General features: G+C 67.1%; 58 protein-coding genes and 3 pseudogenes (1 of these 61 only partly in view). 35 read left to right on the top strand and 26 right to left on the bottom strand.

From position 1 onward, the window contains the following. Window positions 1-856: the 3' portion of a helix-turn-helix domain-containing protein gene (locus BLV49_RS00315; protein ID WP_176980674.1), read on the top strand. 80 nt of this gene lie to the left of the window's left edge; the window shows 856 of its 936 coding nt (coding positions 81-936); the start codon falls outside the window, past its left edge; the stop codon is at window positions 854-856. On the opposite strand, the gene BLV49_RS00310 is transcribed toward BLV49_RS00315, so the two are convergent. After that, the gene (locus tag BLV49_RS00310; RefSeq protein ID WP_091178722.1) at window positions 825-2486 is read right to left on the bottom strand and encodes a bifunctional 3'-5' exonuclease/DNA polymerase; all 1662 of its coding nucleotides are present in this window, start codon (window positions 2484-2486) and stop codon (window positions 825-827) included. The genes BLV49_RS00315 and BLV49_RS00310 overlap by 32 nt on opposite strands. 53 nt (window positions 2487-2539) lie before the next feature. On the opposite strand from BLV49_RS00310, the gene BLV49_RS00305 reads away from it, so the two are divergent. Further along, a complete protein-coding gene (locus BLV49_RS00305) occupies window positions 2540-2848 on the top strand; it encodes a rhodanese-like domain-containing protein (RefSeq protein WP_091178720.1) in 309 nt (102 codons plus the stop codon). A gap of 6 nt (window positions 2849-2854) precedes the next feature. Here the strand turns inward: BLV49_RS00305 and BLV49_RS00300 are convergent, their stop codons facing one another. Further along, window positions 2855-4975 carry a hypothetical protein gene (locus tag BLV49_RS00300; RefSeq protein WP_091178718.1) on the bottom strand — a complete coding sequence of 707 codons (2121 nt, stop codon included), beginning with the start codon at window positions 4973-4975 and terminating at the stop codon, window positions 2855-2857. 218 nt (window positions 4976-5193) lie between these two features. Between BLV49_RS00300 and BLV49_RS00295 the strand changes: the two genes are divergently transcribed. The 5 genes from BLV49_RS00295 to BLV49_RS00275 all read left to right on the top strand — a co-directional run bounded on the left by BLV49_RS00295 (window position 5194) and on the right by BLV49_RS00275 (window position 10800). Next, window positions 5194-6444, top strand: coding sequence for an alanine racemase (locus BLV49_RS00295; protein ID WP_091178716.1), 1251 nt, complete (start codon window positions 5194-5196; stop codon window positions 6442-6444). Beyond that, window positions 6441-7754 carry a D-arabinono-1,4-lactone oxidase gene (locus tag BLV49_RS00290; protein ID WP_091178714.1) on the top strand — a complete coding sequence of 438 codons (1314 nt, stop codon included), beginning with the start codon at window positions 6441-6443 and terminating at the stop codon, window positions 7752-7754. Before BLV49_RS00295 ends, BLV49_RS00290 begins: the two co-directional genes overlap by 4 nt. 121 nt (window positions 7755-7875) lie before the next feature. Beyond that, window positions 7876-8442 carry a LemA family protein gene (locus BLV49_RS00285; protein ID WP_091178712.1) on the top strand — a complete coding sequence of 189 codons (567 nt, stop codon included), beginning with the start codon at window positions 7876-7878 and terminating at the stop codon, window positions 8440-8442. Between the two features lie 79 nt (window positions 8443-8521). Then, window positions 8522-9421: a M48 family metalloprotease gene (locus BLV49_RS00280; RefSeq protein WP_091178710.1), complete on the top strand. Its 900-nt coding sequence runs from the start codon at window positions 8522-8524 to the stop codon at window positions 9419-9421. A gap of 74 nt (window positions 9422-9495) precedes the next feature. Then, window positions 9496-10800, top strand: a complete 1305-nt coding sequence (locus tag BLV49_RS00275) for an MFS transporter (protein ID WP_245723473.1) — start codon at window positions 9496-9498, stop codon at window positions 10798-10800. Window positions 10801-10860: 60 nt separating this feature from the next. On the opposite strand, the gene BLV49_RS00270 is transcribed toward BLV49_RS00275, so the two are convergent. Together BLV49_RS00270 and BLV49_RS00265 are read right to left on the bottom strand one after the other, a co-directional pair. Next, window positions 10861-12228, bottom strand: a complete 1368-nt coding sequence (locus BLV49_RS00270; protein WP_091178705.1) for a hypothetical protein — start codon at window positions 12226-12228, stop codon at window positions 10861-10863. A gap of 110 nt (window positions 12229-12338) precedes the next feature. Continuing rightward, on the bottom strand, window positions 12339-13568 hold the full coding sequence (locus BLV49_RS00265) for a winged helix-turn-helix domain-containing protein (protein WP_091178704.1): 1230 nt from the start codon (window positions 13566-13568) through the stop codon (window positions 12339-12341). A gap of 84 nt (window positions 13569-13652) precedes the next feature. Between BLV49_RS00265 and BLV49_RS00260 the strand changes: the two genes are divergently transcribed. Continuing rightward, window positions 13653-14900 (top strand): AI-2E family transporter, encoded by a 1248-nt coding sequence (locus tag BLV49_RS00260; protein ID WP_245723472.1) that lies wholly within the window; start codon window positions 13653-13655, stop codon window positions 14898-14900. Between the two features lie 12 nt (window positions 14901-14912). Next, the gene (gene ilvA, locus BLV49_RS00255) at window positions 14913-16145 is read left to right on the top strand and encodes a threonine ammonia-lyase (RefSeq protein ID WP_091178701.1); all 1233 of its coding nucleotides are present in this window, start codon (window positions 14913-14915) and stop codon (window positions 16143-16145) included. 1 nt (window position 16146) lies between these two features. On the opposite strand, the gene greA is transcribed toward ilvA, so the two are convergent. Both greA and BLV49_RS00245 read right to left on the bottom strand, forming a co-directional pair. Beyond that, window positions 16147-16635, bottom strand: coding sequence for a transcription elongation factor GreA (gene greA, locus BLV49_RS00250; RefSeq protein WP_091178699.1), 489 nt, complete (start codon window positions 16633-16635; stop codon window positions 16147-16149). Window positions 16636-16715: 80 nt separating this feature from the next. Then, window positions 16716-17168, bottom strand: coding sequence for a DUF4307 domain-containing protein (locus tag BLV49_RS00245; RefSeq protein WP_176980673.1), 453 nt, complete (start codon window positions 17166-17168; stop codon window positions 16716-16718). A gap of 70 nt (window positions 17169-17238) precedes the next feature. Here BLV49_RS00245 and mca point away from each other — a divergent pair, with 70 nt between their 5' ends. Together mca and BLV49_RS00235 are read left to right on the top strand one after the other, a co-directional pair. Further along, on the top strand, window positions 17239-18111 hold the full coding sequence (gene mca, locus BLV49_RS00240; RefSeq protein ID WP_245723471.1) for a mycothiol conjugate amidase Mca: 873 nt from the start codon (window positions 17239-17241) through the stop codon (window positions 18109-18111). Continuing rightward, window positions 18108-18356, top strand: coding sequence for a hypothetical protein (locus tag BLV49_RS00235; protein WP_091178696.1), 249 nt, complete (start codon window positions 18108-18110; stop codon window positions 18354-18356). Before mca ends, BLV49_RS00235 begins: the two co-directional genes overlap by 4 nt. On the opposite strand, the gene trhA is transcribed toward BLV49_RS00235, so the two are convergent. Further along, window positions 18347-19078 carry a PAQR family membrane homeostasis protein TrhA gene (trhA, locus tag BLV49_RS00230; RefSeq protein WP_176980672.1) on the bottom strand — a complete coding sequence of 244 codons (732 nt, stop codon included), beginning with the start codon at window positions 19076-19078 and terminating at the stop codon, window positions 18347-18349. The genes BLV49_RS00235 and trhA overlap by 10 nt on opposite strands. A 60-nt stretch (window positions 19079-19138) precedes the next feature. Here trhA and BLV49_RS00225 point away from each other — a divergent pair, with 60 nt between their 5' ends. The 6 genes from BLV49_RS00225 to BLV49_RS00200 all read left to right on the top strand — a co-directional run bounded on the left by BLV49_RS00225 (window position 19139) and on the right by BLV49_RS00200 (window position 25179). Continuing rightward, window positions 19139-19924, top strand: coding sequence for an isoprenyl transferase (locus BLV49_RS00225; protein ID WP_091178695.1), 786 nt, complete (start codon window positions 19139-19141; stop codon window positions 19922-19924). Window position 19925: 1 nt separating this feature from the next. Next, window positions 19926-21050 carry an aminotransferase class V-fold PLP-dependent enzyme gene (locus tag BLV49_RS00220; protein ID WP_091178693.1) on the top strand — a complete coding sequence of 375 codons (1125 nt, stop codon included), beginning with the start codon at window positions 19926-19928 and terminating at the stop codon, window positions 21048-21050. A 252-nt stretch (window positions 21051-21302) separates the two neighbouring features. Next, window positions 21303-22604: an RNA 5'-3' helicase PhoH2 gene (gene phoH2 / locus BLV49_RS00215; RefSeq protein ID WP_091178691.1), complete on the top strand. Its 1302-nt coding sequence runs from the start codon at window positions 21303-21305 to the stop codon at window positions 22602-22604. 90 nt (window positions 22605-22694) lie between these two features. Then, window positions 22695-23258: a prepilin peptidase gene (locus BLV49_RS00210; RefSeq protein WP_091178689.1), complete on the top strand. Its 564-nt coding sequence runs from the start codon at window positions 22695-22697 to the stop codon at window positions 23256-23258. Window positions 23259-23304: 46 nt separating this feature from the next. Then, window positions 23305-24171, top strand: coding sequence for a GNAT family N-acetyltransferase (locus BLV49_RS00205; protein ID WP_091178687.1), 867 nt, complete (start codon window positions 23305-23307; stop codon window positions 24169-24171). Between the two features lie 24 nt (window positions 24172-24195). Beyond that, on the top strand, window positions 24196-25179 hold the full coding sequence (locus BLV49_RS00200) for an aldo/keto reductase (RefSeq protein WP_091178685.1): 984 nt from the start codon (window positions 24196-24198) through the stop codon (window positions 25177-25179). Window positions 25180-25237: 58 nt separating this feature from the next. Here BLV49_RS00200 and BLV49_RS00195 read toward each other — a convergent pair whose 3' ends face one another. Genes BLV49_RS00195 through xseA form a run of 5 tightly spaced genes read right to left on the bottom strand, consistent with a single transcriptional unit; the run spans window position 25238 to window position 29485 of the window. Next, window positions 25238-26632: a class II fumarate hydratase gene (locus BLV49_RS00195; protein ID WP_091178682.1), complete on the bottom strand. Its 1395-nt coding sequence runs from the start codon at window positions 26630-26632 to the stop codon at window positions 25238-25240. A 39-nt stretch (window positions 26633-26671) separates the two neighbouring features. Next, window positions 26672-27316 (bottom strand): carbonic anhydrase, encoded by a 645-nt coding sequence (locus BLV49_RS00190; RefSeq protein WP_091178681.1) that lies wholly within the window; start codon window positions 27314-27316, stop codon window positions 26672-26674. After that, entirely contained in the window at window positions 27316-28008 is a 693-nt protein-coding gene (locus BLV49_RS00185) for a DUF4245 domain-containing protein (RefSeq protein WP_091178679.1), read from the bottom strand. The genes BLV49_RS00190 and BLV49_RS00185 overlap by 1 nt, the downstream gene beginning before the upstream one ends. Continuing rightward, window positions 28005-28232, bottom strand: a complete 228-nt coding sequence (locus tag BLV49_RS00180; RefSeq protein ID WP_091178676.1) for an exodeoxyribonuclease VII small subunit — start codon at window positions 28230-28232, stop codon at window positions 28005-28007. Before BLV49_RS00180 ends, BLV49_RS00185 begins: the two co-directional genes overlap by 4 nt. Before the next feature lie 32 nt (window positions 28233-28264). After that, on the bottom strand, window positions 28265-29485 hold the full coding sequence (gene xseA / locus BLV49_RS00175; RefSeq protein ID WP_091178675.1) for an exodeoxyribonuclease VII large subunit: 1221 nt from the start codon (window positions 29483-29485) through the stop codon (window positions 28265-28267). A gap of 71 nt (window positions 29486-29556) precedes the next feature. Here xseA and BLV49_RS00170 point away from each other — a divergent pair, with 71 nt between their 5' ends. Together BLV49_RS00170 and BLV49_RS00165 are read left to right on the top strand one after the other, a co-directional pair. Further along, complete coding sequence (locus tag BLV49_RS00170; protein WP_091186495.1) at window positions 29557-30591, top strand: 4-hydroxy-3-methylbut-2-enyl diphosphate reductase; 1035 nt, start codon at window positions 29557-29559, stop codon at window positions 30589-30591. Then, window positions 30588-31154 (top strand): DUF6264 family protein, encoded by a 567-nt coding sequence (locus BLV49_RS00165; RefSeq protein WP_091178674.1) that lies wholly within the window; start codon window positions 30588-30590, stop codon window positions 31152-31154. The genes BLV49_RS00170 and BLV49_RS00165 overlap by 4 nt, the downstream gene beginning before the upstream one ends. A gap of 55 nt (window positions 31155-31209) precedes the next feature. On the opposite strand, the gene fbaA is transcribed toward BLV49_RS00165, so the two are convergent. After that, a complete protein-coding gene (fbaA, locus tag BLV49_RS00160) occupies window positions 31210-32241 on the bottom strand; it encodes a class II fructose-bisphosphate aldolase (RefSeq protein ID WP_091178672.1) in 1032 nt (343 codons plus the stop codon). 91 nt (window positions 32242-32332) lie between these two features. On the opposite strand from fbaA, the gene glpX (BLV49_RS00155) reads away from it, so the two are divergent. The 4 genes from glpX (BLV49_RS00155) to BLV49_RS00140 all read left to right on the top strand — a co-directional run bounded on the left by glpX (BLV49_RS00155) (window position 32333) and on the right by BLV49_RS00140 (window position 35493). Next, on the top strand, window positions 32333-33277 hold the full coding sequence (glpX, locus tag BLV49_RS00155; RefSeq protein WP_091178671.1) for a class II fructose-bisphosphatase: 945 nt from the start codon (window positions 32333-32335) through the stop codon (window positions 33275-33277). A gap of 64 nt (window positions 33278-33341) precedes the next feature. Further along, window positions 33342-34340 (top strand): class II fructose-bisphosphatase, encoded by a 999-nt coding sequence (gene glpX / locus BLV49_RS00150; protein WP_091178669.1) that lies wholly within the window; start codon window positions 33342-33344, stop codon window positions 34338-34340. After that, a complete protein-coding gene (locus BLV49_RS00145) occupies window positions 34319-34678 on the top strand; it encodes a hypothetical protein (RefSeq protein ID WP_091178668.1) in 360 nt (119 codons plus the stop codon). Before glpX (BLV49_RS00150) ends, BLV49_RS00145 begins: the two co-directional genes overlap by 22 nt. A 2-nt stretch (window positions 34679-34680) precedes the next feature. After that, window positions 34681-35493 carry a nitroreductase family protein gene (locus BLV49_RS00140; RefSeq protein WP_091178666.1) on the top strand — a complete coding sequence of 271 codons (813 nt, stop codon included), beginning with the start codon at window positions 34681-34683 and terminating at the stop codon, window positions 35491-35493. 15 nt (window positions 35494-35508) lie between these two features. Here BLV49_RS00140 and BLV49_RS00135 read toward each other — a convergent pair whose 3' ends face one another. Beyond that, window positions 35509-36786 carry a DNA recombination protein RmuC gene (locus tag BLV49_RS00135; protein WP_091178664.1) on the bottom strand — a complete coding sequence of 426 codons (1278 nt, stop codon included), beginning with the start codon at window positions 36784-36786 and terminating at the stop codon, window positions 35509-35511. A 132-nt stretch (window positions 36787-36918) separates the two neighbouring features. On the opposite strand from BLV49_RS00135, the gene ychF reads away from it, so the two are divergent. The 3 genes from ychF to BLV49_RS00120 are packed head-to-tail and all read left to right on the top strand — an operon-like array spanning window position 36919 to window position 38702. Next, window positions 36919-37992 carry a redox-regulated ATPase YchF gene (gene ychF / locus BLV49_RS00130; RefSeq protein ID WP_091178660.1) on the top strand — a complete coding sequence of 358 codons (1074 nt, stop codon included), beginning with the start codon at window positions 36919-36921 and terminating at the stop codon, window positions 37990-37992. Between the two features lie 21 nt (window positions 37993-38013). Continuing rightward, window positions 38014-38295: a type II toxin-antitoxin system prevent-host-death family antitoxin gene (locus BLV49_RS00125; protein WP_091178639.1), complete on the top strand. Its 282-nt coding sequence runs from the start codon at window positions 38014-38016 to the stop codon at window positions 38293-38295. Then, a complete protein-coding gene (locus BLV49_RS00120; RefSeq protein WP_091178658.1) occupies window positions 38292-38702 on the top strand; it encodes a type II toxin-antitoxin system VapC family toxin in 411 nt (136 codons plus the stop codon). The genes BLV49_RS00125 and BLV49_RS00120 overlap by 4 nt, the downstream gene beginning before the upstream one ends. A gap of 200 nt (window positions 38703-38902) precedes the next feature. On the opposite strand, the gene BLV49_RS17355 is transcribed toward BLV49_RS00120, so the two are convergent. Further along, window positions 38903-39544 carry a TIR domain-containing protein gene (locus BLV49_RS17355; protein WP_342706607.1) on the bottom strand — a complete coding sequence of 214 codons (642 nt, stop codon included), beginning with the start codon at window positions 39542-39544 and terminating at the stop codon, window positions 38903-38905. A gap of 435 nt (window positions 39545-39979) precedes the next feature. Between BLV49_RS17355 and BLV49_RS00110 the strand changes: the two genes are divergently transcribed. From BLV49_RS00110 to BLV49_RS17095, 4 genes are all read left to right on the top strand, one after another. Beyond that, window positions 39980-40213 (top strand): FitA-like ribbon-helix-helix domain-containing protein, encoded by a 234-nt coding sequence (locus BLV49_RS00110; RefSeq protein WP_091178643.1) that lies wholly within the window; start codon window positions 39980-39982, stop codon window positions 40211-40213. After that, window positions 40210-40629 carry a type II toxin-antitoxin system VapC family toxin gene (locus tag BLV49_RS00105; protein WP_091178656.1) on the top strand — a complete coding sequence of 140 codons (420 nt, stop codon included), beginning with the start codon at window positions 40210-40212 and terminating at the stop codon, window positions 40627-40629. The genes BLV49_RS00110 and BLV49_RS00105 overlap by 4 nt, the downstream gene beginning before the upstream one ends. Window positions 40630-40729: 100 nt before the next feature. Next, on the top strand, window positions 40730-41338 hold the full coding sequence (locus tag BLV49_RS00100; RefSeq protein WP_091178655.1) for a YdcF family protein: 609 nt from the start codon (window positions 40730-40732) through the stop codon (window positions 41336-41338). A gap of 74 nt (window positions 41339-41412) precedes the next feature. Next, window positions 41413-42342, top strand: a complete 930-nt coding sequence (locus tag BLV49_RS17095; RefSeq protein WP_245723470.1) for a dihydrofolate reductase family protein — start codon at window positions 41413-41415, stop codon at window positions 42340-42342. Here BLV49_RS17095 and BLV49_RS00085 read toward each other — a convergent pair. Both BLV49_RS00085 and BLV49_RS00080 read right to left on the bottom strand, forming a co-directional pair. Beyond that, on the bottom strand, window positions 42339-42737 hold the full coding sequence (locus BLV49_RS00085; RefSeq protein WP_091178647.1) for a hypothetical protein: 399 nt from the start codon (window positions 42735-42737) through the stop codon (window positions 42339-42341). The two genes, BLV49_RS17095 and BLV49_RS00085, sit on opposite strands and share 4 nt — an antisense overlap. An 83-nt stretch (window positions 42738-42820) precedes the next feature. Beyond that, window positions 42821-43735, bottom strand: coding sequence for a LysR family transcriptional regulator (locus tag BLV49_RS00080; protein WP_091178652.1), 915 nt, complete (start codon window positions 43733-43735; stop codon window positions 42821-42823). Between the two features lie 137 nt (window positions 43736-43872). Here BLV49_RS00080 and BLV49_RS00075 point away from each other — a divergent pair. Further along, a pseudogene (locus BLV49_RS00075) lies at window positions 43873-45254 on the top strand (MFS transporter). Window positions 45255-45329: 75 nt separating this feature from the next. On the opposite strand, the gene BLV49_RS16780 reads toward BLV49_RS00075, so the two are convergent. Next, window positions 45330-45740, bottom strand: a complete 411-nt coding sequence (locus BLV49_RS16780; RefSeq protein ID WP_176980671.1) for a hypothetical protein — start codon at window positions 45738-45740, stop codon at window positions 45330-45332. Between the two features lie 1379 nt (window positions 45741-47119). Here BLV49_RS16780 and BLV49_RS16775 point away from each other — a divergent pair. Then, window positions 47120-47260, top strand: coding sequence for a hypothetical protein (locus BLV49_RS16775; protein ID WP_176980670.1), 141 nt, complete (start codon window positions 47120-47122; stop codon window positions 47258-47260). Between the two features lie 48 nt (window positions 47261-47308). Here BLV49_RS16775 and BLV49_RS00060 read toward each other — a convergent pair whose 3' ends face one another. After that, the gene (locus BLV49_RS00060) at window positions 47309-48412 is read right to left on the bottom strand and encodes an MFS transporter (protein ID WP_245723469.1); all 1104 of its coding nucleotides are present in this window, start codon (window positions 48410-48412) and stop codon (window positions 47309-47311) included. A gap of 96 nt (window positions 48413-48508) precedes the next feature. On the opposite strand from BLV49_RS00060, the gene BLV49_RS17090 reads away from it, so the two are divergent. From BLV49_RS17090 to BLV49_RS00050, 3 genes and pseudogenes are all read left to right on the top strand, one after another. Then, complete coding sequence (locus tag BLV49_RS17090; protein ID WP_245723468.1) at window positions 48509-48676, top strand: hypothetical protein; 168 nt, start codon at window positions 48509-48511, stop codon at window positions 48674-48676. Window positions 48677-48824: 148 nt separating this feature from the next. Next, window positions 48825-49736 (top strand): annotated as a pseudogene (locus BLV49_RS00055) (LysR family transcriptional regulator). A gap of 83 nt (window positions 49737-49819) precedes the next feature. Further along, entirely contained in the window at window positions 49820-50218 is a 399-nt protein-coding gene (locus BLV49_RS00050; RefSeq protein ID WP_091178647.1) for a hypothetical protein, read from the top strand. 240 nt (window positions 50219-50458) lie between these two features. On the opposite strand, the gene BLV49_RS17275 is transcribed toward BLV49_RS00050, so the two are convergent. The 7 genes and pseudogenes from BLV49_RS17275 to BLV49_RS00005 all read right to left on the bottom strand — a co-directional run. Next, window positions 50459-50773, bottom strand: a complete 315-nt coding sequence (locus tag BLV49_RS17275; protein ID WP_281245343.1) for a dihydrofolate reductase family protein — start codon at window positions 50771-50773, stop codon at window positions 50459-50461. 507 nt (window positions 50774-51280) lie between these two features. Then, a complete protein-coding gene (locus BLV49_RS00040) occupies window positions 51281-51823 on the bottom strand; it encodes a YdcF family protein (RefSeq protein ID WP_091178645.1) in 543 nt (180 codons plus the stop codon). 45 nt (window positions 51824-51868) lie between these two features. Next, on the bottom strand, window positions 51869-52342 hold the full coding sequence (locus BLV49_RS00035; protein ID WP_245723467.1) for a PIN domain-containing protein: 474 nt from the start codon (window positions 52340-52342) through the stop codon (window positions 51869-51871). Beyond that, entirely contained in the window at window positions 52339-52572 is a 234-nt protein-coding gene (locus BLV49_RS00030; protein ID WP_091178643.1) for a FitA-like ribbon-helix-helix domain-containing protein, read from the bottom strand. Before BLV49_RS00030 ends, BLV49_RS00035 begins: the two co-directional genes overlap by 4 nt. 679 nt (window positions 52573-53251) lie before the next feature. Beyond that, entirely contained in the window at window positions 53252-53635 is a 384-nt protein-coding gene (locus BLV49_RS17350) for a hypothetical protein (RefSeq protein WP_176980669.1), read from the bottom strand. Continuing rightward, a complete protein-coding gene (locus BLV49_RS17075; RefSeq protein WP_245723466.1) occupies window positions 53620-54171 on the bottom strand; it encodes a PIN domain-containing protein in 552 nt (183 codons plus the stop codon). Before BLV49_RS17075 ends, BLV49_RS17350 begins: the two co-directional genes overlap by 16 nt. Window positions 54172-54555: 384 nt before the next feature. Continuing rightward, window positions 54556-55350: pseudogene (locus tag BLV49_RS00005) on the bottom strand (redox-regulated ATPase YchF); the annotation flags it as partial.

Raw genomic sequence — 55350 nt, 5'->3', positions numbered from 1 at the left:
GCAGCAAGCGGGTGTAAGCGTCAACGGTGTACGGCGTGTGCCAGGACTGCGCCGCGAGGAACTTGCCATGCTTGCCGGGATCAGCGCCGACTATTATCTTCGGCTTGAACGGGGTAAGGACCGGAACCCCTCCGCCCGAGTTCTCGATGCGCTCGGTCACGCGCTCCAGCTCGACAACGACCACATGACGCATCTGAAGTCCCTAGCGTCCGACGCGCCCCGCCCTCCCGCAGATCCACCGCAGGAAGAAATCCCGGTAAGCGTGCTCAATCTCATTGGCGCGCTCGACCAGCCAGCATTCATCGAAGATGAATACTTCAATATCCTCGCTTCAAACCCATCAGCCCAAGCGCTCAATCCTCACCTGAGTCCCGGACGGAATCAGATGCGGGATCTGTTTCTCGACGAGAGCGAGCGAGCATTGCATCCGGACTGGGAGATGGCCGCGGCATGCCTCACGGCGAGCCTGCGGCACACGATCGGCAATAATACCGATGACCCCCACTTCCTCCAGCTCATCAATGACCTCAGCCGCGAGAGCTCATACTTCCGTCACCTCTGGGCCCGACATGACGTCCGCGCGCAACGAGGTGCAAACGTCACACTTACTCACCCCCAGTTTGGTGAACGTGCCTTCACTCGTGAACAACTACGCATCAACGGAACAGAGCGAATCAAGGTCGTTGTCTATTACGCCCGAGAGGGGAACGACTCACGAGCGGCAGGTTCTTCGATCGATCCCAAAGGTGCGGCAGAACACGCGAGCATCGGAACGACGATCACGGCGTCCGCTTCCCGCCCGGCAGCCGATCCGGAGGAACCGATCACGGCTTCGCATCCGCGTAGCACGACGTGATCGCAACGCCCAACGGGAAGTCGATGGGAAAGTCGCCGAACAGGCCGCGGCCCGCGGCATCCGCTGCATCCTGAACCGCGCGAGCGACTTGGTCCGCCAGAGCGAGCGGTGAATGCACGACGACCTCGTCGTGCAGAAAGTACACGAGGTGCGGGCGCCCGTCCGAGTCGGGGAGGGCGTTCAAGCGGTGCCTCAGCTCGGCCAGCCAGCACAGCGCCCACTCGGCGGCTGTGCCTTGAGCGACGAAATTGCGCGTGAACCGACCCCAGTCGCGGGCCTGCGCCCGCGCGGCACGCTCTTGCGCGGCCGTCGCGTCGGGCTGCGCGGAGACGCGTTGGAAGGCACGCCACTCCTCTGCCGGAAGCGGCGAACTGCGACCGAGCCATGTGGTGACCTGGTCTCCGCGCTCTCCCGCTCTCGCCGCCGCTTCAACGAGTCCCGTCGCACGCGGGTACGCCCGCACGAGGCGCGGCATGAGGCGCGCGCTCTCCCCGGTCGTTGCACCGTACAGTGCGCCGAGCATCGCAACCTTCGCGTGCTTGCGAGTGTCGACCGTGCCGGCGTCCACGAGGCCCTGGTAGAGATCCGCGCCCTGCCCGGCCCGCGCCATCGCGCGGTCGCCGGCCATCGCCGCGACGATGCGCGGCTCCAGCTGTGCGGCGTCCGCGACGATGAACGTCCAGCCCTCGTCGGCGACCACGGCGGGCCGCACTTGCGCCGGAAGCTGAAGCGCACCGCCGCCGCTGCTCGCCCAGCGTCCCGTGACGACGCCTGCGACCACGTACTCGGGGCGGAAGCGGCCCTCGTGCACCCACTCGTCGAGCCATGCCCAGCCGTTCGCGCTCAGGAGCCGCGACAGCGACTTGTATTCGAGCAGCGGCGCAATCGCCGGATGCTCGATCTCGCGAAGCGCCCACTTGCTGGTCGAGTTCACGGTCACCCCGGCGTTGCGGAGCGCACGAAGCAGTTCAGGCTGGGAATCGGGATTGAGCCGGGGCGCGGCGAGCTTCTCGCGCACCTGCTCGACCAGCCGCTCGAGCTTCGCCGGTCGTCCGCCGAAGCGCGGACGCGGTCCGAGCGCTTCGCTGAGAAGTCGTTCGTGCACGTCGCGGCGCCACGGCAGTCCGTCCGCACGGATCTCGCAGGCGATCATCGCGCCGCACGATTCGGCCGCGAGAAGGCGGCTCAGTCTGCCCGGTGAACTCGACGCGGCCACCGTCTCGAGCTGCCGCTGGAGCTCCGCCACCGGATCCAAACGAACGGCCGGCCGCTCATCCCACTCGAACAGTCCGACATCAGCGGCCGCGGGAGCGACGACGGGCTCGTCCCAGCCATCACGAGGTGCGCCGTGCAACGCGGTTCCCGCTGTCCCCGTCGAGCGGCGCAGGATGGTGCGGCACAGGGAGAGGTCGTGGCTCTTCGCGAATCGGATGCCGCTCGCGAGAAGCCGCGGATACCACTCCGCTGTGCGCGCGAACACCCATCGGGGGTGCTCCTCCTCGAGCGCGGCGACCGTGGCGGGCAGCTCGTCAACGGCGACCGTGCGGTCGTCGCTCGGGCGACCGGCGTCGTCGGTGATCGTCAGGCGAACCGCCGGCCCCGCGGCCGCGTGATCAAGGACGATGTGCACGCGTCTATTCTCCCGTGCACGGGCGACACAGGCGGCGGTGGCAGGATGGGCGCATGAACGACATCTCTGTGACCGATCTTGCCGCCCGACGTGAAGCGGGCGAGGCCCCCATCATCGACGTGCGCGAGGCCGACGAGTGGGCGAGCCGACACGTCGAGGGCGCCGTGCACATTCCCCTCTCGGAGTTCATGCAGCGCGAGCACGAGCTGCCCGAGGCGGAAGAGCTGTACATCCTGTGCCACTCCGGCGGTCGGAGCGCGCGAGTGACGCAGTACCTTGAGCAGAAGGGCGTGTCGGCGGTCAACGTCGTGGGCGGTATCGAGGCCTGGCAGGGTGCCGGACTTCCCGTTGTCAGCGAGTGACGCCGCTCACACGGTGAGCCGCGGCTGCACGTAGCGCTTCCACAGCCATACCGAGAACCCGATGGCTGCGAAGCCGAGGGTGAGGGCGAGAGCCGCGAGCACGTTGCCGGTGGCCCGCCAGTCCGCGATGCTCGGACCGAGCATGACGAAGAGCGCGGTGAGGATCGCGAGCACGGATGCCGTCCAGACGAGCCGTGATCGCGCGAAGACCGCTCGCCCGCTCAGTCGGCCGAGCGGCACCATCATTATCGCGGCCGAGCCGATGCCCACAAGTGCTGTGATGTTCGCCGTCTCGACGAGCAGCTGCGTGACGAACCCGCCGCCGCGCGGGACGAGCGAGGCGATGAGCCACGCGAGGACGCCCACCGCGAATACTCCGCCCATGCGGCACAGCGCCAGTCGGGCTCGCAGCGCATCGGAGAGCACCGACGGCACTCGCACGGTCGTCACGAGGGCGAAAAGCAGCGCCGGGTGAAGGTCGAACGCGCGCGACACGACGACGGCCGCGCCGACGACGAGAAGCCAGCGCGGATTGAACCGCACTTCGGCGAAGCCGCACTGCCACGCGTGCACGAGGATGCGCGGAACCCACGCCCCGACGACGTTGACGATCCCGACGGCGATGCACGAGGCGAGGAGAAGCCGGAGATAGGCGGGCTGGCCGTCCACCGGATTCGCGAAGATCGTCAGCGCGCCGGCCGCGACGACGCCGACGGCGGTCATCGCGAGGCGCCCCGGCACACCGAGGTTGAGCGACGTCTCGAACTCCCGGGCGGATCGGTTGCGGCCTGTGAGTGCCGGCTTCGCCGTGCGCGAGCGTCGCGTAGTCAGCGTGCCGGCGAGCAGCCGCGCCGGCACGAGGATGAGCAGCACGGTGAGAAGGGCGAGAGCCAGGGCGCGCAGCCAGCCCGCGAGCGCGTCAGCGCCGAGCGCCGCCGGCAGAGCGTGGGAGAACGGGGTAGCGTGCTCCCACGGGCCCGGCGCACCGGGTCCGGCCGGAGGAGCGGCGATCGACGGCGGGGCAGACGACTGCTCATCCTTCGTGTGCCCCGGCGTCGTCTCTTCCGGGCCCGGCGTATCGGGTGAGACCGTGCCGTGCTCGGTCTGCGACGGCTGCGTGGTCCCCGGTGTGGTCGGCGCGAGCGACGCGGAGCCGAAGGGGTAGCGAAGCGCGACGCTGTCGCCGCTCGCGTTCCCGGCAGCGTCCCATGCTCCCGCCACGATCGTGTGGTTCCCGGGTTTCGCGAGGGCGCCGGCTGAGCACGACCAGGAGCCGTTCTTCGCGACAGCCGTGCAGAGAGTCTGAGAGCCGGCGAAGACGATGACCTTCGACCCGGTGTCTGCCGAACCGGAGAAGGTCGCACCCGAGAGCGGAAGCCGCGTGCCCTCGGAGGGCCCCGTGATGACCGGTCGAGCGGGCGCGACGGTGTCCAGAACGAGACTGACGGGAGATCCCGTCACGCTGCCCCACGATGTGCTCTGGGTCACTGTCGCCGAATGGGCGCCGTCCCGGCCGGTGATCGTGCAGAACCAGGCTCCCGAGTCCTCCGCCGTTGCGGTGCAGAGCGTGCCGGAAGCAGCCGTCACCGTCACGGTCGCGCCGGGAAATGCGCTGCCCGCGATCCGGCCGTTGGTCAGGAGCGTTCCCGTGTGGGTCAGGGTCGCAGGGGTGAGCACATCGAAGGTCACGCTCGCTCCTGTGTCGGCGCCGAGTTCCTGCGCCTCGACCGTGACGTCGTCGCCGCTGTACACGGTGATCCGACAGGAGAACGTGCCGTCGGCGCTCGCCGTTGTGACGCACGGCTCGCTGCCGTTCTGATCCCGCTGCACGTGCACTTTCGCGCCGGGCGTCGCCCCGGCGCCCGTGACGGTCACGCTCGACTGCTTCACGAGCGCCTCGGGCGGCGGGGACGTGATCGTCAGCGTGGGAGCGGGGGGAGTGGTAGTCGGCGGCGGCGTCGGCGAGACGCTCTGTCCCGGCGTCGTGGTGTCCTTCGGAGCTGCGTCGTCATTGGGTGCCGCGACGGCTGATTGCGACCCCGCCGCCGGTGCCGGCTCGGCGGCCTGTGCGCCGCTCGCGGACGCGAACGGGAGCGCCAGGGCTATCGCGGCAGCCGCGGCGAGCACGAGCCAACGCGAGGAGGACCTCGCCGAAACGCCCGGCCAGATCGTCGTTGCTGTGTTTGAGAAAGCCCGCCCCACTTCACATCCATTCAGCGGGAGCTGGTGGGGGATGTCAAGCGGGCGCGGCGGTTTGTGACACCTCTCTCAGCCGAAACGCAGGTGTCGCGCGAGCGCGTGCGGGCATTGCCGATATCGTCATCTACGAAAGCAGGAGGCAGACGATGGCGATTTCCCTGATGGCCGGTGATGAGCCTGTCGAGAACCCGGCCCCGTGGCGGGACCCCGCCGGGTTCTGGCCAAAGCTCGACGCCGCGACAGCCGACGAGGAACCGCCGTTCGGAGTGCTGCATCTCGGCGCACTGCGCTTCAATGCCCACGACATGATCCGGCGGGCGGCGGGCACGCCGATCCGGCTAGCGACGAAGTCCGTTCGGATCCGTTCGGTGATGGATGCCGCTCTCGCGCTGCCCGGCTTCGCCGGAGTGCTGGCCTTCACGCTGCCCGAGGCGCTCTGGCTCGCCGAGACAGTCGACGACGTCGTCGTCGGGTACCCGAGCGTGGACAGGGCGGCGATCACGCGGCTCGCGGCATCCGAATCCCTCGCTTCCCGGGTCACGCTCATGGTGGACAGCCCAGAGCACCTCGACTTCATCGACGCCGTGGTGCCGCCCAAAGGCCGCGCGAGCATCCGCGTGTGCCTCGAGATCGACGCGGCCTGGGCGGGCCCGCTCCCGCTCGGCCGGCTCGGGGTGTGGCGCTCGCCGCTCCGCGAGCCGCATGACGCTCGCGCCTTCGCCGAGCACATTCTCGCGCGACCCGGGTTCGAGCTTGTCGGCATGATGGCGTACGAGGCGCAGATCGCGGGAGTTCCCGACCGCGTTCCCGGGCAGGCGGGAAAGAACGCGACGGTGCGCTGGTTCCAGCGGCGTTCGCGAGCCGATGTGGCCGAGCGTCGCGGCGAGGCGGTACGGCTGGTCCGTGAGATCGCGGATCTGCGTTTCGTCAACGGCGGCGGCACAGGCTCGATCGAGAGCACCGCGCACGACGACTCCGTCACGGAGATCGCCGCGGGAAGCGGCCTTCTCGCGGGGCACCTTTTCGACGACTACAGCGCCTTCGCTCCCGCGCCGGCCGCGTCGTTCGCGCTTCCCGTCGTGCGCAAGCCCCGGCCCGACGCCGTCACCATGCTCGGCGGCGGCTGGGTCGCCTCGGGCCCTGCGGCGCCCGACCGGCTGCCGCGGGTCGAGTGGCCCCGCGACTTGCGGATGGCGCCGCGTGAGATGGCGGGGGAGGTGCAGACGCCTCTCATGGGCGAGAACGCGACGCGGCTGCGCATCGGCGACCGCGTGTGGCTGCGGCACGCCAAGTCGGGTGAGCTCAGCGAGCGGCTCGCGGACTTCGCCGTCGTCGACGGGGACGCGATCGTCGATCGGGTGCCCACGTACCGCGGTGAGGGGAGGATGTTCCTGTGATCTCCAGTGGCGAGACCTGGCAGAACTGGGGCCGCACGGAGAAGGCGACGCCCCTCCGCGTGGAGCGGCCCAAGAGCGCCGGCGCGGTGCAGCGGGCCGTCGCAGCCGCGGCAGGGGCCGGCATTCCGATCAAGGCCGTCGGCGCAGGCCACAGCTTCACGGGCATCGCCGTCGCCGACGGCGTCCTGCTTGACCTCGACGAGCTCTCGGGCGTCGTCGCCGTCGACGAGGACCGCGGCCTCGTCACCCTCTCGGCGGGCACACGGCTCTCGGCGATTCCGCGGCTCATCGCCCGGCACGGGCTCGCCATGGAGAACCTCGGCGACATCGACAGCCAGTCGATCGCGGGCGCGATCTCAACGGGAACCCACGGCACGGGCGCACGCTTCCGCGGCATCGCCGCGCAAGTGGCGGGCGCGACGCTCGTCACGGGGACCGGTGAGCTGCTGCACGTCGACGAGAACGACAACGCCGAGCTCCTGCCCGCCGTGGCCCTCGGCCTCGGCGCCCTCGGCATCCTCGTCGACGTCACCCTGCGCTGCGTTCCCGCGTTCGACATGCACGCGCTCGAACGGCCGGAGCCGCTCGACGACGTGCTCGCGAGCCTCGGGCAGCGCGTCGAGAACGCCGACCACTTCGAGTTCTACTGGTTCCCGCACACGCAGACCGCGCTCACGAAGACGAACACGCGGATGCCGCCGGGCGCCGCGCGGCGACCGCTGCCGCCCGCGAAGCGCTGGGTCGACGACACTCTGCTGTCGAACGGGCTGTATCGCATCACGTGCGGTCTCGGCCGGCGGATCCCTTCGATCGTGCCGCGCGTCAACCGGATGGCGGAGAAGCTCACGGGAAACCGGGAGTTCACCGACCAGTCCTCTCGCGTGTTCACGACAAAGCGCACGGTGCGCTTCCGAGAGATGGAGTACGCGATCCCCGCCGATCGCGCGGCCGTAGTCATCGACGAGGTGCGCCGGCTGATCGTGAGCGCGGGCTGGAACATCTCGTTCCCGATCGAAGTGCGATTCGCGGCATCCGACGACCTGTGGCTGTCGACCGCGACGGGGCGCGAGACCTGTTACATCGCCGTGCATCGGTACGTCGGGGAGGACCCGACTGCGTACTTCCGAGCCGTCGAGGAGATCATGATCGCCAATGACGGCCGGCCGCACTGGGGCAAGATGCACTGGCGCGACGCCGGCGCGCTGCGCGCCCTATACCCGCGCTTTGACGATTTCGTGGCCGTGCGCGACCGCCTCGACCCCGCGCGCCTGTTCCGCAACGCCTACCTGCAGCGCGTGCTCGGAGGCTGAGAAAGCCACCTGAATCAGGGTCTTTGGGCCCTGTTTCGCAGTTCACGCGCAGGCCGCGCGCCATAGACTGAGGGCGCGGCCCGCTGGCGGGCCCGACGCACAGCAGAGGGAGAATTCAGCAATGGAATGGCTCATTCCGGTCCTCATCGTGGTGGCGCTCGTCGTCATCATCGGTATCTACCTGTGGGCGACGTACAACTCGCTCGTCACGCTCGGTGTTCGAGTCGACGAGGCGTGGAGCGACATCACCGTGCAGCTCAAGCGCCGAGCCGACCTCATTCCGAACCTGATCGAGAGCGTCAAGGGCTACGCCGCGCACGAGAAGGCCGTCTTCGAGAACGTGACAAAGGCCCGTGCCGAGACGCTGAGCGCGCAGGGCCCGGCCGAGGCGTCGGTGGCCGAGAACCACATGCAGCAGGCGCTGAAGTCGATCTTCGCTGTCGCCGAGGCCTACCCGCAGCTGCAGGCGAGCCAGAACTATCTGCAGCTGCAGGGCGAGCTCGTCGACACGGAAGACAAGATCCAGGCCTCCCGCCGCTTCTACAACGGCGGCGTGCGCGAGCTGAACACGAAGATCCGCGTCTTCCCCAACAACCTGTTCGCGAAGAACCTCGGATTCGAGCAGCGCGAGTTCTTCGAGGTCGCCAACACGGCAGCGATCTCGGAACCGCCGCGCGTGCAGTTCTAAGCGCACGAACGACGCGGCACGGGCACCTCGCCCGTGCCCATGCCGCTACGCCGCAACCCGCGCCTGAGAAAGGGCACTGATGTACCGGGCCATCCGCAAGAACAAGATCAACACGGTCGTGATCATCGCGGTCTTCCTGCTCATCATCGGCGGGCTCGGACTGCTCGCGGGCTATGTGTACAACAGCTGGACCATCACCGTCGTCGTTCTCGTCGTCGCGGCCGGATACGCCCTGATCCAGTACTTCGCCGCATCGAGCCAGGCCATCGCGATCAGCGGCGGCCGGCAGATCCAGAAGTCGGACAACCCGCGCCTGTACCGCATCGTGGAGAACCTCAGCATCACGACCGGCTCACCGATGCCGAAGGTCTACATCATCGACGATCCGGCCCCGAACGCGTTCGCGACGGGACGCGACCCCGAGCATGCGTCGGTCGCGGCTACGACCGGGCTGCTCGACATCATGACCGATTCCGAGCTCGAAGGCGTCATGGCGCACGAGCTCGGGCACGTGCGCAACTACGACATCCGCGTCAACATGATCGTCTTCGGCCTCGTCGTGGCCATCGGAATGATCGCCGACCTCTTCCTGCGGATGATGTGGTTCGGCGGCGGCAACCGCGGCAACGAGCGCGGCGGCGGAGGTGGCGGCAACCCGGTGATCATGATCTTCGGCATCGTCGCGATGCTCATCGCGCCGCTTGTCGCGACGCTCGTGCAGCTCGCGGTCTCGCGTCAGCGCGAGTACCTCGCCGATGCGACCGGCGCGCTCACGACCCGGCACCCCGACGCCCTCGCGAGCGCTCTGCTCAAGCTCGATGAATACGCTCGGCCGATGCGGCGGCAGAACTCCTCGATGGCGCACTTGTGGATCAACGATCCGGCCAAGAAGCCGGGCATGGCCCAGCGGCTCATGAGCACGCACCCGCCGATCCCCGACCGGGTTGAGCGTCTGCGCACGATGGGCGGCGGCTTCTAACACCCGAACGAGGTCGTTGACCCCGTCCGAGGCGAGCCATAGCATCGGTGAATCCGATGAAGGGCGGCCAACGAGTGCGCAGAACCGAGCGCCGCATACCAGCGCGCGTGCCCACGGCATCACCGGCGGCTGCCCGGTTGGCGACGGATGCTGTCGAGCCGTCCCGCGCCGGCGCAACCTGGTTCGCGCCGTTCGCTGTCGCCTGGCTGTGCTTGTGGACCGTGCAGCTCACCCCGACGCAGTTGCTTCTGCCGCTGCAGCTCAACACGCCGGATGGCGCTGACGGCTGGGTACTCGGCGTCGTCTACTCCGGCCTCGTCTTCGCTCTCGGCGGCGTCGCCGCGATCATCGCCGGTCCTCTCGCGGGCACTCTCTCCGACCGTACGCGATCGCGCTTCGGCCGTCGCCGCCCGTGGATGGCCGGCGGCATCGTCGTGACGGCCGTGTCGACGGCGGTTCTCGGGCTGCAGCACACCGTCGTCGGCGTCGCGGTGATGTGGGTCGGCGTCTCGGCAGGCATCGCGGTCGCCTCCGCCGCGTACACAGCACTCGTCGCGGATCAGCTGCCGGCCGCGCAGCGGGGGACCGCCTCCGCCGTCATCGGCGCAACGCAAGCCGTGGGCATCATCGTCGGGGTCGGCGTCGTCATCGGCTTCGCCCTCACTGTGCAGCAGGGCTACCTGGTCCTCGCGGTCGCGATACTCGTGCTCGGCCTGCCGACCGCCGCGCTTCTCCCCGACGAACCCGCACCGCTGGGCATGGCAGAGTCCACCGGCGTGCGACGCCTTCTGTCGCGCCTGTGGGTCAACCCGCTGGCCCATCCCGACTTCGCGTGGGTCATCGTCGGGCGCGTGCTCGTGAACATCGGCAACGCACTCGGGACGGCGCTGCTGCTGTTCTTCCTCATGTACGGCATCGACGACTCGAACGCGGAAATCGACCTGTTCGTGCTCATCGCCGTCTATACGGTCTTCGTCGTCGCGGCCTCCTTCGCCGGCGGCTGGCTCTCGGACAGGCTTGCGCGACGGAAGGTCTTCGTCGCGATCGCCGCAGTCTTTCAGACGGCGTCGGCGTTGCTGCTTGCTGGATGGCCTTCGCTCGGCACCGCGATGATCGCTGCCGCGCTCCTCGGAATCGGCTACGGCGGTTTCAGCGCCGTTGGCCTCGCCCTCGCCGCCGACGTGCTGCCAGCGGAAGAGGACCACGCGAAGGATCTCGGAATCGTCACCGTCGCGGCATCCGCCCCTCAACTGCTGTCGCCGCTGCTCGGTGCCGGGCTCGTCGCGGCGACGGGAGGCTTCACTCTGCTGTTCACGGTAGCCGCTGTCGCGTCGCTGGCCGGCGCGCTCAGCGTGTTCGCTGTGAGGGGCGCCCGATAAGACGAGAGCAGGGGCCGATCCGAAGACCGGCCCCTGCTCTGCAAAGGGTTCAGCGGCTTTCTACCAGTACTCGAGAACGACCTTGTCGCCGTCGATCGTGATGTCGCCGTAGTAGCCGTACGGCTCGTAGTCCGTGGTTCCGCTCACGGGCTTGTCGTCGTAGCCGGTGCCCGTGACCTCGAACTTGTACTTCCCGCCCGTCGTGTCGAAGCTGCGGCCGGAATCATCGACCTCGACCGTCGGGTACTGGATGATCTGGCGCTTGAAGCTCTTGTACTCCGCGACATCCCAGTAGCGCTCGGTCATGTCGCACGTGTCGTCGATCTCCTGCGTCGTCTCCTTCGCGCACTCGTCGAGCATCGCGTTGAGCTGCTTCTGCACTTCGTCGGTGAGCGCCTGCGTCGGCGCGAGGTCGATCTCGGCGTAGTCGTAGCTCGCCTTCGACCCGGTCGCAGCGACGATCGTCTGGCTCTCGGCTTCGAACCAGTCACTCGCAGGCGCGCCGATCTCGTAGGTGGCCGGGTACACCGGCAGCGCGCCGTTCTCGCCGAAATCGGCGTTCACGCCGTTCACGGTTGCCTGCGTCCCATCAGAGAGCCACACGCCGAGGTCGACCGTGAGGGGCTTGTCGATCACCCAGTCGTCGAAGAAGACCGCCTGCTTGCCCTGGTTGCTGAGCGTGAGGCTGCCGTCGTAGTTCGTGCCGTCGAGGGAGTAAGCGAAGCTCACGCGAGCGCTGTCGCCGTTGCGGTCGGTGCGAGTGATCTTGGGGTTCGTCATGCGCGAATCCGCGTTCTTCAGCACCTTGTCGGTCAGGAGCACGGCCTGCTCGTCCTTGACGCCCGGCTTCACGAGCTTGTTCGCTTCGCTCGCCTTGCCCGCGGAGATCGTTGACAGATACTTCTGGACGACGGCCTGCGGACCGTACTGGGAGCCGTTGACCACGTTGATCACAACGGCGGCGACGATCAGGAGTACGACGACGCCCGCGGCGATCGCGCCGATCAGGATGAACTTCTTCGTGTTCGGGTTCGGCGCCTTTGCGGGCTTCTGACCGTACGCACCGGCCGGATATGCGCCCGCTGGATACGGCTGCTGCTGCCCTTGGGGGTACTGCGCTCCCTGCGGGAACTGCTGACCCTGCGGGAACTGCGGGCCCTGCGGATACTGCTGGCCCTGCGGGAACTGCTGCGTCTGCGCGTACTGCTGCGTCTGCGCGTACTGCTGCCCCTGCGGGTATTGCTGCGTCTGCGCGTACTGCTGGTTCTCCGGCTGCCACTGGGGCTGGTCCTGTGGCGCCTGGGGCGTGTACGCGTTCTGGTCGCCCTGGGGCGCCGTTCCCTGCTCGCTGTTGGGTTGCGCGGCACCGTCCGCGTTCTCGTCCGGGTTCCGTCCCTGAGCGCCCGGTGCGTTCTCGTCCGTTGCCATGCTGTGTCACGTCTCCTTCAAAACGAATGTGATGTTGGAGAAGTTACCAATGACCGGGGGAGTTGGCATCGGGGAGAACTGCCCATGCCCATGCCATGGCCGGGCGGCGGTTATCGTGACTCGTGGCGCTCCGCGCGGAGAACACCCGCGAGTTCATCTGCCAGGTCCCCGCGAGCGCCGACGCTGATCGTGCCCGAGCCCTGCCAGTCCGCCGTGTGCTCCAGCAGAGACGCGATCCGCTCGACCGACTCAGGCGGCGCCTCCGGCTCGCGCCACGCCGATTGCACGCGCAGCACTCCCGCTTGGCGGTCGTTCTTGAGATCCAGCCGCGCGACAAGGCGATCGCCGACGAGAACCGGCAGGACGTAGTACCCGTGCACGCGTTTGTGCCGCGGCGTGTAGATCTCGATCCGATAGCGAAAGCCGAACATGCGCTCCGCGCGGGCACGCGTCCAGACGACCGGATCGAACGGCGAGAGCAGCGCGGCCGCATCTACCGTGCGCGGGCGACGCGCACCGGAATGCAGCCACGCCGGCGCCGGGCGACCCTCGGCGCCCCAGCCTGCGACGCTCACGGGTTCGAGCACACCCTCGTCAGCGAGCTCCCGGACGGCCGCTCGCGTGATGTCGGCGGGGAGCCGGTAGTAGTCGGCGAGGTCCGATGCAGTTGCGATGCCCGTCGCGGATGCCGCGTGTGCAACGAGTGCGCGGGCAGCGTCCGCGGCGTCCGGCTCCTCGTCGAGAAGCGCCGTCGGCAGGACCTGCTCCGGCAGCGCGTAGCGCCGCTCGAACGACGTCGTGCGTCCCGCGCTGACGACATCGCCCCAGCGAAACAGAGTCTCGAGTCCGCGCTTGACGGCTGACCATTCCCACCAGCCGGCGCGGGAGTGATTGGCGTCGTGCTCGATCGCGCTCGACACGATCGGCCCGGTCGATGCCAGCTCGTCACGCAGCCACTGCAGCAGAGGCAGATTCTGGTTCGCCCACGAGTCGGGGTTCCCGAGATCCCGCTCGCGGATCCGCTTCATCTTCCACCGCCACATCGGCAGCTGGTCCCGGCGCATGAACGTCGCCTCGTGGCCCCACCACTCAATGAACGGTCCTTTGCCGCCGTGCGTCAGAGCGTCGAGAGCCGACTTGTCGTAGGGACCGACTCGGGCGAGAACGGGCAGATAGTGACTGCGTTCGAAGACATTCACGGAGTCGATCTGCAGCACCCCGAGCCGGTCGATCACGAGCCCGAACTGGCGCGTGCCGACGGTCGCCGGCCGTGGCCGGGTGAATCCCTGGGCGGCGAGGGCGATGCGGCGCGCGACGGCCGCGGATATCGTCGATGGCATCCGTATGACGGTAGCAAGGGTCCCCGACACTGCGGCGAGGAACGTATGCCGTGACGCGAAGTCCCGCGCCATAGACTGTCGTGCGTGACGGAATCCCGCAGGCCCGGCTGGTGGGCGCGACTGTTCGGCGATCGCGTGCGTACCGCCGCGCAGCCTGTCCCTGAGCCGCGAGAGCACATGGACTCCGACGAAGTCGCCGACACGGTCACGCCGGGCGTTCGCATCGCCGCGGCGTGGAGCTGGCGGCTCATCGTCATCGCAGCGGCGTTCGCGATCGTGCTCTTCCTCATCGTGCAGCTGCGCCTCATCATCATCCCGCTTCTCATCGCGGTTCTCGTCTCGGCTCTCGTGCTGCCGTTCGTCGGATTCCTGCAACGTCACCGCTGGCCGAAGGCGCTCGCCGTTGTCACCGCGATGCTCACGACGATCGCCATCGTCGCCGCGCTCGTCTGGCTCGTCGTGTGGCAGGTCAGCCGGCAGGCGGGGGAAGTGCGTCAACGCACCATGGAGTCCTACGCGCAGTTCAAGGAGTTCCTCCTGCACTCGCCGCTGCACGTCACGGACTCGCAGCTCGGGAACATCATCGACGATGTGGTGCGCAGCGTGCAGGACGACACGAGCGCGATTCTCTCCGGCGCCCTCTCGATCGGAAGCACATTCGGGCATCTGCTCGCCGGCATCCTGCTCGCCCTGTTCTCGCTCGTGTTCATCCTTCTCGACGGGCCCAACATCTGGAAATGGCTGCTCACGTTCGTTCCGCGGCGTGCGCGCGCCGCTGTCGACGGTGCCGGTCGCGCCGGCTGGACCACGCTTGAGAATTTCGCCCGCACGCAGATCCTCGTCGCCTCGATCGACGCCCTCGGCATCGGCCTCGGTGCGTTTCTGCTCGGCGTTCCGCTTGCGATCCCCATCGCCGTTCTCGTGTTCCTGGGATCGTTCATCCCCATCGTCGGCGCGATCCTGACCGGGACCCTCGCCGTGTTCATAGCCCTCGTCTACAACGGCCCGATCATCGCCGTCATCATGCTGGGCGTCGTTCTGCTCGTGCAGCAGATCGAGGGGCACATCCTGCAGCCGCTTCTCATGGGGACGGCAGTCAAGGTTCATCCGCTCGGAGTCGTGCTCGTCGTCGCCGCGGGGTCGATGCTCGCCGGCATCCCCGGGGCGCTGTTCGCCGTGCCGATCGCGGCCGTGCTCAACGTCGTGATCGGCTACATCCTGACGGGCGCGTGGCGGGACCCGACCGCGCCGTACGCGGGCGACACGATCTGGCGCACGGTTCCCGCGCAGCCCGGCCGGCGCCGCTCGCACGCGACCCCTGATCCAGAGTAAGGAAAACAGTCAATGGCGCAGAACATCCCGTCGCTCGAGTCGATCGAACGTGCTCGCGAACTCGTCTCGAAGGCTGCGCGGCACACGCCCATGGAGAGCTCCCGGTACCTCGCCGAACTGCTCGGTCAGCCCGTGTATCTCAAGTGCGAGAACCTGCAGCGAACCGGCTCATACAAGATCCGCGGCGCCTACAACCGCCTCGCCCAGCTCACCGAGGAGGAGCGCGCGCGCGGTGTCGTCGCGGCATCCGCGGGGAATCACGCGCAGGGTGTCGCGTTCGCGGCGCGCGAGCTCGGCATCAAGGCCACGATCTTCATGCCCGTGGGTGTTCCGCTGCCGAAGCTGCAAGCCACACGCCGTTACGGAGCCGACGTCGTGCTGCGCGGCCACACGGTGACCGAGCCGCTGCGCGCCGCGGCCGAGTACGCCGAGGAGACGGGCGCCGTGCTCATCCCGCCCTTCGAGCACATCGACGTCGTGACCGGCCAGGGAACGCTCGGCCTCGAGATCCTCGATGACGTTCCGGATGTCGCCACGATCGTCGTTCCGATCGGCGGGGGAGGGCTCATCGCCGGCGTCGCCGCCGCGGCCAAGCAGAAGGCCGCGCTGGAGGGCCGGTCGATTCGCATCGTCGGCGTGCAGTCGGCGAACGCGGCGGCCTATCCGCCGTCGCTCGCCGCCGGGCATCCGCTCGACGTGGAGATCCAGCCCACGATCGCCGACGGCATCGCCGTCAGCCGGCCCGGTCAGCTGAACTTCGAGCTCATCGAGCAGCTCGTCGACGAGATCGTCACGGTGAGCGAGGACGAGATCGCGAAGGCGCTGCTGCTGCTGCTCGAGCGCGCCAAGCTCGTCGTGGAGCCTGCGGGGGCGGTGAGCGTCGCCGCGATCATCGAGGGCCGCGTCACGACGGACGGTCCTACCGTCGCGATCCTCTCCGGAGGAAACATCGACCCGCTGCTCATGCAGCGCGTCGTCGCGCACGGCCTCGCCGCCGCGGACCGGTACATGACCCTGAGGATCCCGCTGCCGGACCGCCCGGGCCAGCTCGCGCGCATCGCGGAGCTGCTCGCGCGAGCGAGTGCGAACGTCGTGGAGGTTCTGCACACGCGGCACGGCCAGGGCATGCAGATCAGCGAGGTCATGATCGACCTGAGCGTGGAAACGCGGGGCCCCGACCACAAGCAGGCCGTCGTGGAGACGCTGCGTTCGGCCGGGTACGACCCCGCGATCGTAGAGGGCTGACTCAGCCCGTGTAGGCCTCGACCCCGGTGATCTCCACCTTGATCTGCTTGCCGTTCGGCGCCTCGTAGCTCGTCTTGTCGCCGACCTTCAGGCCGATGATCGCCGCACCGAGCGGGCTCTGCTCGCTGTACACGTCGAGATCGGACTCGCCCGCGATCTCGCGGCTGCCGAGAAGGAACTTCTCGTCCCCGCCCGCGACGACGGCGCTGATGACGGTGCCCGGCTTGACGGTGCCGTCGACCTCGGGCGCTTCGCTCACTGTCGCGTTGCGCAGCAGCTCGGTCAGCGTGCGGATGCGCGCCTCCTGCTTGCCCTGCTCGTCCTTAGCGGCGTGGTAGCCGCCGTTCTCCTTGAGGTCACCTTCTTCACGCGCCGCTTCGATGCGCTTGGCGATCTCGTCACGGCCGACCGTCGAAAGGTGTTCGAGTTCGGCCTGGAGGCGGTCGTACGCCTCCTGCGTGAGGAATGTGACCTGCGTTGCATCAGTCATTGGGAACTCCTAGCATGAAGACGCCCTGACCTGCGTCAGGGCGCGATGATCTCACCCACCTCGGTGGGTATCAGAGAATCCTAAGCCTGCCAGCAGCGGTAAATCAAACCTGTCGTAGCGAGATCGACAGTGCGGACAGAGTCGGTGAACTGCCTCGTGCGGGTGCTGGATGCCGGGATCTCGACGACCTTCCAGCCGATGATCGAGTGCTGCTCGTCTTGCGCCTGCAGTGCGCAGTAGCTGCGCGTGCCCGGATCGATCGTGAGCTGGTAGGTGACCTCGACCTCCTGATCGCTCACGATCGTGTGGGCGATGTCGCGCGCGTCGAGCTGCGCCGCAGGGGCGAGGAGACCTCCCCAGATCACCCAGGCCGCGAAGACGAGGACGAAGAACGAGCCGAGCGACCACAGCAGCACCTTCAGGCGGGCTCGGTCGCCGGGAGTGCGGCCGTAGCGGGCGTCGAGGGCCGCGGCCGTGGTCGAAGCATTCGCCGTCGCGGCATCCGTCTGCATCGAATCCCGACGGTCGCTCATTCCCTGCCCAATACTTCCCCTGCGATTACTCTGGACTAAGACTATTGGTTCCATCCTGAAAGCAGGCCCCGTGACTTACCGCCTCCTGGCCGTGCACGCGCACCCCGACGACGAGTCGTCGAAAGGCTCGGCGACCATGGCGTACTACCGCTCGCGCGGCGTCGACGTCATGGTCGTCAGCTGTACGGGCGGTGAGGGCGGCGAGATCCTGAATGAGTCGCTCGCCGCTGAAGCGAAGGCGATGGCGGATCGGGATATGCCCGGGCTTCGGCGCCGGGAGATGGCCGCCGCGCAGGAGGTGCTCGGCGTGCGGCACCGGTGGCTCGGCTACCACGACTCCGGGATGGCGCGCGAGGACGGGACGTTCCCGCACAACTCGTTCGCGTCCATCCCGCTCGAGGTCTCGGCGGGGGTGCTCGTGCGCGTGCTTCGTGAATTCCGGCCGCATGTCGTGCTCACCTACGACGAGAACGGCGGCTACCCGCACCCGGACCACATCCGCTGCCATCAGGTGTCGGTCGAGGCGTTCGAGGCCGCGGCCGATCCCAAGCGGTACCCGGACGCCGGCGAACCGTGGGCGGTGTCGAAGCTGTACTACGACCACATCTTCAACTACCCCCGCATGAAGGCGAACTACGACAAGCTGCTCGAGACGGCGCCCGAGGACCCGCTCGCCGAGCGGCTCGGAGAGATGCTCAGCTGGCGGCAGGATCAGGAAGACCGCTCGACGACGCACATTCCGTGCGGCGACTTCTTCGAAGTGCGCGATGCGGCGCTGCGCGCGCATGCCTCCCAAGTGGCGCCCGACAGCGCGTTCTTCTTCTGGTCGAACGACCTGCAGCGCTCCGCCTGGCCGTATGAGGACTACGAACTCGCACGCAGCCGCGTCGACGCCCCCGAGGACCCCCACGACTTCTTCGCCGGAATTGAGGACACCGAATGACCCTGCTCGCCGTTCTTGAGGCAGCGACTCCCACGCCCACGCCGACCGGCAGCTTCGACCCGAACACCGTGACGCCCGGCGTCATCGGGTTCGTGGCGATCTTCGTGCTCGCGCTCGTCGTCGTGCTGCTGATCTTCGACATGGTTCGCCGCGTCCGCCGGGTGAACTATCGCGCGCAAGTGAACGCGGAGCTCGACGCCGAGCAGGAGCGGGAGAAGAAGGACGGCGACGAGCCTCAGGGGTAGAGCGGTTTGAGCGCGAGGAGCAGGATGCCCGTCCAGTGGCACAGGAACGCGAGGACCGTGCACACGTGGAAGATCTCGTGGAATCCGAAGCTCCCCGGCCACGGATTCGGCCGCTTGAAGCCGTAGACCGCAGCCCCCGCGGTGTACAGCAGTCCGCCCGCGAGCACGAGGACCATCGTCGCGAGGTTCGCGTGCGCGATGTCGACGATGTAGGCAAGCGCGGCCCAGCCGAGCGCGACGTACAGGGGAACATAGAGCCAGCGCGGCGCCCCCGTCCAGAACACGCGGAAGCCGATGCCGAGCAGGGCGCCCGCCCACACGATGACGAGTAGCAGGATGCCCTTGCTCGGCGGCAGCGCGATGACCGCGATCGGCGTATAGGTGCCCGCGATGAGCAGGAAGATGTTCGCGTGGTCGAGCCTGCGGAAGATCATCTTCGTCGCCGGCTTCCACGGGATGCGGTGGTAGAGCGCCGAGATGCCGAACAGCAGCAGCGACGAAGCCATGAACACGACGCACGCCCACGTCGCGGCGGCGCCGTGGGCGAGGGTGATCAGCACGATTCCCGCCGCGACGGCGACAGGGAACGTGCCCGCGTGGATCCATCCGCGCCAGCGCGGCTTCACTTCGGCGACGTGCTGCGCGGCGTCCTCGATCAGGGGGACGCTGGGAAGCTCGGACCGCATGTTCTCGAGGGAGGCGGGCGACTGGGACGGGTCCATTCTGCAAGATTACGTCAGCGTCGCTGTGAACGCGCCTCGGCCGTGCACTAACGTATCGGTGTGAAGAACCGCACGGACACCATCGGGCGCGGCATCCTGTACAACCTGTACCAGAAGCGCATCCGACGGGGTCTCACGCCCGAGATGATGCCGCACCACGTGGCGATGATCATCGACGGCAACCGGCGCTGGGCCAGGCAGCTCGGCTACGAGACCGTCGCTCACGGGCACCGGGCGGGCGCGGCGAAGATGCGCGAGTTCCTCACCTGGTGCGACGATCTCGGCATCGACGTCGTCACCCTCTACCTGCTCTCAAGCGACAACCTCTCGAACCGCGCGAGCGACGAGCTCGGAGATCTCATCGAGATCATCGCCGACCTCGCCGACGACCTCTCCCGATTCCGTGACTGGCGCGTCAAGCACGTCGGCAGCTCAGCGAGCCTGCCCGAGCACCTGTCAGCCATTCTCGCCGCGGCCGAGCAGCGCACCGCCGGCAAGAAGGGCCTGCACATCAACCTCGCCGTCGGCTACGGCGGCCGCACTGAGATCGTCGACGCCATGCGCGAGATCGTCGCCGAGCACATCCGCGACGGCGGGAGCCTCGATGAACTGTCGGAGCTGCTGACGCCCGACCTGATCGGCGCCCACCTCTACACCGGCGGACAGCCGGACCCCGACCTCGTCATTCGCACGTCAGGCGAACAACGGCTCAGCGACTTCATGCTGTGGCAGAGCGCGCACAGCGAGTTCTACTTCGTGGAAGCGCTCGGCCCCGATCTGCGCGAGGTCGACTTCCTGCGCGCGCTGCGCGACTACGCCGGACGGAACCGCCGGTTCGGCGGCTGACATGGCGACGATCGACGGCTTCAGGGCGGGGTTCCTCGAGGAGCCCGGCTACCTCGACTTCGCCGCTGTCGGACCCGTCTCGCAGACCGTCGTCGAAGAGCTGCGAGCGGCATACGACGGACTCAGCCGGATGCGGTTCGGCGCGCGAGCGCGAATCATGACGAACGGTGACCGGCTCGCCCAGGCCGTCGCCGCTCTCACCGGCTTCGAACCGGAGAACGTCACGGCGCAACCCAACACGAGCATGGGACTCGTGCAGGCGATCTTCGGGCTGCGCGGGCGGCTGCTGCTCTCCCGGGGCGAGTTCCCGAGCATGACCGTCGCCGCCGTGCGCTCGACCCAGCTGCGTCGGGAGCTCGAGCTGAGTTGGCTCGACGGAGTGGACGGGCGCGTCACGGCCGGGGACATCGCGCAGTCCCTCACCGACGACGTGAGCGCCGTGGTCGTAGCGCTCGTCGACCCCCGCACGGGATACCGCGCCGACTTGACGGCCATCAGGGAGGCGATCGGCGACCGTCTGCTCATCGTCGACGGCATCCAAGGCGTCGGGGCCGTCACTGCAGATTTCACGGCAGCCGACGTGATCGCGACGGGCGGACACAAGTGGCTGCGCGCCGGCTGGGGAACCGGGTTCCTCGCGTTCAGCGATTGGGCCCTCGAACGCATCGACCCGGTGGTCTCCGGCTTCACGGGCACCGAGGAGTACGAGCCATGGGGGCACGTTCCCGATCCCGCTCGAGGCACGATCGGCGCGTTCACGGTCTCCGGCCCTGACTATGTCGCCGAGGCCCGGCTCGCGGCGGCGCTCGAGGAGGTCGGGCAGACGGGGCAGGCCACGATCGAGGCGGCGATCCTCGATCGCGTCGGCGAGCTCATTGAGCTGTTCGATGCGAGCGGGCTCGAGGTCGTGTCACCCCGTGAACGCGCGGAACAGTCCGGCATCGTTGTCGTTGATCCGGGCGAGGGCGGAGCGGCGCGACTCGGCGCCGCGCTCTACAACACGGGAGTCACCGCGACAACCCGCCAAGGGCGCGTGCGGTTCAGCGTGCACGCGGGAACCGATGACGCGACAATTCGGATGCTGCGCCAGGCGCTGCTCGTCTACCGCACCCCCGACGACAACTGAGGTTCTCTCGACGTTCACGTGTCGTTTCCGGCGTGGCGCAGCGCGCGATGCGCGCTCACGCTCTAGCGTCAGCGGTATCAGGTGTCCTGCCTGATCGGGTCGGCCACGAAAGTTCGACTCGACGCCCTGGCCGACTTGCCGAGAGATCCGAGCAACAGCTCGGGGTGGGAGTTGGTCGTGACCGCCAGCGCATCCAGTCCACACGCACCGTCGATCGAGAGGCAGCCGCACTCGCATCCGTCGGATCGAACAGTGCAGAACCAGACCGAGCGCACTTATGTCCTCGACACCTCGGTGCTGCTGTCTGACCCGCGAGCGATGTTCCGCTTCGCCGAGCATGCCGTCGTCATTCCCGTCGTCGTCATCGGCGAGCTCGAGAAGAAGCGGCACGATCCGGAGATCGGCTACTTCGCCAGGCATGCTCTTCGGCTGCTCGACGAGCTGCGCATCGAGCACGATCGCCTCGATTTCCCGGTGCCCGTCGGCGACGGCGGGAGCCTGCGCGTCGAACTGAACCACAGCAACATGGCCGTGCTGCCGAGCGGTCTGCAGCTCGGCGACAACGACTCCCGCATCCTCGCCGTCGCGCAGAACCTCTCGAACGACGGTCTCGCCGTGACCGTCGTGTCGAAGGACCTGCCGCTGCGGGTGAAGGCCTCCTCCATCGGTCTCGCCGCCGAAGAGTATCGCGCTGAGCTCGCCGTCGACGAGAGTTGGACCGGCCTCGCCCACGTGCAGCTCGGAGTCGACGACATGGCCGAGCTCTACGAGAACGACGCGCTGATGTCGGCCGCTGTTGACGGCATGCCGCTCAACACAGGACTCGTGCTGCAGTCCGATCGCGGGAGCGCGCTCGGCCGGGTGACGGGACCGGGAGAGATCACACTCGTGCACGGCGACCGCGAAGTCTTCGGGCTGAGGGGCCGATCCGCCGAGCAGAGGCTCGCGATCGACCTGCTGCTCGATCCCGACGTGGGAATCGTGTCGCTCGGCGGGCGAGCCGGAACGGGGAAGTCCGCGCTCGCCCTCTGTGCCGGTCTTGAAGCCGTGCTCGAACGCCAGATGCACCGCAAGATCATGGTGTTCCGTCCGCTGTACGCGGTCGGCGGGCAGGAGCTCGGCTACTTGCCCGGCGACCAGGGCGAGAAGATGAACCCCTGGGGTCAGGCGGTGTTCGACACGCTCGGCTCCGTCGTCTCGCAGAACGTCATGGACGAGGTCATCGATCGGGGCCTCATCGAAGTCCTCCCGCTCACGCACATCCGCGGCCGTTCCCTCCACGACGCGTTCGTCATCGTCGATGAGGCGCAGTCGCTCGAGAGGAACGTGCTCCTGACGGTGCTCTCGCGCATCGGCCAGAACTCACGCGTCGTGCTCACCCACGACGTCGCGCAGCGCGACAACCTGCGGGTCGGTCGCCACGACGGCGTCGCCTCGGTGATCGAGACGCTCAAGGGGCAGGAGCTGTTCGGGCACGTCACTCTCACGCGCTCAGAGCGCAGCGCCATCGCGGCACTCGTCACCGATTTGCTCGAGCGCAGCGAACTCGCCTGACACATCGGCGGGTGCGGGCCGGAAAGGGCACGCACCCGCCGCCTGTGGATAACTCCGACGGCGCGAATCGGATGCCGCTAGCGTCGAGGGATGGCCGACACCTCCGTCCGCTCTCGCAATGCCGCCGGCCTCGCGCCGACTATCGCCTTCGGTGCAGCGCTCGTCATCGTCGCGGTCGCCGCCGTCGGCTGGAATCCGCAGCTCCTCGGGCTCACCGCCATCGCACTCGTGACCTGGCCGCTCGCCGTCACCGATATCGCCGAGCACCGGCTGCCCAACCGGCTCGTCCTGCCCTGCTATCCCGCCGCGCTCGCGGGCGTGCTGCTGGAGACGGTGCTCACGGGCCGCTCACCGCTTCCCGCTCTCGTCGGCATGGTCGCGTGCGTCACCGGCTTCATCGTGCTTCACGTGCTCGGCGGGATGGGAATGGGAGACGTCAAGCTCGCGGGCGTCCTCGGCCTCTGTCTCGGCGGGCTCGGCCCCAGCGCCCTGCCCGCCGGTCTGCTTGCGGCTTTCGTGCTCGGCGGCGCGGCGGGGGCGTGGGCGATGGCGACACAGCATCGGGCATCGACGCACCGCATCCCGTTCGGCCCGTTCCTGCTCGCCGGGCTCTGGCTCGGAGTCGTGGCCGCCGGCTGGGAGCGGGCGTTGTGAAGCAGTCGTCCTCACGAGCACGCGCCCGGTGTGCTTGGCTGGCTCCATGGAGATCAGGTGCGCTCGGCCAGACACCGCCGATATCGAGAGCGTAGCGAGTGCCCTCGCACAGTGGCAGACCGACGACGGTCCGTTCCAGCTGCACCCGGGCGACGTGGGCTGGTTCTGCCGCTTCGGCGCGGCGACCGCGGCCGCTGCCCTGCGCGCGTGGCGCGATGAGAGCCGCGTGCTCGCCGTCGGGCTTCTCGACGGCCCGACCCTCCTGCGGCTCGCGATCGCGCCCGACGCGCGCGACGACGAGTACCTCGCGCGGCGCATAGCCGAGGACATCGACTCTCCACAACGCGGCGTGCTTCCCGGCGGCGCGGTGAGCGTGGAGGCGCCGCGCGGAACGCGCGTGCGCGCCCTGCTCGGCGAGGCCGGCTGGGACGCCGACGAAGCGTGGACGCCGCTCGGCCGGGACCTCACGGTGCCCGTCGAGGACCCGGGCATTCGAACCGACCTCGTCCGTGCGTCGACGGCTCACCTCCGTGCGGCCGTGCAGCGGGCCGCATTCGCCGGGTCGACGTTCACCGAGGACGCGTGGCGGGCGATGGCCGACAGCCCGCTGTATGAAGACGCTCGGTGCCTCGTGGCGTTCGAAGCGACGGGGGCTGCCGTGGCTATCGTCACGGTATGGTCGGCCGGTCCCGGGCGACCCGGTCTCATCGAGCCGCTCGGCGTACACCGCGACTACCGCAGACGCGGCTACGGAACGGCGATAGCGCTCGCCGCCAGCGCCGCACTGCGGGAGATGGGCGCGTCACGAGCGACGGTGTGCACTCCGAGCTCGAACGCCGCCGCCATTGCCGCCTACGTGTCTGCCGGTCTCACATCGCTGCCCGAGACCCACGACCTGCACCGAGCCCGTTGAAGCGCTCTCGCTAGGATTAGGCGTATGGAACAACGAATTCTGGGGCGCACCGGCCGGCCCGTGTCCATCGTCGGACTCGGCACCTGGCAGCTCGGCGCCGACTGGGGCGACGTTTCCGAAAGCGATGCGCTCGCCGTTCTCGAGGCGTCCGCCGAGGCGGGCGTCACGTTCTTCGACACCGCCGACGTGTACGGCGATGGCCGAAGCGAGACGCTCATCGGGCGCTTCCGCGCGCAGAACCCCGATCTCGATGTGACCGTCGCCACGAAGATGGGGCGACGGGTCGACCAGCTGCCCGAGAACTACGTGCTCGGCAACTTCCGCGCCTGGACCGATCGTTCCCGCCGCAACCTGGGCGTCGACACTCTCGACCTCGTGCAGCTGCACTGCCCGCCGACTCCCGTGTTCCACAGCGACGAAGTGTTCGATGCTCTCGACTCGCTCGTCGACGACGGCGCCATCGCGAATTACGGCGTGAGCGTGGAGGAATGCTCCCAGGCCCTCGCGGCGATCGCGCGACCGGGCACGGCGAGCGTGCAGATCATCCTCAACGCGTTCCGGCTGAAGCCGCTCGAAGAGGTGCTGCCGGCCGCGCAGGCCGCGGGTGTCGGCGTCATCGCGCGCGTGCCGCTCGCCTCGGGACTGCTCGCCGCGACCTACACGCCACAGACGAGCTTCGCCGAGAACGACCATCGCAGCTTCAATCGCCAGGGCGAGGCCTTCGACGTGGGGGAGACCTTCGCCGGTGTCGACTTCACCGAGGGCATCGAGGCGGCCCGGCAGCTCGCCGCCCTCGCGCCAGAGGGGCTCACGCCCGCGCAAGCGGCGATCGCCTGGGTCACCCAGCAGGCCGGCGTCACGACGGTCATCCCTGGCGCGCGTTCGGTGCAGCAGGCGCAGTCCAACGCGCAAGCGGGCAAGGCCGGGCCTCTTCCCGAGGCGTATCTCGCCCGAGTGCCTGAACTGTACGACGCGCACTTCCGGGCGGCCGTGCACGATCGCTGGTAGCACGTGAGCAAGCGGGGCCGCGACGATGGATCGTCGCGGCCCCGCTTGCTCGTTGCGACTAGTTCGGGTGCGTCATCGACAGCAGGTCGAGAGCGCCGTCCAGCTGCTTCTCGGTGATCTCGCCGCGCTCGACGTAGCCGAGGTCGACGACGGCCTCACGAACCGTGATTCCCTTGGCGACGGCGTGCTTCGCGATCTTCGAGCCGGCCTCGTAGCCGATGATCTTATTGAGCGGGGTGACCGTCGACGGCGACATGCCGGCGAGCTCGGCAGCTCGTTCGAGGTTGGCCTCGAGACCGTCGATCGTCTTGTCCGCGAGCACGCGCGTCGCGTTCGACAGCAGACGGATCGACTCGAGCACCGCCGTGCCCATGACGGGGATCTGGACGTTCAACTCGAAGGAGCCGGACGCGCCGCCCCATGCCACTGTCGCATCGTTTCCGACGACCCGCGCGGCGACCATGAGCACGGCCTCGGGGATCACGGGGTTCACCTTGCCCGGCATGATGGAGGAGCCCGGCTGCAGGTCGGGGATGTGCAGTTCCCCGAGCCCTGTGTTGGGCCCGGAGCCCATCCAGCGCAAGTCGTTGCAGATCTTCGTGAGGCTCACGGCGATCGTGCGCAGGGCGCCCGAGGCCTCGACGAGCCCGTCGCGGTTTGCCTGCGCCTCGAAGTGGTCGGCGGCCTCCGTGATGGGCAGCTCCGTGTCCTTCTGCAGCAGCTCGATGACACGCTGCGGGAAGCCCTTCGGCGTGTTGATGCCCGTTCCCGTCGCCGTGCCGCCGAGGGGCACCTCGGCGACGCGGGGGAGCGCCGTCCGCACGCGCTCGATGCCGAGGCGCATCTGCCGCGCGTAGCCGCCGAACTCCTGGCCGAGGGTGACGGGAGTGGCATCCATCAGGTGGGTGCGTCCCGACTTGACGGCGTCCTTCCACAGCCCGGCCTTCGCCTCGAGCGCGACCGCGAGGTGGTCGAGGGCGGGAATGAGATCGTCGATCAGGGCGCTCGTCACGGCGATGTGCACCGACGTGGGGAACACGTCGTTCGAGGACTGCGAGCAGTTCACGTGGTCATTCGGGTGAACACTGCTGCCGAGGTGCTTCGAAGCGAGAGTCGCCAGCACCTCGTTCATGTTCATGTTCGACGACGTTCCGGACCCCGTCTGGTACGTGTCGACCGGGAACTGGTCGTCGCGAGCCCCCGAGATGACCTCGTCAGCGGCCGCGGCGATCGCGTCCGCGATGGCCCCGTCGAGCACACCGAGCTGCTTGTTCGCCTGCGCGGCCGCCTTCTTGATGCGCGCAAGAGCGGCGATCTGAGCGGACTCGAGCCCGCTCCCCGAGATGGGGAAGTTCTCCACGGCGCGCTGCGTCTGCGCCCCATAGAGCGCGTCCACGGGGACGCGCACCTCGCCCATGGTGTCGTGTTCGATGCGATAGTCGGTGTCAGCCACGTTTCCTCCTTCGTTGGTGCGTCAGTGCGCGTGTGGTTGTCAGGCCTCGGGAAGCTCGGTGATGCCGACCATGACGTCGGGGACGACACGGCCCTCGGCGAGCTTGTAGTTGGCGCCCACGATGCCGAGCGTTCCCGCCGCGACGCGCTCCGCGATCATCTCGGAACGCTCGAGCAGCTGCGCAACGGTCGCCTCGATGTGGCGCAGGCCGGCCTGGGCTGCGTCGGCGGAGTCCGGCTCGACCGAGTCGTTCTTCGCCGCCTGCTTGACGGACGGCACGATCTCCTGCACGAGCCCGTCGATAGCGGGGGGAAGCGGCGCTGCGTCGGGCTTCTGCGACGCGATCGCGGCCGCGACGGCGCCGCACTCGTCGTGACCCAGCACGACGACGAGGGGAACGTCGAGGATGCCGACGGCGTATTCGATCGAGCCGATGGCGGACTCGGTGGCGACCTGGCCGGCGTTGCGCACGATGAAGAGGTCGCCGAGGCCCTTGTCGAAGATGATCTCGGCGGCGAGTCGCGAATCAGAGCAGCCGAGCAGAACGGCGTCGGGGTTCTGGACGTGCGCGAGCTCCGTGCGGCGCTCGCTGTCCTGACGTGGGTGTCGAGGCTGTCCCTCGACGAATCGCGTGTTCCCGCGAACCATTTCCATCCACGCCTTGCCGGGCCGCTTTGTGGGCATCAGCTGCCGCCTTTCTGTTGTGTGTCGCCGGCTGCTCCGGCGGCACCCGCCTTGACCTGGGCGGCGATGGCTTTCGCGACGGTGCGGAAGTCCTCGTCACTCGCGGTGCCGTAGAGAAGGATCGTGCTCGGGCCGGACTCGGTCGCGAGCGCGTAGTGCACGTTTCCCTCGTCAGAAGGTGCGGAGCCGTCACGGTTGTCGTACACGGTCCACGTGACGCCGTCGACGTCGATCGTGGAGTCGGCCAGGGAGCCTTCGAGCTGCTGCGCCTGCCAGGTCGGGTTCGCGTCGAACCCCTGCACGATCCCGATGAACTGGTCGTCGGGCGTGATGAGGCCGATGTACCAGTCCGAGACCGCGGGAGGCTCCGCTTCGCTCAGGCGCGCGGCGTTGCTCGTCCAGTCGTCCGGCAGCTTCGGGTCGATGATCACCTCGTCGCGCGCCTCCTGCGCTTTGGCGGCCGAGGCGTGGTAGTCCACGTCGGGCAGCAGCGACGTGTCGCTTCGCGGCACGAGGAGCACGATGACGAGCACGATGCCGAGAGTCGCAAGGAGGGAGAAGACGAGGTTGTTCACCGTCTGCCGCATGCGGTGGTTGCGCGAGTTCTCGGCCTTGCGCGCGGCCGTCTCCTCCGGCGTCTCCGGACGCCCGAGTTCGGCGACGACGCGCGGCGGCTTTGTCTTCGTGCTCATTCGTCCTCTGCGGCCTGGGTCTGAGCGGCGCGCGCTGCCTCGAGTCGCTTCTTCGCGCCGAGCAGCCACTCCTCACAGCGCTGCGCGAGCGCCTCGCCCCGCTCCCAGAGGGCGAGCGACTGCTCGAGAGTCGACGAGCCCTGCTCGAGCTCGCTCACGACGCGAACCAGTTCGTCTCGGGCCTCTTCATAGCTCAGCGAAGACACGTCGGGGGCGGAAGGCATGTCCCTATCCTACCGTCGCGCGGTGCGGGCCCTCACCGTGTGGCGGGGCCGGTGGATGCCGCTCCCACGGCGCCGTCCGCGAGCGTGAGCAGAAGCTCGGTGCCTGCGGGCGCGTCGGCCGCGCCCCGCAGGACGTGCCCGTCGGGTAGCTGAGCGATCGCGTAGCCGCGGTCGAGCGTGCGCTGGGGCGAGAGCGCCCGAAGCGCGCCGCGCAGCTCCGCCGTGCGGTTCTGCGCTCTCTCGATGGCCCGGTCGACGAGCTCGGCGCCGCGCGCGACGTAGCGCGTGAGCTCGTCGGCGCGCTGGTCGACGATCCAGGTGTGCGACGCGAGAGCGGGTCGCGAGCGCAGCTGCTCGAGCCGGGAGATCTCGGTCGTCACGAGGTGCGTCATGCGGCCGGCGAGGCGCGCGCGGGCCTGCTGCACGAGAGCCTGCTGCTCGGCGACGTCCGGCACGACGCGTTTGGCGGCATCCGTGGGCGTCGACGCCCGCAGGTCGGCGACCTCGTCGAGCAGGGGACGGTCGGCCTCGTGCCCGATCGCGCTCACGAGCGGTGTCGCGCAGGCGGCCGCCGCGCGCACGACCCGCTCATCGGAGAAGCCGAGCAGGTTCTGGAAGTCGCCGCCGCCGCGCGCGACGATGATGACGTCGATCTCGGGATCCGCGTCGAGGGCTTGGATCGCCGCGACGACCTCGGCGACCGTTCGCTCTCCCTGCACGGCGGCGTGCACGACGCGGAACTCGACGGCGGGCCAGCGCAGCTGCGCGTTGCGCAGCACGTCCTTCTCAGCATCCGAGTCCTTCCCCGTGACAAGGCCGATGCGGCCGGGCAGGAAGGGCAGTCGCTTCTTGCGGGACACGTCGAACAGGCCCTCCGCGCCGAGCTGCGCGCGCAGTCGCTCGAGGCGCTCGAGCAGGTCGCCGAGCCCGACGTGCTTCATCTGCAGCACTTGCATCGTGAGGGTGCCGCCCTTGACCCAGAAATTGACCTTCACGAGCGCGACGACCCGGTCGCCCTGCTTGAGATCGGCGGGGATCTTGGACTTCACCGACGACCAGATCGTGAAGCTCACTGTCGCGTCGAGGCTCAGATCCTTGAGCTTGCCGTAGACGTTGCCGCCCGAGACGCCCCACTGCGTGATCTCACCCTCGATCCACACCGTTCCGAGGCGCTCGATGTAGCCTCGCAGCTTCTGGCTGAGCTCCGCGACCGGCCAGGGACTCTCCATCGTCGCCGGTGCGCCAGCCGTCATCTGCTCCCATGCCTTCCCCAGTAGCTCCGCCCTAGAATCAAAGGGTGAGCGACGTGACCATCAACCTGCCGATGCCGAGGATCCCCGGTGCTTCGTCGAAGCTCAAGGATAACCCGGTGGCCGGTCACAAGCGCGTGCTCCTCGCGGCCCCGCGCGGCTACTGCGCGGGCGTGGATCGCGCGGTCGTCGCGGTCGAGAAGGCCCTCGCGCTCTATGGTGCTCCCGTGTACGTGCGCAAGCAGATCGTGCACAACGTTCACGTCGTCGCCGAGCTCGAGCAGCGCGGGGCGATATTCGTGAACGAGGTCGACGAGGTCCCGCACGGCGCGCACGTCGTGTTCAGCGCCCACGGCGTCTCGCCGGCCGTCGTGAACGCGGCGGCTGAGCGGCAGCTGCACGCGATCGACGCGACGTGTCCGCTGGTCACGAAGGTGCACCGCGAGGCCGTGCGGTTCGCACGTGACGACTTCGAGATCCTGCTCATCGGCCACGACGGACACGAGGAGGTCGAGGGCACGGCCGGTGAGGCTCCCGAGCACGTGACGCTCGTGACCAGTCCCGAGCACGCCGATGCGATCGAGGTGCGCGACCCCGACAAGGTCGTCTGGCTCTCGCAGACCACGCTCTCCGTCGACGAGACGATGGAGACGGTGCGCCGACTGCGCGAGCGCTTCCCGAAGCTGCAGGACCCGCCGAGCGACGACATCTGCTACGCGACGCAGAACCGCCAGGTCGCGATCAAGAAGGTCGCCGCGGACGCCGACCTCGTCATCGTCGTCGGCTCCGCGAACTCCTCGAACTCGGTGCGCCTCGTCGAGGTCGCCCTCGAGAACGGCGCGAAGGCGGCGCACCGCATCGACTACGCGAACGAGATGAAGCAGGAGTGGTTCGACGGCGTCGCCACGGTCGGCGTGACAAGCGGCGCGTCGGTTCCCGAGGTGCTCGTGCAGGAGGTGCTCGATACCCTCGGCGGCGCCGGCTACCGCGACGTCGAGCGCATCACCACGGCGGAGGAGGACCTCATGTTCTCCCTGCCGAAGGAGCTGCGCCGCGACCTCGACGGCGGCGTCGACGCGCGAGCCCGTGGAGGACGGAAGCGGGCATGACCAAGCCCGAGACCCCCGACGAGCGGCCGCGCCCGCAATACGGCGAATACGCGAGCCCCGAGGAGCAGCGCCGCGCCATCCGGGTTCCCGCGGCGCACAACAACGAGCCTGTTCCCGTCGCCGACCACACTCCGCCGCACGCTTCCGTGCCCGCGCCCGCGCGCGGAGGCGTCGACCCGATCATCGCGGCGGCGCGGCGGCGCGCGGACAGGCTCGCCACCTACCTCCTGCTCGGCGTCGGCCTGTTCAGCGTGCTCTCGACGATTCCGACGCTGCTGCAGCTGCCCGAAGTGCTCACGGAAGTGTTCACGCAGTTCGGCATCGCGGCGTTCACCGAGGTCGCCTACGCGCGCACGATGGCGTGGGTCATCCTCGTCAGCCAGGCGCTGCTGTGGGTTCTCGCGCTCGCGCTCTCCCTGCGTCAGATCAAGCGCGAACGCATGTCCTGGTGGATCCCGTTCGTCATCGGCGTCGTCGCGAACCTCGTGCTCCTGATCGGCATGTCGCTCGTGATGATCGCGGATCCCGCGTTCGTGCAGTACGTCAACCAGAACGCCGGCTGATCGAACGACGGATGCCGCAGCGCGAGGCGCTGCGGCATCCGTCGTTCTAGCCTTCTCAGGCCGTGAGCGAGTTGCCCTGCGAGCCGAGCTGGCGGGTCGCGTCGGCGACGCGCGCCGCCATGGCCGTCTCGGCGACCTTGCCCCACGCGCGCGGGTCGTACTTCTTCTTGTTGCCGACCTCGCCGTCGACCTTGAGCACGCCCTCGTAGTTCTCGAACATGTAGCCCGCGATCGAGCGGGTGAACGCGTACTGCGTGTCGGTGTCGACGTTCATCTTGATGACGCCGTTGCGCACGGCCTCGGCGATCTCCTCGTCGGTCGATCCCGAGCCGCCGTGGAAGACCAGGTCGAGCGGCTTCTCGCCCGTGCCGAACTTCTCAGCGATGCCCGCCTGGATCTCACCGAGCAGCTCGGGGCGCAGCTTGACGTTGCCGGGCTTGTACACGCCGTGCACGTTGCCGAAGGTGAGCGCGGCGATGTAGCGGCCGTTCTCGCCGAGCCCGAGGGCTTCGACGGCCTTCGTCACGTCGCCGACCGTCGTGTAGAGCGCGTCGTTCGTGCCCTCGTGCTTGACGCCGTCCTCCTCGCCGCCGACGACGCCGATCTCGACCTCGAGGATCGCGTTGATCGCCTTCGTGCGCTTCAGCATGTCCTGGGCGATCTCGATGTTCTCATCGAGCGGCACGGCCGAGCCGTCCCACATGTGCGACTGGAAGATCGGGTTGCGGCCCGCCTTCACCTCTTCTTCGCTCGCCGCGATGAGCGGAAGCACGAAGTCGTCGAGCGCGTTCTTCGGGCAGTGGTCGGTGTGCAGAGCGACGGTGACCGGGTAGTTCTTGGCGACCTCAGTGGCGAATTTCGCGAACGCGAGAGCGCCCGAGGCGCGGTTCTTCACCGTGTGGCCGGCGAAGTAGTCGGCGCCGCCGGTCGTGACCTGGATGATGCCGTCGGAGCCGGACTCGGTGAGTCCCTGCAGCACAGCGTGGATCGTCTGCGAGCTCGACACGTTGAACGCGGGGAAGGCGAACCCCTTCGCCTTGGCGTTGTCGAGCATCTCTGCATACTGCTCCGGGGTTGCGATGGGCATGACTTCTCCTAGCGGGGCGTGAGATTGGTGGTGCCCTCAGCTTACTGATGCAACGTCGGCCGGCGCACGTCGCGTGCGGGAGGATGGTCGCATGCACTTCGAACCGACCGATCGCGCCCTGCAAGACCACTTCGTGCGTGTCACGCAGCGCGCCGCGATCGCCGCGAGCCGCTTCGTCGGCTCGGGAGACAAGGATGCCGTGGACGGCGCGGCCGTGCAGGCGATGCGCGAGGCCTTCGAGACCGTGCCGGTCGCGGCGCGCGTCGTCGTGGGCGAGGGCGAGAAGGACGAGGCGCCCATGCTGTACGTGGGGGAGGAGCTCGGCGCGGGCGGGCCCGCCGTGGAGGTCGCCGTCGACCCGGTCGACGGCACACGGCTAGCGGCGGAGGGCCGCGACGGAGCGGTCGCTGTCATGTCCATCGCTCCCGCGGGAGCGTTCTTCGACCCCGGCGCCGTGTTTTACACGGAGAAGCTCATCACGGTCGGCGCGGGAGCGAGCGTGTCGCTTGAGCGCTCTCTCACCGAGAACCTCTCGGTTCTCGCGTCCGCCCTCGGCCGGCCCGTGAGCGAGCTTCGGGTCGCCGTGCAGGACCGGCCGCGGAACCGGCGCTACATCGAGGAAGCGGAGGCGGCCGGCGCCCGGGTGCTCGCGTTCGTGGACGGCGACGTCGTCGAATCCCTTCGCGCCGCGACGGGCGACGGCGTCGACCTGCTCATCGGCATCGGCGGGGCTCCCGAGGGAGTGCTCACGGCGGCGGCCGTTGCCGCGAGCGGCGGCCACATGCAGGCTCGGCTCGCGCCGCAGACCGCGGGTGAGCGGCAGCGCGCCGCAGCGGCAGGGCAGAGCCTCGGCGGCATCCTGCGCTTGAGCGATCTCGTGAGCGCGGCCGGGGTCTTCGTGCTCACCGCGGTGACCGAGGGCGTCGGCCGTCGCGGCGTCCATGTGGACGGCGACGCCGTCGTGACCGAGAGCATCGTCATCGACGGCGCCAATCCGCCGCGGACGATCGTGTGGCGGCATCCGCTGGGGGACTAGGCTTGGCGCAGGCGCGAACGTCCGGCCACTCTCGTTATGTCGCCTCACACGAAGCTAGGAAACCGTGACCACTGAAGATTCCGCATCCCACTACCGTCACCCCGATCGCAACCTCGCACTCGAGCTCGTGCGCGCCACGGAGGCCGCGGCGATCCGCGCCGTCCCGTTCATCGGTCGCGGCGACAAGAACGCCGCGGACAAGGCCGCCGTCGACGCGATGCGCGCGTTCCTCGGCACCGTCAGCTTCGACGGCGTCGTCGTCATCGGCGAGGGCGAGAAGGACCGCGCGCCCATGCTCTTCAACGGCGAGCACGTCGGCAACGGCGACGGCCCGCACTGCGACATGGCCGTCGACCCCATCGACGGCACGAGCCTGACGGCGGCCGGCCGGCAGAACGCGCTCTCGGTCATCGCCGTCTCCGATCGCGGCACGATGCTCGACGCCTCGAGCGTGTTCTACATGGACAAGATCGCGACGGGTCCCGAGGGCAAAGGCGTCGTGGACATTCGCAAGCCCATCGGCGAGAATCTGCGCGCTCTGGCGAAGGCGAAGGGCAAGGACGTCAGCGAGCTGACGGTCGCTGTGCTCGACCGGCCGCGGCACGAGCAGCTCATCAGCGACATCCGCGAAGCGGGGGCAGGCACTCGGCTCATGCTCGACGGCGACGTCGCCGGCGGCATCAACGCGGCGCGCTACGGTACCCGCATCGACATGTGCGTCGGCATCGGCGGCAGCCCGGAGGGCATCGTCACCGCGTGCGCCCTCAAGGCGCTCGGCGGTTTCATCCAGGGGCGGCTCGCGCCGCGCGACGACGAAGAGCGGCAGAAGGGCATCGACGCCGGACTGAAGATGGACTACGTGTACGAGGCGGACGAGCTCGTGCGCGGCGACAACACGTTCTTCGTCGCAACGGGCGTCACGGACGGCGGCCTCGTCGACGGCGTGCGCCGCATGGGGCCGATCATCCGCACGTCGAGCGTCGTGCTGCGCTCAACGTCGGGCACGATCCGGCGCATCACGGCGGATCATCTTGCGGAGAAATGGCTCGACTCCGAGAACTGAGCGATTCGATCGCCGCGCCGCTGACCGGCGGCGCGGCGATCGCGTATGCGGCGACGTGCGTGCTCGGCGCCGGCGCTCTCACGCGCGATTTCCGCACGGAGCACGTGCGATGGCTGCACCACGTGTTCTTCATCGTCACCGCGGTCGCGACGGGCGCCGCGGCGACGGCATCCGTGCTCGCACGACCCCGTGCGTTCGTCCTGCTCCTGCCGGCCGGGACGGCGCTCGCGCGGCTCACCTCGACGCGCGTGCGGCCCGGGTCGCGAGCTCACGCGCGCCTCGCGTTCAGCGCCGCGCTCAGCTACGCAGCGGCGGTCGTCGAAACCGTGAGGAGATGAGCATGGACTTTCTCGATGTCGTGCGTCGGCGCAAGACCACGAACGGTCCGTTCCTGCCGGACCCGGTGAGCGTCGAGCACCAGCAGCTGCTCATGGAGGTTGCCGGCCGCGCGCCGTCGCAGCTGAACAGCCAGCCGTGGCGCTTCGTGATCGTCGAGGACCGGTCGACGATCGAGCAGATCGCGCGCATCAGCGGCGAGAGCATGACCGAGGCGATGTCGAACGGCACCTTCTTCGAGCGGTACAAGCCCTACTTCCGGTTCAGCGAGCGCGAGATGAACGAGCGGCGCGACGGGATGCTGTTCGACAGGCTTCCCGCTCCGCTTCGTCCCTTCACGAGCCAGGTGTTCACCAAGCGCGGGCAGAAGCTCATGAACGCGATGCGTGTGCCGCACACCCTCGGCGAGGAGAACCGCAAGCTCGTCGCCGGATCGCCCCTGCTGCTCGGCGTCATGCTCGACCGGTCCGAGTACCGGCCGGGGGAGCTGTCGTCGTTCTACTCGGTGTTCAGTATGGGCGCGGCGATGGAGAACGTCTGGCTCACCACGGCGGAGCTCGGCATGGGCATCCAGTTCGTCTCCTTCCCGATGGAAGTGCCGGGCAAGTGGGACGAGATCGTATCGCTCCTGCACGTCCCCGACGAGCTCGAGCTCATGGCGGTGTACCGGCTCGGCTATCTCCCGCGCGAGCAGCGGCGCCCGGCGATCGACTGGACCAGCCGGCAACGACGGCTGCCGTCGCAATACGTGTTCCGGGAGACGTGCGAGAGCCCCCAGGCCGGCTGGGACGACGCGTTCCAGACGCCAGCAGAGTAGGTCAGCCGGCGTCGCTCACTCGGCCGCGGACTCGATGCTGAGCTCGCCGACGAGCTCGTACGCGGCAAGCTCTCGCGGCGCGTCCTCGACTTCGGCGATCGCGGGAATGAGCTTGGTCTCGTCGATGCGGTTGAGCCTTCTCGCCGACGGCAGGACGGTGCGCTCGAGCGAGCCGACGAATCGGTTGTAGTCCGTCACCGTCGCCCGCACGGAACGGCCCAGCTTGTCGATGTGTCCCGCCATGGTCGACAGGCGTCCGTAAAGCTCGCGGCTCACGTCGAACAGCTCTTTGGCCTCGGCCGTGACGAGCTCCTGCTGCCAGCTGAAGGCCACGGTCTTGAGCACGGACCAGAGGGTGACGGGGGAGGCGAGGGCGACGCGCTTGCTGAACGCGAACTCCATGATGCTCGGGTCGGCCTCGAGCGCCGATGAGACGAGCGACTCGCTCGGGATGAACGCGATGACGAGCTCGGGGCTCGCATCGAGTCCGTCCCAGTAGGACTTGTTGCCGAGAGCCGTGACGTGATCGCGCAGCGCCTTGACGTGCGCCTTGAGCAGCGCCACCCGCCGCGCCGCCTCCTCGCCGTTCGCCGTCGCCGGGATCGCGCTGGCCTCGAGGTAGGAGTTGAACGGCACCTTGGAGTCGACCGCGATGCTCTTTCCGCCCGGCAAGCGGATGACCATGTCGGGACGTCCCGCGCCGGCGTCGGACGTGATGCTCGACTGGACCTCGAAGTCGACGCGCTCGAGCAGCCCCGCGGCCTCGACGACGCTGCGCAGCTGCGTCTCTCCCCAGACGCCGCGCATCGCGTTGTTGCTGAGCGCGGCAGCAAGGGAGTCCGCTGTCTGCCGCAAGTGCTCTTCGGACTGCGCGGCGGCGCGAAGCTGCTGCGACAGCTCGCCGTGCTGCTGCTGGCGCTGCGCCTCAAGCTCCGCGACCTTCGCCTGCATGTCGTGCAGGCTCTGCCGCACGGGCGCGAGCGCCTGCAGCACGCTGTTCTCGGCACGGTCGCGCTCCGCCCGCTGGTCCCGCTCGCGGCGAAGCTCGGTCACCTGCGCCTGCAGCTGCTCCGCCGTCGCCTCCATGCGGGCGAAGTCGGCGAGGATCTCGGCACGGACAGCCGCCTCCTCGGCGCGCACCGACTGCAGCTCGGACGCGTGGCGCGCGTGCAGCAGCGCGGGAGCGGCATCCGTCGTTCGGGCACGCCGGAGGGACACGACGGCGATGCCGGCGATGGCGCCGACTACGACGCCGATGACGAGACCAATGACAAGGGAGAGCGCTGGGTCCATGGGGTCAGTGTCGCAGAGGCCGCCGACATTGGGAGGTGGATGGCTCAGCGCGTCCCGCACATCACCGAGCGCTTCCGTTTAGAATCCGGGCCGGGCACGCCTCCCAGCGTGACGCCGGTACGATAGAGCCTCGTGGCTCTCACTATCGGAATCGTCGGACTGCCCAACGTCGGCAAGTCAACTCTCTTCAACGCGCTCACCAAGAACCAGGTGCTCTCGGCGAACTACCCGTTCGCGACGATCGAGCCCAACATCGGCGTGGTGAACCTGCCCGACGAGCGCCTCGACACGCTCGCCGGGCTGTTCAGCAGCGAGCGCATCGTGCCCGCGACCGTGTCGTTCGTCGACATCGCCGGCATCGTGCGCGGCGCGAGCGAGGGCGAGGGCCTGGGCAACAAGTTTCTCGCAAATATCCGCGAGGCCGACGCGATCGCGCAGGTCGTGCGCGGCTTCAGCGACGGCGACGTCGTGCACGTCGAGGGACGGGTCGACCCGAAGTCCGACATGGAGACTATCAACACCGAGCTCATCCTCGCCGACATGGAGACCCTCGAGCGCGCCATCACGCGGTACGAGAAGGAAGTGCGTGGCAAGAAGCTCGATGCGGCCGTGCTCGCCTCCGCCCAGGAGGCTTTGGCCGTGCTGCAGGCGGGAACGCCGCTGTCGGCGGCATCCGTCGATCTCGAACCCATCAAGGAGCTCGGCCTCCTCACGTCGAAGCCGTTCATCTACGTCTTCAACGTCGATGAGGAGATCTTGACGGATGCTGCCAAGAAGCAGCAGCTCGCCGATCTCGTCGCCCCGGCCGAGGCCGTCTTCCTCGACGCGAAGATCGAGTCGGAGCTCATCGACCTCGACCCCGAGGACGCCACGGAGCTGCTGCAGTCGACGGGCCAGGAGGAGTCCGGACTCGACCAGCTCGCCCGGGTCGGATTCGACACGCTCGGCCTGCAGACCTACCTGACCGCGGGGCCGAAGGAGGCGCGCGCCTGGACGATCCACAAGGGGTGGAAGGCGCCGCAGGCCGCCGGTGTGATCCACACCGACTTCGAGAAGGGCTTCATCAAGGCCGAGGTCATCTCGTTCGAGGACCTCGTCGAGACGGGCTCCGTGCACGAGGCGCGCGCTCACGGCAAGGCCCGCATGGAGGGCAAGGACTACGTCATGCAGGACGGCGACGTGGTGGAGTTCCGGTTCAACGTGTAGCGCGGGTGCTACGATTGTGGTATGGGCATGAGTGAGCCGCACGTCGAGAGCTTGTCGCAGCGGGAGTTGCGCAACGAATCCGGGCGCGTTCTTCGTCTTGTCAGCGAGGGGCAGTCGTTCGTTCTGACCAACCGAGGTGTCGTCGTCGGTCGTATCGTCCCGGTTGACGCGCCCGCCCCCACGTTGCCCATCGTTCGGGCTGCGAAGCGTGTCGGAGGCTGGGCGGCGTTGAGGCCTCAGCCGATTGAGAGTGATCGACCGATGTCTCACATCGTTGACGAGCTTCGAGAGGATCGGGTGTGAGCAGCACTCCACTCGTCTACGTCGACACGTCCGCACTCGGAGCGCTTCTCATCGCACAAGCGGAGACCGAGGCGCTGGCGGAGTGGCTCGACCAGGCGGACGTCAGCCTCGTGTCGAGTGATCTGCTTGAAACGGAGCTGCGTCGGATGGCCGTGCGCGAGGGGCGGGATCAGGTCAAAGTCAGTGCGATCCTCGATGGCGTTTCTCTCGCAGCGCTCGATCGTGCCACCTACCGCTCGGCAGGGTTCCTGCCGATGCCATATCTGCGCACTCTAGACGCACTCCATTTGGAGGCGGCGATGCGCCTTGACGTCGATGCGATCCTCACGTACGACTACCGACTTGCGGAAGCGGCGAGAGCCGCCGGCCTTGATGTCATTGCTCCCGGGCGGGAGCAGGCTAGATGAGTGGTCAAGGGTCGATTTCAGCCGGATGATCGCCTCGGACTCGTCCCATGAAGCGAGGGCTGTCATTGATGACGTGTTGGTCGGCGCAACCAGAGTGGTTGATTCTATGCGAGAGGCAGTGTGCAGGCGCGGATGGATGGGCAGAGTAGCGCCGACCGTCGCGGACCGCGTGCTGGGCGTGTGCGGATGCGAACGCGACTTCACTGTTCGAGGATGCTCGACAACCTGACGACTGGTTTGCCCGTGGACTTCGCGTATGCGATTTCGCGACGAGTGGACTCGCCGATGTACCCTCCAGGATCTACGACGAAGACGGCATCCGCAAGATCGATCTTCTTGATGTGGAGTTCGTCGAGCGCTCGCTTCTGATCGGTTGTGATTGCGTCGCCTCGGTGCTGGAAGACCGCTGGCGCCACGACGATCGCCCCGGCGAGCGTGAGCTTGCGATTGGCATCGGCAATTTCGTCGCAAAACCTCGTGGAACCGCAGATGCAGATGACCTTTGTGGCATCCTCTGTCACCTCACGCAGTTCGTGGGGTACCTCCCAGTCGGCCGCCGTCAGTGCAAGTTCGTCATCAGCTGGCAGCTTGGCCATGACTTGATCAAGCGGGACAACTCGAGACGCTCCGCCTCGCAGGTCGAGTACGTCGAGTTTGCAGTCTTGACGCATCCGCTCGATGTCCCGCACGAGTTCCGCATATGAGTTGCCAAACGGTTTAACCGGTTCCTTCGTGTATGCCGGCTTGCCCTTGTCATCTGGGTAGAGTTCACGGATCTCCCAACTCTGCTCACCGCTGTGATCATGCACATCAAGGCTGACGACATACCTCCAAGTTCCCATATCGTCAGAGTAGCCGGGAGCTCCGACGCAGTCGCGTGCATGCACGCGTGCTGTGCGCGGAGTTTGGTGCAAAGCTCGACGACGCTGTGTTGGCAAACCGCTGGCCCTGACGCAACGTGGGAGAGTGGCGTCCACGGTGGCTGATTGAGTTGGCTTCTGCGCACAGCGATTGCTCGGTGATGAGATCACTGGGCAACCCGTGGAGACTCTCGCGCTGAAGTGACCCGACGAGAAGGTAGCCCGCGCCGCAGCTCGGGTCGGAGCGGTGGGTCGAGAAGTGGTCAACTACGGAATGTGGAGGACTTCCGCTTCATCATCAGACTGCTCGACGCTTCGCCCACAGTCGTCCGTGACAGCCGGTCGAAGCGCGTATCAAGACTTCCGACCTGCTGTCCTGATTGCTATCATTAGTGCTATCATCGGGAGGTGATGCGGATGTCGTCCATCATCGTGCGCGGTCTTGACGACTCGGTCAAGGAACAACTCGTCGCTCAGGCGAAACGCCACGGGCGGTCGATGGAGGCCGAGGTGCGCGACATCCTGACCAAAGCGGCGCAACGTCCGAACATCGGCGTCGCGCTGATGCGAGCGGCGCAGAGTGCCGGGGGCGTAGACGTCCTTCCGATTCCGGAGCGTAGTGACATTGCTCGTGCGGTGGACTTCGAATGATCGTCCTGGACACCAACGTGATCTCCGAGCTCTTCCGCCGGGAGCCCGACGCGCGAGTGGTGTCCTGGCTCGAATCGCTTGAGGATGACGTTGCGATAACGGCCATAACGCTGGCCGAGCTGTTCGCCGGCGTGCGCCGGATGCCGGACGGGCGACGGAAGGCTGACCTGGCAAGGGCCGTGTCCGCGGCGGTCGAGCCGTACCGGGGCGGGCATGCGGTGCTTCCGTTCGACGAAGCGTGTGCCGTTCCGTACGCCGAGATCCTGCTTGAGCGAGAGCGCGCGGGGCTCCCGATCGCGACGGCAGATGCGCAGATCGCGGCTATCTGCCGGACACTTGATGCAGTGTGTGCTACGCGGAACACCAGGGACTTCGCCCACACAGGCGTGGCCGTCGTCGATCCTTGGGCGAGCTGAGGCCTGCGCGGCGAATGCTCGTCGGTCAGCGCTGATTCCTGGCCGTGATGCATGACAGGCTGAGATGTATACGAGACGTATTGAGCGCTCAGGGTGACGCGTGACCGAGACGACGAACGTTAGACGGGCCAGGAAGCTTTTGTTCTCTGGCGCGCTGACGTGCGCCGTCATCCTAGGAAGCGCCGAGGCGATCAACCGAATTCTGGCCTCGCAGCTCGTCGGCGATGTCGATGCAGCGCACACAGCTGTAGTCGTTCTCGGCTTTGCGAATCGGACCCCGGAAATCAACGCAATCAACAAATGGCGGGTACGCTCCGGAATCGCGACAGCGGTACTGTACCAAGCCGATCTTCTGGTCTTCTCCGGCGGCGATCCGGGTGGGTTCTGCGAAGCCGAGATCATGGCGACCTACGCGCAAGAGCTGGGCTATCGAGGCCCCATCGAGACTGAAGCCGCGTCGCAGACGACCGAGGAGAACCTTCAGAACACCGCGCATCTCATGGAATCGGCGGACAGAATTGCCCTGGTGTCCAATCCGTTGCACGCGTATAGAGCCCGGAAACTGCTTGCGCATCTTCGGCCCGATCTCGCCCGCCGGCTTGTCAGAACGCGTGAGGTGCGATCGGGACGATGGAGCATCTTGATCCCGATCGGCACCCTGGTCGAAGCAAGCGTGCTCTTGCGCGAGAGGCTTCATCGTCGGCGCTGATTGCGGTTGGCGATCACCACGCTTACGCTCGGCCTCAGCGAGACTCTTCAACACCATCGCGAGAACGGTGACCTATGGGCACTCTGAGCTATACGGCAACGGTCTCCCTGGATGGGTACGTTGCCGGCGCAACAGGCGACTTCCAATGGTCAGCGCCGGACGCGGAAGTGTTCCAGTTCCACGTTGACCGCATGAGCTCCGTTTCCACGGAGGTGCTGGGCCGAAACACCTACGTGCTGCTGAAGTACTGGGAAACAGAGCCAGACGACGGCTCTTGGGATGCCGCCGAGCACGAGTTCGCGCGGCGATGGCGAGACATCGAGCATGTCGTCGCCTCCTCGACATTGACGCAGGATGAGCTTGCCGGCCGATCCCGATTAGTGGAGCGCCTCGGTCTTGAAGAGCTCCGGGAGATCGTGACGGCAGCGTCGGGTGAGGTCGAGATCTTCGGTCCGACAACGGCGCGAGAGGCGATCTGCAGCGGCATGGTTGACGACTTCCGGTTCTTCGTCGTTCCCATGGCAGTGGGTGCGGGCTTGCGTGCCCTGCCCGACCACGCACATCTGGACTTAGAACTGGTCGAGCATCGCATCTTCGGCAACGGCACGGCCTACCTGCACTACCGGCCCCGCCGGCTCGGTACAGGAGGCCACACGGAAACCCCGCAAGAGGCGTTGGTTTCGAGAGTCCGCAGCAGCCTCGCGGAGGTCCCGACACACCGGGAAGTCTCGATGTTCGGCGGCCGAGCTATCCTCGTAAACGACAAGATGATCGTCAGCGCGCAGAAGGACGGCGGGCTCCTGGTTCGCGTCGCGGCTGAGCGCCACGGCGAGCTCGTTCGCCGCCCTGGAGCGACGCAAGCGGTGATGGGCGCAGGCCGCGAGATGAGTCCCGGATGGATCAACGTCGCTGCGGATTCGATCCGTGAGGACGAGAATCTTGAATTCTGGCTTCACGCCGCTCTGGAGTACAACCGCCGTGTCAGCCGCCCGCGCAGCGGTTAGTTGAGGATCGCAGCGAGGGGCACGAGCGGCACGAGACCCTCCACCTTCGCCCGCAGTCCGTCGTCAACAGTGCAGAGTGCATCGGCCTGGAGGCGCGTGAGGGCGACGAGTTCCGCGTCGAGAACCGAATCCCACGACTGCTCGGCGGCGATGTCCCACGCGACGTCACGCGAGACACGATCGCCGAGCAATCGCATCGTGAATCGGGTGATCCGCTCTTGCATGTCCTTGACATCACTCTCGTCAACCTGTCCGGCGCGAAGCGCGAGAAGAAGGAGTTGAAGCGCCTGCGATCGAACACCCTGGGCTCCAACGACCTGATGGTTTGCGCTTGGGGTCAGCTGGTGCACGACGATGTGAAACAGGGTGGGCGCATCGATCACGATTCGGCTCATGGGGCCTCCCGATGTGGTCTCTTCAGCGTACGCAATGGCGAGGGAGCTGCCCACCTATCGACCCGCCTTCCGAGCTGCGCCATTCAGCGCGCCTGGCCGAGAAGCTGCGGCGTGTAGGCCTTCGCCTGCGCTCTCAGGGCCTCCGCCACCGCGGCGACGGCGGGCAGCCGAAGCGAGTCGGGGCGCAGCACCATCCAGTAGGGCAGTCGTTCGGCGAAGTCGTCGGGCAGAAGCCGCACGAGATCGTCGTGCTGGTCGGCCATGAAGCAGGGCAGGAAGCCGATGCCCGCACCCGCGCGGGCGGCCTCGACGTGCACGAAGACGTTTGTCGAGCTCAGCGAGTCCCGCATTGTCGGAACGAGGCGGCGCGGCGCGTCCAGGTCGTCGACGAGCAGCATGGAGTCGACGAAATACACCAGCGGATGCCGCGTGAGCTGTTCCGCATTGCGTGGTTCGCCGTGCTCGGCGAGATACGGGCGCGAGGCGTACATGCCGAGAAGATAATCGCCGAGGCGGAATGCGCTGGCGCGGTGAACCTGCGGCTCGCCGACGACGACTTCGATGTCGACGCCCGAGCGGTGCTGCAGCGCGCGCCTCGTCACAGTCTCGATCTCGACGCTGATGCCGGGGTGCCGCTTGCGCAGTTGCGTGACCGCCGGTGTGGCGATGTACGCGCTGAACCCGTCGGTTGCCGACATGCGCACCATGCCCGAGAGCTGAGACTGCGGTTCTTCGGCGCCGGTTCCCAGCGTCTGGAGCGCCGTCTCGATCTGCTCCGCCGCGTGCACGGCGCGCCGGCCGAGCTCTGTCAGCTCCCACGCGCCGACGGATCGGGCGAGAACATGCCCGCCGAGATCGCGCTCGAGGCTGTCGATGCGACGCGAGACCGTCGTGTGATTCAGCTGCAGCGCCTCGGCGGCGGTCGTGAAACGACCGGTGCGAGCGACAGCGAGCAGCACGAGCAGGTTGTCGGGGTCAGTCAGGGGCAACGGTGCCATATCTGCAATTATGCACACCGCATCCTCGCAGTTGCCCGTTGATGCACGCTGGCCTGGTCAGGCACACTCGATGCAGCCGTCTCCGCGCACTCGAGCGATGACGGCGGTCAATGGAGACACTGAAGGAGAAAACGCCGATGAGCGTCAATCAACAGCCGAGCGGCGCGACCGCAACCGGGCGAAAGCCGAACAGCTCGAACCAGGGTGACGTGCCGGTCGGGCTCAAGAAAGTCGTCGCGGCCTCGATGGTCGGAACCGTCGTCGAATGGTACGAGTTCTTCCTGTACGCCACGGCCGCTTCGCTCGTGTTCGGCACGTTCTTCTTTCCTGCATCGGACAGCCCTCTCGACGGCATCATCGCCGCATTCGTGACCTACGCGGTGGGCTTCGTCGCGCGCCCCCTCGGCGGAATCGTGTTCGGCCAGATCGGTGACAAGCTCGGCCGCAAGCACACGCTTCAGGCGACGATCATCCTGGTCGGTGTCGCGACATTCCTCATGGGCTGCCTTCCCGGCTTTGCGAGCATCGGCTACTGGGCTCCCGCCCTGCTCGTTGCGCTTCGCTTCCTCCAGGGCTTCGCGGTCGGCGGCGAATGGGGTGGCGCCGTGCTGCTCGTCGCCGAGCACAGCCCGGCGCGCAGCCGGGGATTCTGGGCAAGCTGGCCGCAAGCTGCGGTGCCCGTCGGGAACCTCATCGCGACGCTCGTGCTGTTCGCGATGTCCTGGCTGCTTCCCGACGACCAATTCCTCGGCTGGGCTGGCGCGTGGCGTTCTGGCTCTCCGCTCTGATCGTGATCATCGGGTACTACATCCGCACGCGCGTCTCGGAGTCGCCGATCTTCCTCGAGGCCAAGGCCGAGCAGGAGCGCACGAAGGCCGCGGGAGTGGGCGTCGGTGCCGTTGTCCGCCGCTACCCCGGAAAGCTGCTGCAGGCGATGGGTCTGCGATTCGCCGAGAACATCGTCTACTACATCATCGTGAGCTTCTCGATCGTGTACCTCTCGACGGTCGTGAAGTTCGACACGAGTGAGCTTCTCTTCGCTCTCCTGATCGCGCATGTCGTGCACTTCATCGTGATTCCTCAAGTGGGCCGCCTCACCGACGCGCTCGGCCGCAAGCCGGTCTACCTCGCGGGCGCCATTCTCAGCGCCACCTGGGCGCTGTTCGCGTTCCCGATGTTCGACTCCGCCAACCCCGTGCTCATCGTGGTCGCGATCACGATCGGGCTCTGCTTCCACGCGCTCATGTACGCAGGTCAGCCCGCGGTGATGGGCGAGATGTTCCCCACGCGCATGAGGTACTCCGGCGTCTCGCTCGGCTACCAGGTCACGTCGATCGTCGCCGGATCGCTCGCGCCGATCATCGCGGTCACCCTGCTGAAGGACTTCGGCTCGTGGGTTCCCGTCGCCGTGTACGTCGGGATCGCCTGCGTCATCACGGCGATCACGGTGCTGACGCTGCGCGAGACCTCGGGCGTCGCTCTCGAGGACGTCGATGCGGAGGACGCCGCTCGCGTCTAGAACCTTCGGTGCGGGGCCATTCGCCGGTCGGCGAGTGGCCCCGTTGCCGCTACGCTCGCTCGAACATCAGATCGGTCAATTGATCCGGTTCGACCCAGGCGAAGGCAAAATCGCGGTCATAGGGTTCGAGCCCCCATTTCGTCGCAAACGCATAAATCGCTGCCGGCGACATGTGATCGAGAGTCTGCACGCCCAGGCGGCCTTCCGCGTTCTCCCGAGGATCTGGACCTTGGCGTTGCCCAGCCGAGCTGTCGCGTGCGCGTTGTGCACGTCCGACACTTCAGCCGCGTCGACGGTTTTGTAGAAGCGATCCGGAGTGCGGGCGAACCGATTGGGGTAGACGAGGTGCTCCCAGTCGGCGCCCGGGCTCTCGCCGCCGTCCTGGACAACAGTGAGCGTGCCGTCCTCCGGCGCGTGAGACCACAGCTCCCACTCCTGACCCCGCCACGTCCCGTAGCTGCCCGTCAGCTCCCTGCCGTCGCTCATCCACACACCTGCACGCTACGGCATCCGCCCGCTCCGGAATAAATAGTCAATCTATGCTTGTTGCCTGCTCATGAGCGATGGAGGAGTATGGCGACACAGAGCGAGATGGAAGCGAACAGAGGCACGACACGTGAGCGCCCGGACCGGCCGGTGGCGCATTCTCGCCGTGCTGCTCGTCGTCATCTTCATGTCGCTCATCAGCGTCAGCATCGTCAACGTGGCTCTTCCTCGATCCAGAGCGGACTCGACGCGAGCCAATCCGACATCCAGTGGGTGCTCTCGGGTTATGCGCTGACGTTCGCATCGTGCTCGTCGCAGCGGCCGCGGCGCGTGATGGGGCGGGGGCATCGTCGTCGGCATCTTCCCCTGCATCGATCGCCAGCCTCGCCCCGACGCCGGACCTGCTCAACGCGCGCGATTCATCCAGGGCATCGGCTCGGGCTCGGAATCCGCAGGCGTGGGCATGATCAGCAGTACTTTCGCGGCGCCGAACGCGCAAGGCGTTCGGCTATTCGGCGCGGTCGGGTCTCGCGATGGGCCGCGGGGACCGATGGCGACGGACACGCCGACGCGCTGCGAAGTAGCGAACGCTTGCCGCGTTCGCGCCCGAAAGTACTGCTGATCATGCCCCCCTCGGATTCACGAGACCCAGCCGATGCCTGGATGAATCGCCGACTTAGCAGGTCCGCGTCGGGGCGAGCGCGGCGATCGATGACAGGGTGAAGAGATGAGGAGACGAAGATGCTCGCGCCATACGTGCGCGGGCGGGCTGCGACGACACGATGCGAACGTCAGCGCATAACCCGAGAGCACCACTGGATGTCGATTGGGCTCGCGTCGAGTCCGCTCTGGATCGAGGGAAAGCCAGTTGACGATGCTGACGCTGATGAGCGACATGAAGATGACGACGAGCAGCACGGCGAGAATGCGCCACCGGCCGGGTCCGGGCGCTCACGTGTCGTGCCTCTGTTCGCTTCCATCTCGCTCTGTGTCGCCATACTCTCCATCGTCATGAGCAGGCAACAAGCATAGATTGACTATTTATTCCGGAGCGGGCGGATGCCGTAGCGTGCAGGTGTGTGGATGAGCGACGGCAGGGAGCTGACGGGCAGCTACGGGACGTGGCGGGGTCAGGAGTGGGAGCTGTGGTCTCACGCGCCGGAGGACGGCACGCTCACTGTTGTCCAGGACGGCGGCGAGAGCCCGGGCGCCGACTGGGAGCACCTCGTCTACCCCAATCGGTTCGCCCGCACTCCGGATCGCTTCTACAAAACCGTCGACGCGGCTGAAGTGTCGGACGTGCACAACGCGCACGCGACAGCTCGGCTGGGCAAACGCCAAGGTCAGATCCTCGGGAGAACGCGGAAGGCCGCCTGGGCGTGCAGACTCTCGATCACATGTCGCCGGCAGCGATTTATGCGTTTGCGACGAAATGGGGGCTCGAACCCTATGACCGCGATTTTGCCTTCGCCTGGGTCGAACCGGATCAATTGACCGATCTGATGTTCGAGCGAGCGTAGCGGCAACGGGGCACTCGCCGACCGGCGAATGGCCCCGCACCGAAGGTTCTAGACGCGAGCGGCGTCCTCCGCATCGACGTCCTCGAGAGCGACGCCCGAGGTCTCGCGCAGCGTCAGCACCGTGATCGCCGTGATGACGCAGGCGATCCCGACGTACACGGCGACGGGAACCCACGAGCCGAAGTCCTTCAGCAGGGTGACCGCGATGATCGGCGCGAGCGATCCGGCGACGATCGACGTGACCTGGTAGCCGAGCGAGACGCCGGAGTACCTCATGCGCGTGGGGAACATCTCGCCCATCACCGCGGGCTGACCTGCGTACATGAGCGCGTGGAAGCAGAGCCCGATCGTGATCGCGACCACGATGAGCACGGGGTTGGCGGAGTCGAACATCGGGAACGCGAACAGCGCCCAGGTGGCGCTGAGAATGGCGCCCGCGAGGTAGACCGGCTTGCGGCCGAGCGCGTCGGTGAGGCGGCCCACTTGAGGAATCACGATGAAGTGCACGACATGCGCGATCAGGAGAGCGAAGAGAAGCTCACTCGTGTCGAACTTCACGACCGTCGAGAGGTACACGATCGAGAAGCTCACGATGATGTAGTAGACGATGTTCTCGGCGAATCGCAGACCCATCGCCTGCAGCAGCTTTCCGGGGTAGCGGCGGACAACGGCACCGACGCCCACTCCCGCGGCCTTCGTGCGCTCCTGCTCGGCCTTGGCCTCGAGGAAGATCGGCGACTCCGAGACGCGCGTGCGGATGTAGTACCCGATGATCACGATCAGAGCGGAGAGCCAGAACGCCACGCGCCAGCCCAGCCGAGGAATTGGTCGTCGGGAAGCAGCCAGGACATCGCGAACAGCACGAGCGTCGCGATGAGGTTCCCGACGGGCACCGCAGCTTGCGGCCAGCTTGCCCAGAATCCCGGCTGCGCGCCGGCTGTGCTCGGCGACGAGCAGCACGGCGCCACCCCATTCGCCGCCGACCGCGAAGCCCTGGAGGAAGCGAAGCGCAACGAGCAGGGCGGGAGCCCAGTAGCCGATGCTCGCAAAGCCGGGAAGGCAGCCCATGAGGAATGTCGCGACACCGACCAGGATGATCGTCGCCTGAAGCGTGTGCTTGCGGCCGAGCTTGTCACCGATCTGGCCGAACACGATTCCGCGAGGGGGCGCGCGACGAAGCCCACCGCGTAGGTCACGAATGCGGCGATGATGCCGTCGAGAGGGCTGTCCGATGCAGGAAAGAAGAACGTGCCGAACACGAGCGAAGCGGCCGTGGCGTACAGGAAGAACTCGTACCATTCGACGACGGTTCCGACCATCGAGGCCGCGACGACTTTCTTGAGCCCGACCGGCACGTCACCCTGGTTCGAGCTGTTCGGCTTTCGCCCGGTTGCGGTCGCGCCGCTCGGCTGTTGATTGACGCTCATCGGCGTTTTCTCCTTCAGTGTCTCCATTGACCGCCGTCATCGCTCGAGTGCGCGGAGACGGCTGCATCGAGTGTGCCTGACCAGGCCAGCGTGCATCAACGGGCAACTGCGAGGATGCGGTGTGCATAATTGCAGATATGGCACCGTTGCCCCTGACTGACCCCGACAACCTGCTCGTGCTGCTCGCTGTCGCTCGCACCGGTCGTTTCACGACCGCCGCCGAGGCGCTGCAGCTGAATCACACGACGGTCTCGCGTCGCATCGACAGCTCGAGCGCGATCTCGGCGGGCATGTTCTCGCCCGATCCGTCGGCGCGTGGGAGCTGACAGAGCTCGGCCGGCGCGCCGTGCACGCGGCGGAGCAGATCGAGACGGCGCTCCAGACGCTGGGAACCGGCGCCGAAGAACCGCAGTCTCAGCTCTCGGGCATGGTGCGCATGTCGGCAACCGACGGGTTCAGCGCGTACATCGCCACACCGGCGGTCACGCAACTGCGCAAGCGGCACCCCGCATCAGCGTCGAGATCGAGACTGTGACGAGGCGCGCGCTGCAGCACCGCTCGGGCGTCGACATCGAAGTCGTCGTCGGCGAGCCGCAGGTTCACCGCGCCAGCGCATTCCGCCTCGGCGATTATCTTCTCGGCATGTACGCCTCGCGCCCGTATCTCGCCGAGCACGGCGAACCACGCAATGCGGAACAGCTCACGCGGCATCCGCTGGTGTATTTCGTCGACTCCATGCTGCTCGTCGACGACCTGGACGCGCCGCGCCGCCTCGTTCGACAATGCGGGACTCGCTGAGCTCGACAAACGTCTTCGTGCACGTCGAGGCCGCCCGCGCGGGTGCGGGCATCGGCTTCCTGCCCTGCTTCATGGCCGACCAGCACGACGATCTCGTGCGGCTTCTGCCCGACGACTTCGCCGAACGACTGCCCTACTGGATGGTGCTGCGCCCCGACTCGCTTCGGCTGCCCGCCGTCGCCGCGGTGGCGGAGGCCCTGAGAGCGCAGGCGAAGGCCTACACGCCGCAGCTTCTCGGCCAGGCGCGCTGAATGGCGCAGCTCGGAAGGCGGGTCGATAGGTGGGCAGCTCCCTCGCCATTGCGTACGCTGAAGAGACCACATCGGGAGGCCCCATGAGCCGAATCGTGATCGATGCGCCCACCCTGTTTCACATCGTCGTGCACCAGCTGACCCCAAGCGCAAACCATCAGGTCGTTGGAGCCCAGGGTGTTCGATCGCAGGCGCTTCAACTCCTTCTTCTCGCGCTTCGCGCCGGACAGGTTGACGAGAGTGATGTCAAGGACATGCAAGAGCGGATCACCCGATTCACGATGCGATTGCTCGGCGATCGTGTCTCGCGTGACGTCGCGTGGGACATCGCCGCCGAGCAGTCGTGGGATTCGGTTCTCGACGCGGAACTCGTCGCCCTCACGCGCCTCCAGGCCGATGCACTCTGCACTGTTGACGACGGACTGCGGGCGAAGGTGGAGGGTCTCGTGCCGCTCGTGCCCCTCGCTGCGATCCTCAACTAACCGCTGCGCGGGCGGCTGACACGGCGGTTGTACTCCAGAGCGGCGTGAAGCCAGAATTCAAGATTCTCGTCCTCACGGATCGAATCCGCAGCGACGTTGATCCATCCGGGACTCATCTCGCGGCCTGCGCCCATCACCGCTTGCGTCGCTCCAGGCGGCGAACGAGCTCGCCGTGGCGCTCAGCCGCGACGCGAACCAGGAGCCCGCCGTCCTTCTGCGCGCTGACGATCATCTTGTCGTTTACGAGGATAGCTCGCCGCCGAACATCGAGACTTCCCGGTGTGTCGGGACCTCCGCGAGGCTGCTGCGGACTCTCGAAACCAACGCCTCTTGCGGGGTTTCCGTGTGGCCTCCTGTACCGAGCCGGCGGGGCCGGTAGTGCAGGTAGGCCGTGCCGTTGCCGAAGATGCGATGCTCGACCAGTTCTAAGTCCAGATGTGCGTGGTCGGGCAGGGCACGCAAGCCCGCACCCACTGCCATGGGAACGACGAAGAACCGGAAGTCGTCAACCATGCCGCTGCAGATCGCCTCTCGCGCCGTTGTCGGACCGAAGATCTCGACCTCACCCGACGCTGCGTCACGATCTCCCGGAGCTCTTCAAGACCGAGGCGCTCCACTAATCGGGATCGGCCGGCAAGCTCATCCTGCGTCAATGTCGAGGAGGCGACGACATGCTCGATGTCTCGCCATCGCCGCGCGAACTCGTGCTCGGCGGCATCCCAAGAGCCGTCGTCTGGCTCTGTTTCCCAGTACTTCAGCAGCACGTAGGTGTTTCGGCCCAGCACCTCCGTGGAAACGGAGCTCATGCGGTCAACGTGGAACTGGAACACTTCCGCGTCCGGCGCTGACCATTGGAAGTCGCCTGTTGCGCCGGCAACGTACCCATCCAGGGAGACCGTTGCCGTATAGCTCAGAGTGCCCATAGGTCACCGTTCTCGCGATGGTGTTGAAGAGTCTCGCTGAGGCCGAGCGTAAGCGTGGTGATCGCCAACCGCAATCAGCGCCGACGATGAAGCCTCTCGCGCAAGAGCACGCTTGCTTCGACCAGGGTGCCGATCGGGATCAAGATGCTCCATCGTCCCGATCGCACCTCACGCGTTCTGACAAGCCGGCGGGCGAGATCGGGCCGAAGATGCGCAAGCAGTTTCCGGGCTCTATACGCGTGCAACGGATTGGACACCAGGGCAATTCTGTCCGCCATTCCATGAGATGCGCGGTGTTCTGAAGGTTCTCCTCGGTCGTCTGCGACGCGGCTTCAGTCTCGATGGGGCCTCGATAGCCCAGCTCTTGCGCGTAGGTCGCCATGATCTCGGCTTCGCAGAACCCACCCGGATCGCCGCCGGAGAAGACCAGAAGATCGGCTTGGTACAGTACCGCTGTCGCGATTCCGGAGCGTACCCGCCATTTGTTGATTGCGTTGATTTCCGGGGTCCGATTCGCAAAGCCGAGAACGACTACAGCTGTGTGCGCTGCATCGACATCGCCGACGAGCTGCGAGGCCAGAATTCGGTTGATCGCCTCGGCGCTTCCTAGGATGACGGCGCACGTCAGCGCGCCAGAGAACAAAAGCTTCCTGGCCCGTCTAACGTTCGTCGTCTCGGTCACGCGTCACCCTGAGCGCTCAATACGTCTCGTATACATCTCAGCCTGTCATGCATCACGGCCAGGAATCAGCGCTGACCGACGAGCATTCGCCGCGCAGGCCTCAGCTCGCCCAAGGATCGACGACGGCCACGCCTGTGTGGGCGAAGTCCCTGGTGTTCCGCGTAGCACACACTGCATCAAGTGTCCGGCAGATAGCCGCGATCTGCGCATCTGCCGTCGCGATCGGAGCCCCGCGCGCTCTCGCTCAAGCAGGATCTCGGCGTACGGAACGGCACACGCTTCGTCGAACGGAAGCACCGCATGCCCGCCCCGGTACGGCTCGACCGCCGCGGACACGGCCCTTGCCAGGTCAGCCTTCCGTCGCCCGTCCGGCATCCGGCGCACGCCGGCGAACAGCTCGGCCAGCGTTATGGCCGTTATCGCAACGTCATCCTCAAGCGATTCGAGCCAGGACACCACTCGCGCGTCGGGCTCCCGGCGGAAGAGCTCGGAGATCACGTTGGTGTCCAGGACGATCATTCGAAGTCCACCGCACGAGCAATGTCACTACGCTCCGGAATCGGAAGGACGTCTACGCCCCCGGCACTCTGCGCCGCTCGCATCAGCGCGACGCCGATGTTCGGACGTTGCGCCGCTTTGGTCAGGATGTCGCGCACCTCGGCCTCCATCGACCGCCCGTGGCGTTTCGCCTGAGCGACGAGTTGTTCCTTGACCGAGTCGTCAAGACCGCGCACGATGATGGACGACATCCGCATCACCTCCCGATGATAGCACTAATGATAGCAATCAGGACAGCAGGTCGGAAGTCTTGATACGCGCTTCGACCGGCTGTCACGGACGACTGTGGGCGAAGCGTCGAGCAGTCTGATGATGAAGCGGAAGTCCTCCACATTCCGTAGTTGACCACTTCTCGACCCACCGCTCCGACCCGAGCTGCGGCGCGGGCTACCTTCTCGTCGGGTCACTTCAGCGCGAGAGTCTCCACGGGTTGCCCAGTGATCTCATCACCGAGCAATCGCTGTGCGCAGAAGCCAACTCAATCAGCCACCGTGGACGCCACTCTCCCACGTTGCGTCAGGGCCAGCGGTTTGCCAACACAGCGTCGTCGAGCTTTGCACCAAACTCCGCGCACAGCACGCGTGCATGCACGCGACTGCGTCGGAGCTCCCGGCTACTCTGACGATATGGGAACTTGGAGGTATGTCGTCAGCCTTGATGTGCATGATCACAGCGGTGAGCAGAGTTGGGAGATCCGTGAACTCTACCCAGATGACAAGGGCAAGCCGGCATACACGAAGGAACCGGTTAAACCGTTTGGCAACTCATATGCGGAACTCGTGCGGGACATCGAGCGGATGCGTCAAGACTGCAAACTCGACGTACTCGACCTGCGAGGCGGAGCGTCTCGAGTTGTCCCGCTTGATCAAGTCATGGCCAAGCTGCCAGCTGATGACGAACTTGCACTGACGGCGGCCGACTGGGAGTACCCCACGAACTGCGTGAGGTGACAGAGGATGCCACAAAGGTCATCTGCATCTGCGGTTCCACGAGGTTTTGCGACGAAATTGCCGATGCCAATCGCAAGCTCACGCTCGCCGGGCGATCGTCGTGGCGCCAGCGGTCTTCCAGCACCGAGGCGACGCAATCACAACCGATCAGAAGCGAGCGCTCGACGAACTCCACATCAAGAAGATCGATCTTGCGGATGCCGTCTTCGTCGTAGATCCTGGAGGGTACATCGGCGAGTCCACTCGTCGCGAAAATCGCATACGCGAAGTCCACGGGCAAACCAGTCGTCAGGTTGTCGAGCATCCTCGAACAGTGAAGTCGCGTTCGCATCCGCACACGCCCAGCACGCGGTCCGCGACGGTCGGCGCTACTCTGCCCATCCATCCGCGCCTGCACACTGCCTCTCGCATAGAATCAACCACTCTGGTTGCGCCGACCAACACGTCATCAATGACAGCCCTCGCTTCATGGGACGAGTCCGAGGCGATCATCCGGCTGAAATCGACCCTTGACCACTCATCTAGCCTGCTCCCGCCCGGGAGCAATGACATCAAGGCCGCGGCTCTCGCCGCTTCCGCAAGTCGGTAGTCGTACGTGAGGATCGCATCGACGTCAAGGCGCATCGCCGCCTCCAAATGGAGTGCGTCTAGAGTGCGCAGATATGGCATCGGCAGGAACCCTGCCGAGCGGTAGGTGGCACGATCGAGCGCTGCGAGAGAAACGCCATCGAGGATCGCACTGACTTTGACCTGATCCCGCCCCTCGCGCACGGCCATCCGACGCAGCTCCGTTTCAAGCAGATCACTCGACACGAGGCTGACGTCCGCCTGTCGAGCCACTCCGCCAGCGCCTCGGTCTCCGCTTGTGCGATGAGAAGCGCTCCGAGTGCGGACGTGTCGACGTAGACGAGTGGAGTGCTGCTCACACCCGATCCTCTCGAAGCTCGTCAACGATGTGAGACATCGGTCGATCACTCTCAATCGGCTGAGGCCTCAACGCCGCCCAGCCTCCGACACGCTTCGCAGCCCGAACGATGGGCAACGTGGGGGCGGGCGCGTCAACCGGGACGATACGACCGACGACGACACCTCGGTTGGTCAGAACGAACGACTGCCCCTCGCTGACAAGACGAAGAACGCGCCCGGATTCGTTGCGCAACTCCCGCTGCGACAAGCTCTCGACGTGCGGCTCACTCATGCCCATACACAATCGTAGCACCCGCGCTACACGTTGAACCGGAACTCCACCACGTCGCCGTCCTGCATGACGTAGTCCTTGCCCTCCATGCGGGCCTTGCCGTGAGCGCGCGCCTCGTGCACGGAGCCCGTCTCGACGAGGTCCTCGAACGAGATGACCTCGGCCTTGATGAAGCCCTTCTCGAAGTCGGTGTGGATCACACCGGCGGCCTGCGGCGCCTTCCACCCCTTGTGGATCGTCCAGGCGCGCGCCTCCTTCGGCCCCGCGGTCAGGTAGGTCTGCAGCCGAGCGTGTCGAATCCGACCCGGGCGAGCTGGTCGAGTCCGGACTCCTCCTGGCCCGTCGACTGCAGCAGCTCCGTGGCGTCCTCGGGTCGAGGTCGATGAGCTCCGACTCGATCTTCGCGTCGAGGAAGACGGCCTCGGCCGGGGCGACGAGATCGGCGAGCTGCTGCTTCTTGCAGCATCCGTCAAGATCTCCTCATCGACGTTGAAGACGTAGATGAACGGCTTCGACGTGAGGAGGCCGAGCTCCTTGATGGGTTCGAGATCGACGGATGCCGCCGACAGCGGCGTTCCCGCCTGCAGCACGGCCAAAGCCTCCTGGGCGGAGGCGAGCACGGCCGCATCGAGCTTCTTGCCACGCACTTCCTTCTCGTACCGCGTGATGGCGCGCTCGAGGGTCTCCATGTCGGCGAGGATGAGCTCGGTGTTGATAGTCTCCATGTCGGACTTCGGGTCGACCCGTCCCTCGACGTGCACGACGTCGCCGTCGCTGAAGCCGCGCACGACCTGCGCGATCGCGTCGGCCTCGCGGATATT

The sequence above is a fragment of the Paramicrobacterium humi genome (genome assembly GCF_900105715.1).
Taxonomy (GTDB): Bacteria; Actinomycetota; Actinomycetes; order Actinomycetales; family Microbacteriaceae; genus Paramicrobacterium; species Paramicrobacterium humi.
Note: the sequence above shows the minus strand (reverse complement) of the source record. Positions and strands in the feature narration are given on the sequence as shown.

Bases quoted from the DNA above. Each gene is read 5' to 3' on its own strand.
- BLV49_RS00190 (WP_091178681.1), bottom strand. From the start codon at position 27,316: ATGCCCACAAAGCGGCCCGGCAAGGCGTGGATGGAAATGGTTCGCGGG.
- fbaA (WP_091178672.1), bottom strand. From the start codon at position 32,241: ATGCCCATCGCAACCCCGGAGCAGTATGCAGAGATGCTCGACAACGCC.
- BLV49_RS00135 (WP_091178664.1), bottom strand. From the start codon at position 36,786: ATGGACCCAGCGCTCTCCCTTGTCATTGGTCTCGTCATCGGCGTCGTA.
- BLV49_RS17355 (WP_342706607.1), bottom strand. From the start codon at position 39,544: ATGGGAACTTGGAGGTATGTCGTCAGCCTTGATGTGCATGATCACAGC.
- BLV49_RS00110 (WP_091178643.1), top strand. From the start codon at position 39,980: ATGTCGTCCATCATCGTGCGCGGTCTTGACGACTCGGTCAAGGAACAA.
- BLV49_RS00035 (WP_245723467.1), bottom strand. From the start codon at position 52,342: ATGATCGTCCTGGACACCAACGTGATCTCCGAGCTCTTCCGCCGGGAG.
- BLV49_RS00180 (WP_091178676.1), bottom strand. From the start codon at position 28,232: ATGCCTTCCGCCCCCGACGTGTCTTCGCTGAGCTATGAAGAGGCCCGA.
- ilvA (WP_091178701.1), top strand. From the start codon at position 14,913: ATGGCGCAGAACATCCCGTCGCTCGAGTCGATCGAACGTGCTCGCGAA.
- trhA (WP_176980672.1), bottom strand. From the start codon at position 19,078: ATGGACCCGTCCCAGTCGCCCGCCTCCCTCGAGAACATGCGGTCCGAG.
- BLV49_RS00030 (WP_091178643.1), bottom strand. From the start codon at position 52,572: ATGTCGTCCATCATCGTGCGCGGTCTTGACGACTCGGTCAAGGAACAA.
- BLV49_RS00270 (WP_091178705.1), bottom strand. From the start codon at position 12,228: ATGGCAACGGACGAGAACGCACCGGGCGCTCAGGGACGGAACCCGGAC.
- BLV49_RS00205 (WP_091178687.1), top strand. From the start codon at position 23,305: ATGGAGATCAGGTGCGCTCGGCCAGACACCGCCGATATCGAGAGCGTA.
- BLV49_RS00145 (WP_091178668.1), top strand. From the start codon at position 34,319: ATGGCTCGACTCCGAGAACTGAGCGATTCGATCGCCGCGCCGCTGACC.
- BLV49_RS17350 (WP_176980669.1), bottom strand. From the start codon at position 53,635: ATGCTCGACAACCTGACGACTGGTTTGCCCGTGGACTTCGCGTATGCG.
- BLV49_RS00085 (WP_091178647.1), bottom strand. From the start codon at position 42,737: ATGAGCCGAATCGTGATCGATGCGCCCACCCTGTTTCACATCGTCGTG.
- BLV49_RS00140 (WP_091178666.1), top strand. From the start codon at position 34,681: ATGGACTTTCTCGATGTCGTGCGTCGGCGCAAGACCACGAACGGTCCG.
- BLV49_RS00080 (WP_091178652.1), bottom strand. From the start codon at position 43,735: ATGGCACCGTTGCCCCTGACTGACCCCGACAACCTGCTCGTGCTGCTC.
- BLV49_RS00200 (WP_091178685.1), top strand. From the start codon at position 24,196: ATGGAACAACGAATTCTGGGGCGCACCGGCCGGCCCGTGTCCATCGTC.
- BLV49_RS00210 (WP_091178689.1), top strand. From the start codon at position 22,695: ATGGCCGACACCTCCGTCCGCTCTCGCAATGCCGCCGGCCTCGCGCCG.
- BLV49_RS00125 (WP_091178639.1), top strand. From the start codon at position 38,014: ATGGGCATGAGTGAGCCGCACGTCGAGAGCTTGTCGCAGCGGGAGTTG.
- BLV49_RS00285 (WP_091178712.1), top strand. From the start codon at position 7,876: ATGGAATGGCTCATTCCGGTCCTCATCGTGGTGGCGCTCGTCGTCATC.
- xseA (WP_091178675.1), bottom strand. From the start codon at position 29,485: ATGACGGCTGGCGCACCGGCGACGATGGAGAGTCCCTGGCCGGTCGCG.
- BLV49_RS17095 (WP_245723470.1), top strand. From the start codon at position 41,413: ATGGGCACTCTGAGCTATACGGCAACGGTCTCCCTGGATGGGTACGTT.
- BLV49_RS00165 (WP_091178674.1), top strand. From the start codon at position 30,588: ATGACCAAGCCCGAGACCCCCGACGAGCGGCCGCGCCCGCAATACGGC.
- glpX (WP_091178671.1), top strand. From the start codon at position 32,333: ATGCACTTCGAACCGACCGATCGCGCCCTGCAAGACCACTTCGTGCGT.
- greA (WP_091178699.1), bottom strand. From the start codon at position 16,635: ATGACTGATGCAACGCAGGTCACATTCCTCACGCAGGAGGCGTACGAC.
- BLV49_RS00105 (WP_091178656.1), top strand. From the start codon at position 40,210: ATGATCGTCCTGGACACCAACGTGATCTCCGAGCTCTTCCGCCGGGAG.
- BLV49_RS00280 (WP_091178710.1), top strand. From the start codon at position 8,522: ATGTACCGGGCCATCCGCAAGAACAAGATCAACACGGTCGTGATCATC.
- BLV49_RS00295 (WP_091178716.1), top strand. From the start codon at position 5,194: ATGGCGATTTCCCTGATGGCCGGTGATGAGCCTGTCGAGAACCCGGCC.
- BLV49_RS00245 (WP_176980673.1), bottom strand. From the start codon at position 17,168: ATGAGCGACCGTCGGGATTCGATGCAGACGGATGCCGCGACGGCGAAT.
- BLV49_RS16780 (WP_176980671.1), bottom strand. From the start codon at position 45,740: ATGAGCGACGGCAGGGAGCTGACGGGCAGCTACGGGACGTGGCGGGGT.
- BLV49_RS00305 (WP_091178720.1), top strand. From the start codon at position 2,540: ATGAACGACATCTCTGTGACCGATCTTGCCGCCCGACGTGAAGCGGGC.
- BLV49_RS00265 (WP_091178704.1), bottom strand. From the start codon at position 13,568: ATGCCATCGACGATATCCGCGGCCGTCGCGCGCCGCATCGCCCTCGCC.
- BLV49_RS00185 (WP_091178679.1), bottom strand. From the start codon at position 28,008: ATGAGCACGAAGACAAAGCCGCCGCGCGTCGTCGCCGAACTCGGGCGT.
- BLV49_RS00220 (WP_091178693.1), top strand. From the start codon at position 19,926: ATGGCGACGATCGACGGCTTCAGGGCGGGGTTCCTCGAGGAGCCCGGC.
- BLV49_RS00050 (WP_091178647.1), top strand. From the start codon at position 49,820: ATGAGCCGAATCGTGATCGATGCGCCCACCCTGTTTCACATCGTCGTG.
- BLV49_RS00235 (WP_091178696.1), top strand. From the start codon at position 18,108: ATGACCCTGCTCGCCGTTCTTGAGGCAGCGACTCCCACGCCCACGCCG.
- BLV49_RS00170 (WP_091186495.1), top strand. From the start codon at position 29,557: ATGCCGAGGATCCCCGGTGCTTCGTCGAAGCTCAAGGATAACCCGGTG.